Here is a 56698-nt window from a genome sequence, read left to right as displayed (position 1 = left end):
AGCCGGTCTATCCCGCCATTGTCTGGCAGGATCGGCGCACCGCCGCCTATGCTGATTCCCTGAAGGCGGACTATGAATCGGCGATCCGGGAAAAGACCGGGCTTCTGATTGATCCCTATTTCAGCGCCACCAAGTTAAAGTGGATTCTGGACCGGGTGGATTTGGACCGCTCTGCATCCAAAAACGGCCGCCTGCTTGCGGGGACCATGGACGTCTGGCTGAACTGGAAGCTGACCGGAGGTAAGTTCCTGCGCACCGATGCCTCCACCGCCTCACGCACCATGCTCTACCACCTGCAAAAAGGTGCCTGGGACTGGGATATCCTGGATCTGATGGGCCTTGCGCCCTGCATTCTGCCGGAAATCGGAGACAGCGCCGCCTATTTCGGCGAGACAGACCCGGAAGCGTTTCTTGACATCTGCTGCCCCATCACCGGTGTGATGGTGGATCAGCAGGCAGCCCTGCTTGGCCAGGCATGCATTGCACCGGGCACCGTCAAAACCACCTATGGCACCGGCTGCTTCATGCTGATGAACTCCGGTGAAACGCCGGTCTTGTCTGAAAGCGGCCTGCTGACCACCGTTGCCTGGCAGCTTGACGGCAAGCGCACCTATGCCTTGGACGGCGGAATCTACATAGCCGGCGCCGCCACCCAGTGGCTCCGGGACGGGGCCGGGATCATCTCCGACGCCTCTCAGACAGAGGGAATGGCCCTGAGGGCAGGCGGCAACGGCGGACTCTATTTCGTCCCCTCCTTCACCGGCCTGGCTGCGCCTTACTGGGACTCATACGCCCGGGGCATGATGATCGGCATCACCGGCGGCACCAGCCAGGACCACATTGTGCGGGCCACTTTGGAATCCACCGCTTACCAGGTAAAGGACGTACTGGATGTGATGGCCCGGGACTCCGGAGTCCCCATCACCGTCATGCGCTGCGATGGAGGCTCCACCTGCAACCGCTTTTTGATGCAGTTTCAAGCTGACATTTTGAATATTCCCCTGGAAATTCCGGAGATTTCAGATACCACCGCCTTGGGGGCTGCCTATATGGCGGCGATCGGCGTTGGAGACTTCTCCTCTCTATGGGAAGCGGCCGACCATTGGAAGCGCAGATGCCGCTATGAACCCACCATGAGCGCAGATCAGCGCCAATCCCTGCTCCACCACTGGCACCGTGCGGTGGAGCGCGCCCGGAACTGGGCCGAATAACTTCTTCCGGAAAGGTGTGAGCGGATGCACGAATGCTATTATCTTGGCCTGGATCAAGGCACCACCGGCACTACGGCCATCCTTTTTGACAGGCAGTGGAACGCCGTCTCCCGTGGCTATGAGCAGATTCCCCTCCTCTATCCCCGCAGCGGATGGGTGGAGCACGACGCCAGGGCCGTCTGGACTTCCGTGCTCTCCTCCACCGCCCAGGCCCTGTCCCAAATCGGAGCGGAGGCCAGTTCCATCCGCTGCATCGGCCTGAACCACGAGGGCGAGTCGGTGGTGGTGTGGGACAAGCTGACCGGCGAGCCCATCTACAACACCATCGTCTGGCAGGACAGGCGCACCGCCCACTATGCCGATTCCCTCACGGACCAGTACAACGGCCTGGTGCGCGGAAAAACCGGGCTGATGATCGACTCTTACTTCAGCGCTACCAAGCTGAAATGGATTTTGGATCACGCGGAGGGCGCAGGGGAGCTGGCGGCCAAAGGCCGTTTGCTGGCGGGCACCATGGACAGCTGGATCATTTGGAAAATGACCCATGGCCGCACCCACGTCACCGATGCCTCCACCGCCTCCCGCACCATGCTCTTCAACCTGGAAAGCGGAGACTGGGACCAGGAGCTGCTGGACCTCTTTGAACTGGACCGTTCCCTTCTTCCTGAGGTTTGCGACAGCGCCGCGGTCTATGCCTGGACTGATCCATTGGATTTCCTTGGGGCTCAGATCCCCATTTCCGGCATCCTGGTGGATCAGCAGGCAGCATTGGTGGGCCAGGCCTGCGTCCAGCCCGGTATGGTGAAAACCACCTACGGCACCGGCTGTTTCATGTTGATGAACACGGGCGAAACGCCGGTCTTTTCTGAAAGCGGGCTGCTGCCTACCGTGGCCTGGCAGCTCTCCGGCAAGCGCACCTACGCCCTGGACGGCGGCGTTTACATCACCGGCGGCGCCACCAGATGGCTCCAGGAATCGCTGAACCTGGTGGAGGATCCCCGGGACACGGAACCCCTGGCCCTTCAGGTGCCGGACAACGGCGGTGTCTATTTTGTTCCCGCCTTCACCGGCCTGGCCGCGCCCCACTGGGACTCCTATGCCTCCGGCATGGTGATCGGCATCACCGGCGGCACCCGGAAGGCCCACATCGTCCGGGCCGCCCTGGAGGCCACCTGTTACCAGGTCCGGGACGTGTTGGACGTGATGTGCCGGGATTCCAACGTGCCCATCACCGCCATGCGCTGCAACGGCCGGGCCACCGCCAACCGGTTTTTGATGCAGTTTCAATCCGATATTCTGGACCTTCCCCTGGAGATTCCGGAGCATGCTGACACCACTGCCTTCGGCTCCGCCTTTATGGGCGCTCTGGGCCTCGGGGAATTTGAGAGTATCGGCGACGCGGCACAGCTCTGGCGCAGCGAGCACCGCTTTGAGCCCCGGATGGATGCCTCTCGGCGGGAGCACCTCTTGTACCACTGGCACCGGGCTGTGGAGCGATCCAAGTATTGGCGTGAAGATTAATTCTCTTTAAAAGTTCCGATTTTTACCTATTTTAATCAATTTCATTGACTTTTATCTTCAAAATGTTACTATAACTGCAAATCACATTTGGAGGTAATTTACAATGAGCATGACTAAATTGTTCAGCCCTGGTCCCGTTATGGTTAAGGATAACGTGCGTCGCGCGCTGCTGCACTATGATATCTGCCACCGCAGCCACGAATTTGAGGAGATGTTCGTGGACACCCAGGAAAAAATCTTAAAGCTGTTCAACGCGGACGACTCCTACTACAGCATGATCGTCTCCGGCTCCGGTACCTCGGCCAACGAAACCGTGCTCTCCTCCCTGTTCCAGCCCGGCGAAGAGGTGATGCTGATCCGAAACGGCATGTTCGGCGAGCGGCTTCTGGAGATCATTGAGAAGTATCAGATTCCCCTGGTGGACGTGGCCTTCCCCTGGGCCGCCTATCCGGACCTAAACGTCATCGAAAAGGCCATGGCGGATCACCCCAAGGTCAAAGTGGTGGCCATGGTGTTCCACGAAACCTGCACCGGCATGATCAACCCTGTTAAGGAGGTCGGCCAGTTGTGCAGACAGTACGGCAAGCTGCTGAGCGTGGACTGCGTCAGCGCCGCCGGAGGCCAGAACATCGATGTGGTGGATAAGAACATCTCCGTGTGCACCTCCGTAGGCGGCAAATGCGTGGGCGCGTTCCCCGGTTCCGCCTATGTGTGTGCAAAGAAGGACGTGTTGGAGAGCCTTACCGCCAAGCAGTGCAAGAACGTGTACTTAAGCCTCTATAAGCACTATCAGACCGCCCTGGCCTCCCACCAGACGCCCAATACCCCCAATGTGAACCTCTTCTGGCCCCTGAATGTGGCACTGACCAACATCCTGGAGGACGAGACCCTGTCCGGCCGCATCGCCCGATATCAGCGCTGTGCGGAGATCATCCGCAAGGGCCTTACCGCCATGGGCTGCCGGATGCTGCTTGAGGAGCACCTGTCCAACACGGTCACCTCCGTCTTCCTGCCCCAGGGCGTGGACGGCGCCCGGTTCCTCTCTGAGATGGAGAAGCGGGGCTACACCTTTTACGCCGGCAAGGGCGACTATGCCAAACAGGGCTTGATCCAAGTGGCCAACATGGGCGAGATCTACGAGCAGGACTGCTATAATATGCTGGAGGTCTTCCAGCTGGTCCTTCGCCAGGTGCAGGGCTGACCAAACTCTTTCCCCTCCATTTTTTCATACAGCAGGGCCGGGAATGCTTAGCTTCCCGGCCCTGCTGTAAAAATAAGCGGCAGCCATTTTGGCTGCCGCTTGCAGTTTATTCCGCGCTCTCCTGACGGAGGCTTTCCAGATAGTCGTCATAGGTGGTTTTGCGGTCGATAAGCCTTCCCTCGGGGGTAAAGTCAAAGATGCGGTCGCACACGGTCTGCACCAGCTGATGGTCGTGGGAGGACACCAGCACGTTGCACTTGACCGCCTCCAAACCATTGTTGACGGCGGCAATGGACTCCAGGTCCAGATGGTTGGTGGGCTGGTCCAGCAGCAGCACGTTGGCGCCGGAGAGCATCATCCGGGACAGCATGCACCGCACTTTCTCGCCGCCGGAGAGCACCTTCACCGCCTTGTACACATCGTCGCCGGAGAAGAGCATCCGGCCCAGGAAGTTGCGCAGATAGGCCTCGTGCGGGTCCGGGGACCACTGGCGCAGCCACTCCACCAAATTCAGGTCACAGTCCTTGAAAAATTCCGTGTTGTCCTTGGGGAAATAGGAGAAGGAGGCTGTCTGGCCCCACTTCACCGTGCCCTCGTCCGGCTCCATCTCCCCCACCAGGATTTTAAAGAGGGCGGTGTGGGCATTCTCATTGTCGCCCACAAAGGCGATCTTGTCGCCGTGGCCCACAATGAAGCTGACCTTGTCCAGCACCTTCACGCCATCGATGGTCTTGGACACGTCGCTGACAAAGAGGATGTCCTTGCCCACCTCCCGGTCGGGAGAAAAGCCCACGTAGGGATAGCGGCGGGAAGAGGCGGGAAACTCTTCAAGGGTGATCTTGTCCAACAGCTTCCGGCGCGCGGTGGCCTGCTTGCTCTTGGACTTGTTGGCGGAGAAGCGGGAGATGAACTCCCGGAGCTCCTGCGCCTTTTCCTCGTTCTTCTTATTCTGGTTGCGGATCAGCTGCTGCATCAGCTGGGAGGCGTCGTACCAGAAGTCGTAGTTGCCCACGTACAGCTTGATTTTGTTGTAGTCGATGTCCACAATGTGGGTGCAGATGGTGTTGAGGAAATGCCGGTCGTGGCTGACCACGATGACCGTGCCCTCAAAGTCCAGCAAAAAGTCCTCCAGCCAGTCGATGGCGGCAATGTCCAGGTTATTGGTGGGCTCGTCCATCATCAGGATGTCCGGGCTGCCGAACAGGGCCTGCGCCAGCAGCACCTTCACCTTCAGCCGGCCGTCCAGGTTCGCCATCGGGTCGGCGTGCATGGAGACGGGAATCCCCAGCCCCTGCAAAATCCGGGAACCATCGGATTCGGCCTCCCAGCCGCCCAGTTCGGCAAACTCCTCTTCCAGCTCACAGGCCCGGATGCCGTCCTCCTCCGTCATCTCCTCCTTGGCGTAGAGGGCGTCCTTCTCTTTGGCGATGTCGTACAGCCGGCGGTTGCCCATGATGACCGTATCCATCACGGTGTACTCGTCATAGGCGTTCTGATCCTGCTTCAGGATGGACATGCGGGTATTGGGCAAAACGGACACCTCGCCTGAGGTGGGCTCCAGCTCACCGGAAAGGATTTTTAAAAAGGTGGACTTTCCCGCGCCGTTGGCGCCGATGATGCCGTAGCAGTTGCCCTTGAGAAACTGCAGATCCACGTGGGAAAACAGCGGCTCGCCGCCGTACTGCAGCGAAACGTCGGAAACTGTGATCATGTTGTGCTCCTTCTCCTCATACAAAATTGAACCGCAGCCGCCTCAGGCGGCCTGCAGACAAATTGGGTTATAGTATACCACAGTTTTCCTGAAAAGAAAAGAAGCTTCCAAAAGAAGCTCCCTTTCATCCAATCAACAAGGAATTGCAATCCGGCCGGGTCCATGCTATCCTATGGGTAAAAGGAAGTGATTGCATTGCATGCCGAAGAGCGCCGAACCAAGCTGCACCAGTTTCTGCAGCGCTCCAGCGGCCCCGTCAGTGCCTCCTCCCTGGCGGATCGCTTTTCCGTCAGCCGTCAGATCATTGTGGGGGACATTGCCCTGCTGCGGGCCGCGGGGGTGGAGATCTGCGCCACTCCCCGGGGCTATGTCATATTGCCGGCAACGGACCGTCTGATCCGGAAGATCGCCTGCCGTCACAGCGCGGAGCAGATGCGCTCCGAGCTCTGCGCCATTGTGGACCAGGGCTGCACCGTGGTGGATGTAATCGTGGAACATCCTGTCTACGGCCAGCTCACCGGCCCGCTTCAGATCACCAGCCGGTATGAGGTGGAGCAGTTCCTCCAGCGGGTCAGCTCCTCCGAGGCCATGCCGCTCAGCGCCCTCACCGACGGCATCCACCTCCACACCATTGCCTGCCCGGACGAAGGCGCCTGCCAGCGGGTGCTGGAGGCCCTGGACAGGGAAGGCATTCTTTTGTCCAATTGAGGATTGACAATCAAATCCGCGTCAAGTAGAATAGTCAGGACATGTGTCAAGACATATGTCCTGACTATTCTTTCAGGAAGCAGGGAATGTACATGGAGAAATTTAAAGCATTTTTAAAGCGGAAAGACATCGTCCTCTCCGCCCGCCGCTATGGCATCGACGCCCTGGGCGCCATGGCGCAGGGGCTGTTTTGCTCGCTGCTCATCGGCACCATCATCAACACCGTGGGCACCCAGTTCCACATCGAATGGCTGAGCCGCACCGTGGCCACCCTTGGCAGCGGCGACCACGCCATCTCCTATACGGTGGGCGGACTGGCCTCCGCCATGAGCGGTCCGGCCATGGCGGCCGCCATTGGATACGCTCTCCACTGCCCGCCGCTGGTCCTCTTCTCCCTCATTACGGTGGGCTTTTCCGCAAATGCCCTGGGCGGCGCGGGCGGCCCGCTCGCAGTGCTCTTTGTGGCGATCATCGCCGCTGAGGTGGGCAAGGCGGTCTCCAAGGAGACCAAGGTGGACATCCTGGTCACGCCCCTTGTGACCATCGGCGTGGGCGTGGCGCTCTCCGCCTGGTGGGCGCCGGCCATTGGCAAAGCAGCCATGTCCATTGGCAATTTTATCATGTGGGCCACGGACCTGCAGCCGTTTTGGATGGGTGTTTTGGTCTCGGTGACCGTGGGCGTGGCCCTGACGCTGCCCATCTCCTCCGCCGCCATCTGCGCCTCCTTCCAGCTGGTGGGATTGGCTGGAGGCGCCGCCGTGGCGGGCTGCTGTGCCCAGATGGTGGGATTTGCGGTCATGAGCTTCCGGGAAAACCGCTGGGGCGGGCTGGTCTCCCAGGGGTTGGGCACCTCCATGCTCCAGATGCCCAACATCGTGCGCAATCCACGCATCTGGATTGCGCCCACCCTTACCTCCGCCATCACCGGCCCCATTGCCACCTGTTTGTTCCACATGCAGATGAATGGCTCCCCCATCTCCTCCGGCATGGGGACCTGCGGACTGGTGGGGCAGATCGGCGTGTGGACTGGCTGGGTCGCCCCCAGCGCGGAGGCCCTCTCCAAGGGTGCCGCCGCCATTGTCCCCGGCGCCTGGGATTGGGCCGGATTGGTCTGGATCTGCTTCCTCCTCCCGGCCCTTCTCTGCCCGCTGATCAACCTGGGCTGCCGGAAGCTGGGCTGGGTCAAAGACGGCGACCTGACCCTTGCCTGAGACGCCGCATAAATTCCCCCATGCACTTCAAAAGGCAGTACGGCTTTGAGCCGTACTGCCTTTTGGGATTGTGTCTGCTGCCGGAGCGGATACAGGCTCTATCCAATTTGCAAAGAGATCAGTTGCCGGAGCAGCCGTGCTTCTCCTCCCCACACTGGTGGCCGCAGTCATGACCCTCCTCATGATGGTGGTCGCAGTGCACATTGGCGTCAAAGCGGAGCGTCCCGTTCAAAAGGGATTGAACCGCCTCATCCGCGTTTCCGCTTACGCCTCCGTAGAGCCGGATCCCCGCCTGGGCCAGGGCGTTCTGGGCTCCGGCGCCGATGCCGCCGCAGAGGAGGGTGTCCACATGGAGCTCAGACAGCAATCCAGCAAGGGCGCCATGGCCGCTGCCCTCCGCGCTCACCACCTCCTGGCTGACCACCGCGCCGTTTTCCACCTCGTATACTTTGAACTGCTCACTGTGGCCGAAGTGCTGAAACACCTGGCTGTTTTCATAAGTGACTGCGATTTTCATTTGTTGCGTTCCTCCCGTGTCAGATGATGATACCCCCATTGTATCCCTCCGCCCATCAGGAATCAAGTGTGAAAGGCCGGACGCGTCGACAGCACCTTTCTTCCTCGATAAGAGCCTCACACCGCCCTTTTCAGGCGGTGTGAGGCTCCTCGTATAGTGGGGATCGCTGATTTTTTCGATCAGGCGGCCACAGTGGTACAGAAGCGCTGCAGGATGACAGCCACCTGGCCGCGGGTTGCAGTGCCCTGAGGCCGGATGGTGTTGTCGTCGTAACCGTTGATGAGCTGCGCCGCATTGGCCCAGTTCATGGCCTCGCCTGCAAAGGCGGAGATGGTGGGATAGTCGGTATACTCCTTGATAGCGTTGCCGCCGGCCGTGACGTCGTACTTCATGTACTTGGCATAGTTCATGAGGATGGTGGCAAACTGTTCACGGGTGATGGCCTTGTTGGGGTTGAAGGTGGTCTCGGTGTAGCCGCTGGTGATCTTGTTGGCATAGGCCCAGTTGATGGCCGCGGCGTAAACGGAGTCGGCAGCCACATCGGTGAATCCGGCGGCGGTTGCCTCAGGCTTGCCCGCCATGCGCCACAGCACGGTGACCAGCTGGCCCCGGGTCATGGTGGCCTTGGGGGCAAAGCTGCTTGCGGTCACGCCGGAGAAGAGGCCGTTTTCATAGGCGTATACCACGCCGGTATAGTACCAGTCGCTCTCCACCACGTCGGCAAAAGGCTCGCGGATCACTGCGATCCGGCCCTGGGGCTTGGCGTAGGAGGCGGGCACGGTGCCCTTCAGGTTCTCGGTGATATAGGTGATCAGCACCTGGTTGTCCAGCATCACGCAGTCCTGAATGAGCTTGTTGTTCTGGAACATGTTGATGCCGTCGCCGGCGCTCTTGAGCATATAGTCGTGGGACGCCACGGTGTAGGTCTTTGCGAGGTCAATGGGCTTGCCGTTGATCTCCACGTTCTTCACCCGGTAGGGGCCGTCCACGCTGACAAACATTTTGTTGTCGTCCACTTTGACGGAGGAGGCGACGGTGGTGTCAATGGTATAGGTGATGCCGGAGACCTGAAGGAAACCGCCGTTTTCACCAGGGCAGCTGCGGGAGGACATCTCCAGCGCGTCCAGGATCTCCTGGCCCGTGGCCTCCACCACGCAAAGGGCGTTTCCATAGGGGTGGACCGCGATGATCTGCTCATAGGTGATATCACCGGCGGGGATGTCGGCGCGGATGCCTCCGCCGTTGACAATGGCCACATCAGAGCCGGCGATGGCCCGATATGCGTCTGCGCACAAATCACCCAGATTGGTCTCAGCGCTGCGGACGGCCCGCTGGCCGTCGGCGCCCAGGGTGGTCAGCGTGACGTCGGTTCTGGCAACCACTTTTTTCAGCAGCGCGTCATTCTGAGCCTTGATCTTGTCCACATAGGCCTTGACGGTCTCGTCCTTGGTGGTGTAATCGGTGACCAGCCCGGTGGTGACCGCGCCGCTGCTCTTGATGACCAGCTTTCCGACAGCGGCCAGCTTGGTTCCGGTGGAGGTGAGCAGCACGCTCTTGCCGTCCTTGTCCGCCACCTTGTCGGAGGCAATGGTGCTGTGGGAATGGCCGTCGATGAAGGCGGTCAGGCCGGAGACGTTCTTGATGATGTCGGTGGAACGCCAGGGTGCGCTCTGCTCGTCAATGCCGCAGTGGCCCACTGCGATCACATAGTCCGCGCCGTCGGCCTTGGCCGCGTCAATGGCGGTCTGGACCGCCTTGTAGAGGTCCTTGCCATCGTTGCCCTGGCAGAAGCCGTAGATGTATTCGCCCTTGCTGTCCTGGAAATAGGTGGGGGTGGACTTGGAGATTGCCTCAGGGGTGTCGATGCCCACATAGGCCACCTTGGTGTCGCCATAGGTGATGATCTTGTAGGCATCAAACACGGTCTTGTTGGTTCTCAAATCCATGAAGTTGCAGCAGACATAACCGGATTTCAGTTCCTTGGCCAGGGAGAGGAACTGCTCCATGCCGTAGTCGAACTCATGGTTGCCGGGAACGGCAACGTCATAGCCCACCTCGTTCATGATCTGCACCGGGTATTCTCCCTTGGAGAGCGTGCCCAGCGCAGCGCCCTGGATTGCGTCGCCGGCATCCACCAGCGTCACATACTCCGTGGCCTTTTTCATGTCGTTGCGGTATGCGGCCAGCCCGGCATAGCCGATGTTGTCGTCCACGCCGCAGTGGACGTCGTTGGTGTACAGCACCACGATATCGCCCTTTGCCACCGATGTGGTGGTGTCCGCCGCAAAGCTGGTGACCGTCAGGCTCAGTGCCATTACGACCGCCAGAAGCAGAGACATGCTCTTTCGCATATTCTTCATATTTTACCTCCTCCAAAATTTTGAATACGCACGCGTATCCTTCTTACGCATCAGTATATCAGTTTTGCCGAAAAAAGAAAGCCCAATTGTGTAAAATTTTCCGTTCTAACCAAAGGCTGCATTGCTTTGGGCAGAGCCATCTTTTGAAGAAGACACGCTTTTTCTCTCCTTCCGGTGGAAATCCCGCTGAGACTGTGCTATGCTGATACCAATAAAATGAAAAAGGGAGCGATTCGATGAAAACTCTTTTTAAGGGGGGAACCCTGGTCACCGGCCAGGGCCTGCGCAAGGCCGACCTGTTGATTGAAAACGAAAAAATCGCCAAGATCGGGCGCGGCCTCAGCACCATCGGTGCCGCGGTGATCGACGTGTCCGGGATGCTGCTCTTCCCCGGCTTCATCGACGCCCATACCCATTTCGACCTGGATGTGGCAAACACCACCACTGCCGACAACTTTACCTCCGGCAGCCGGGCGGCCCTGCGGGGCGGCACCACCACGGTGGTGGACTTCGCCTGCCCCAACAAGGGCGAGTCCCTTCATCACGCCCTGGAGCTGTGGCACGAAAAGGCCGACGGCAGGACCTTCTGCGACTACAGCTTCCACATGACCATCGACGACTGGAACGAGGGCATCTGCGCCGAGGTGGACGATATGTTTGCCGCCGGCATCTCTTCATTCAAACTGTATATGACCTACCCCGCCATGATGATCGGCGACCGGGACATGTACTTTGCCCTGAAAAAAATCCGCACCCACGGCGGCATCTGCGGCGTCCACTGCGAAAACGCCGGAGTGATCGACGCCATGATTGCCGAGCGCACCGCCGCCGGAAAGCTGGCCCCTTCCTCCCATCCCCTGACCCGGCCGGACTATCTGGAGGCGGAGGCCGTGGCCCGGCTGCTGCGCATCGCCCAGGCCGCCGACTGCCCGGTGGTCATCGTCCACCTGACCAACGCGGCCGCCCTCCAGGAGGTGGAGCGCGCCCGCAGGCGGGGCCAGACCGTCTATGTGGAAACCTGCCCCCAGTACCTGCTGTTGGACGAGTCCGTCTACTTCCAGCCGGACTACTCCGCGGCCGCCCGGTATGTCTGTGCGCCGCCCTTGCGGACGCCGGCCGATCAGAAGGCCCTATGGCGCGCCCTGCGCCGCGAGGAAATCCAGACCATCTCCACGGACCACTGCTCCTTCACCCTGGAGCAGAAGGACGCCGGCCGGGATGACTTCACCAGGATCCCCGGCGGCCTGCCCGGCGTGGAAACCCGGGGCGAGCTGATCTACACCGCAGGCGTTGCCCAGAAGCGGATCAGCCCGGCCCAGATGTGCCGCCTGCTCAGTGAAAACCCGGCCCGGCTCTACGGCATGTATCCCCGCAAGGGCATCCTCCGCCCGGGCAGCGACGCGGACATCGTGGTCTACGACTCAAAAGCCAGCCACGTCCTCCGGGGCGACGACATGATCGGCGCCGCCGGCTACTCCCCCTATGAGGGCTTTGTGACCTCCGGCTCCGTGGCCCAGGTCTGGCTCCGGGGCAAGCTTGCCGTCCGCGGCGGCCAAGTCCTCCCGGAGGAGCCGGAGGGCCGGTATATCGCCCGGGGCAAGAACAGCCTCTAAGGCCATGGAACCACGTCTTTTTTATCTGGACCTGATCCAGCGCCTGAGCGCCCAGGGCACCTGCTCCGTCTACACCGATCCCGCCACTGGGGAAAAGGGGTATGCGCCCTTTCCCGGCGCCCTTTGCCAGGAGCTCTCCGTCAAGCCGGAGGTCCACCTTTTGGGCGGCGGCCATGTCTCCGCCGCACTGTGTACTCTGCTCCACACCCTGGACTGGCGGGTCAGCGTGCAGGACGACCGGCCTGAATTCGTGACGGAGCAGCGCTTCCCCCACGCCCGGCGGCTGTGCGCCCCCTTTGACCCGCTGCCTCCCTTCCGCGACGGGGACTACGCCGTCATATTGACCCGGGGCCATCAGGATGACTACGCCTGCCTGCGCCAGCTGCTGCGGCGGCGCTGCGGCTATCTGGGCATGATCGGCAGCCGCAGCAAGGTGGCCGCCACTGCCCAGCGGCTGCGTGAAGACGGCTTCACGCCGGAAGAGATCGCCGGCGTCCACTCCCCGGTGGGGCTTCGCATCGGCGCCCAGACGCCGGAGGAGATCGCAGTGTCCATTGCGGCGGAGCTCATCCAGGTGTTCCGCGCCTCCCCCCGGGACTATCTGGAGCGGCCCATCTCAGAAGCCTTAAAGGCCCAGAACGGCCCCCTGGTGATGGCCACGGTGTTGGAAAAGACCGGCTCGTCCCCACGGGGCGCGGGCGCTCGGATGCTGGTGGGCCCGGACGGCTCCATCACAGGCACCATCGGCGGCGGCGCGGTGGAGGCGGCCGCCATCCGGGAGGCTGCTTCGCTCTGCGGCAGCGCATGCCCCCAAATCCGCACCTATGACCTCTCCAACGGCGCGGCAGCCACCTTGGGCATGATCTGCGGCGGCCGCATCCGGGTGCTCTTTGAGCCTTTGAACCTCTGATCGCAGTTTCAGGACAGCAAAAAAGACTCATGCCGATGCATGAGTCTTTTTTCCTTCGGTACGGCTACTGTCCCGACCTGACGGCAGGCGGCCCCCCTCTCCATCGGAGCCGCCCTTATGCAGAATGCTCAGCTGAGCTTCTTCAACGAAAGGATGCGGATGGCGGAAACGTCCACGCCCATGTCCTCCGCCACCGCGGCGGAGATGGCGGCGATCAGCTCGCCCCGGTTGGGGATTTCCTCCTGCACCGGCGCAAGGGGAACAGAGGCCGGGACGGCGGCAGGCGCTTCCTCTTTCTTGCCGAACAGCAGGCTTTGCAGATTGATTAGGAAAATCAGGCAGATCAGGCCGATGAAGGTGACGCCCATGCCCATGACGCATACAAACAGATTGGAAACTTGCATAATGAAACCCCTCCTGCAATTTTTACTGCTCTCATTTTAGCCGCTCCATCGGAATGTGCAATGGGTTTTGCGCCTTATTGGCACTGCCTTTACAGCGCCTTAGCGACTCTTAACGCCCCCTTTGCGACGGCCTGTCCCTCCCCTGCGGTCAAAAAAGGGGCCCCGTGCATCTGCACGGAGCCCTTTTATTTATGTAAACTTATTCAACATCCCGGGCCACTTCCTCCGGCGGCTGGTCCAGCTGCCAGGGGTCGTGGAGCAGGTTGTGGAGATAGCGCATGACGGAGGCAAAGTAAAAGCCGTCCACAATCCGCTCGTCGGTGACAAAATTGCAGTCCACGTACTTGCGCACCACCACGGTACCGTCGCCGTCCAGCTCCCGCACCCGGCGCTTTTTGCCGAAGGAGCAAAAAACAGGCACGTTGCCAAAATCGTAGAGGTGGTGGTAGATGGGAGGAATCCCCAAAGACGCCATGGAGGTGATGTACAGCGAGCCGTGGAAGGGGCTCAGCCGCAGAAGGCCCCGGGGCAGCTCGCCAAAGTAGTCCAGCACCTCCAGCAGCCACACCACGAACTTCAGCACCAGCCCGGGGATGAAGTGCATCACCCTGGCCAAGGAGTCAAAGCCCGTGTCCTCCGGCGCGTTTTTCACCTCCAGCACCTTGGCGTGGAAGCGGTCGTAGACTGAGGCGGCGGTATCCTCCGGGGTAAAGTAGACCTTGATGACCGTGTCCGGGGAGTCGGTGCGCATCTCCTTTTTCACCGTCATGGCCACCTCGATCTCCCCGTCCCGGCTGTAGATCCGCTGGCCGGAGACAAAGCGGTTGAGGCCCGGGTACTTGGCGCAGGCGCGGACGTAGGCCGCCAAAATCACATGGAGCACACCGAACTGCTCCATGCCCTGGGCCCGCTTTTCCTGGATGTAGCGCTCCATGTTGGAGCACTCGATGTGGTCTTCGATGAAATTCTGAGAGGTGTTGCGGGTCTTCATGATGTAGGGCGACACGGCAAAGATGGGCGAGAGCGAACGCAGCCTCCGCCCGTCGCAGCGGTCCCCGAAGCGGCGGACGTACTCACCTTCCCCGGTCTTCTTTTTCCGGATGCTCACCGACACCGCCAGCAGCGCCGCCATGCACAGCAGCACCGAAACCTCCGGCAGCCAGCCCCGCAGGGTCTGGCCCTGGAGCTTGACCGGGTCCTCGATGAACACGTGGTACAAAAGGGGCAGCGCAAAGAGCGGATAGAGCAGGGCCTGGGTGGGGATGCGGCCGGTTACCGTGGCGGTGTAGAGGGCCGCCACCAGGGCGTAGAGCAGCAGGCAGAGCAGCATATGCGTCAGGGAGGGGAAGCCTGCCGCCTTCACGGCAAAGAACATGCAGCCCAGCCACACGGGGATGGCGGTGCGGTAGAACCGGTCCCGCCCGCAGGTGAACAGCAGCAGCGCGAAGAGGATGTTTGCCGCGACTGGCAGGAGGATTTGGAACGCTATGGTTCCGCCGGAGACATAGCGTTCTCCGGCGTAGTACACGATGCGCACCACTGCCGAGCAAATCATGAACAGCGCCGCCAGGATGACCAGAAGGCTGGTCTCAGGAAGCCAATATACCGTCTTCTTTCTCATAAAGCCATTATAAACACTTGGCGGCTTCTTGGCAAGGAAAAGGGGTTGTCCTAATTGTCTCTTTTTATATAGATGTGGGTAGGCAGCTCTCGACCAGTAGCCAGCTCCCGGCAGCGCTCCATTGCTTGATCCAATACAGCCTCAGCCTGATCTTTCCGTCCTTGGGACAGGTGAAGCCGGGCTGCATGCAAAGCGACAAACAATACTCGGCAGAGCTGCTCATAATTTGGTTGAGGCACCTGTTGGGGAAACATCCGCATTGCCGCTCCTCCCTTTAAAACCAGTAAGTTCAATATTCTCTCTTTCATTATAGCCTAATATTCGGCAATATTCAATCCACACTAATCAAGTTATGCTAACAAAAAAGAAGGTGTGGACATGTTGACGTTTGACCCGTTGTGGGAAACAATGAAGAGAAAGAAAATCAGTCAGTATGCATTGATTAAGGAATATGGGGTCAGCACCGGAACACTGGATGCTCTCCGCAAAAACCGCAGTATCACTTTAAATACGTTAAATGATCTCTGCAATATTCTCCAATGTGACGTATCAGACATCATTCAATTTACCCCTGACGAAAAAGAATGAGCATCCGGCCGCGGCCGGATGCTCATTTGCGTTTTTAATCTTACAGGTGCTCCTTGCAGGAGAGTTTCTCCACGTCCAGGCGGAACACGCGGACCGCATCCACCATGGCCTCCGTGAAGGCCCACTCACCTTTGCCCGTGCTGTGGCGCATGATGGACCGGAGCGCCGCCTCCTTCTCCGCCGCGCCCTCCACAAAGGAGACGCGGCCCGTGCCGATGACACTTGAAAAACGGGCGGAGTGCTTGCAGGCGGTCTCCGCCTCGTGGAGCTCGTAGTCCGTGTCCAGCTCGAATCCAACCATGGGGGAATCCGCGATCAAGTCGATTTTCCGGCCTTCCCTTGCCCCGTGGAAGTAGAAGGCCCCCTTCTCATAGCCGAAGCTCAGCGGCAGGATATACACTTCTCCTTTGTCGCAAAAGCCCAAACGGCAGCAGTGGCAGCGTTCAATCACCTCTGCGATCTTCTTCTCATCCGTCACTTCCCTGTCTTTTCTCCGCATGGCCGGCCCTCCTTTACTCCACCACGATGCCCCGGTCTGCAAAGGCGCGCAGCAGCAGCTCCATGTCCCCGGGGATGGAGATGGGCTCTCCGCAGGCCTTGATGGCGTTGGCCACATCCTTCAGCCCGTTGCCGGTGACGATGCTGACCACCGAGTCGCCTCTTCCTAAAACGCCCTGCTCACAGAGCTTCTTCACGCCCGCCGTTCCGGTGACGCCCGCCGGCTCGCCGAACACGCCGCAGGCGGCGCCCAGCAGCTTCTGGGCCGCCATGATCTCCTGGTCTGAGACATTGACCACCAGGCCGCCCGACTCCCGAATGGCCATCAACGCCTTGTCGGCGTTGCGGGGCACGCCCACGGCAATGGAGTCCGCCAGGGTATTCTCCTCCATGGGGCGCCAGGGTTCGCCCGTGGCAATGGCCCGGTTCAGCGGGCAGCAGCCCTCCGCCTGGACGGAGATCAGCCGGGGCAGCTTGTCGATGAAGCCGATGGCGTACAAATCCTTCAAACCCTTCCACACGCCGGCGATGGTGCACCCGTCGCCCACGGAGAGGGCGATGTAGTCCGGCACCTGCCAGCATAGCTGCTCCATGATCTCCAGCGACACGGTCTTTTTGCCCTCGGACAGGTACGGGTTGATGGCGGCATTGCGGTTGTACCAGCCCCAGCGGTCGATGGCGGCCTTGGACAGCTCGAACGTATCCTCATAGCTGCCCTGGACGGAGACCACGGTGGCGCCGAAGGTCATCAGCTGGGCCACCTTGCCCTTGGGCGCGCGACTGGGCACGAAGATGTAGGTCTTCAGCCCGGCGGCGGCCGCGTTGCCCGCAAGAGAGGAGGCCGCGTTGCCGGTGGAGGAGCAGGCGATCACCCTGGCCCCCGCCTCGGCGGCCTTGGCCACGGCCATGGCGCTGGCCCGGTCCTTCAAAGAGGCGGTGGGGTTCTGCCCGTCGTCCTTGACCCACAGCCTCCCAAGACCCAGCTGCTCTGCCAGGCGGGGCTCTTCATAGAGCGGGCTCCAGCCCACCCGCAGCGGCGTGGGCGCCGTGTCCTCCTCGATGGGCAGCAGCTCCCGGTAGCGCCACATGGTATGCTCCCGCTCCTTCAGCTTTTCTTTGGTCAGCGTTTGCCTGATGTAGTCATAGTCGTAGACGATATCCAAAATACCGCCGCACTCGCAGGTGGTCAGCCCGGGCACGGCCTCATAGGTCCTGCCGCACCGGACACACTTCCCATACTTTACATGTTTCATCATCAGTTCCTCCCATCACTCAGCCGTCACTCCCAGGGTGATCCGGACCACCGAACCGCCCTCCAGGGTGAAGATCAGCCCGCCGTATACGTCCCCGGCGACGATCCGCTCCTCCGTGGATGCTTCCTCGTCGATCCAGCCGCCATAGGCCTCCCGGACCTCCTCCGCGCCATCGCCCACGGCGATCCCGGCCTGGGTCTCCCCCGCAAAGGGGGCGGTCACGGACGCCCGCTCCAGCAAGCCCTCCGCAAAGGAGAGCTCCGCTCCTTCGTAGGACCATTGGGTGTGCGTGAGCCCGTCCGATTCCCAGTACTCCGGTTCCGCGCGGTCGGCGGGCTCGCCCAGCAGCTCCTCCACCTCGTCCTCCGTCTGGCCGTACCGAAGTCCGCCCAGACACTCCAGCTCCAGCAGATCGTCCGTCTGCCCCGGCTGGCTGGCATCCGGCTTGACCGGTTCCTGCTGGCTTGGCTCCTGGCTGCTTTCGTTTCCCTGCCGGGCCGGGCCGCAGGCCGCCGCCACGGCGCAAAGAGCAGCCGCCATCAGCAATGCCGCAATCCGTCTGTACATTCCGCCTCGCTCCTTTCAAGAAATGGGCGGGCTGATCAGCCCGCCCATTTGGGCTTCGCGTCTTTTACAGCGCCTTCAGAAGGCCGGTGGCCTCGTTGAACTCGTTGATCAGCTCATCCAGGTCCTTGGCCTGCTTGTGAACGGCGTCCCATGTGTTCTCGGTGTCGTACCACAGGGCATTGAGGTCCTTCACGTCCCTGGCCTGCTGCTCCACCCAGGTGTAGTACTTCAGGTTGTGGATGCGCTTGCGGTCGGTGTAGGTCAGCTCCATCAGATTGTCGGTCTTCAGCCCCAGCATATGGAGATTGTGGTCCAGAGCCGCCTCATGGACGTCGTAGGCGCCGTGCATCTCGTCCAGCTCCTCCACGCGGGACTGGTACATCGCCGCGGAGTCGGTGAGGACCGTGCCCACCACGTCATGCTCGGTCAGCTCATAGTATTTGGCCATCTTGATGCAGCAGAGCACGTTGGCAATGCCGGAGATGCCAAGCCACGTCAGCTTCTCGATCAGCTCATCGCTGAGCTTCAGCTCCTCTTTCAGGTACTTCTGGCCCTCGGCGGTGTTGAACAGGCGCAGCAGCCGCTGGGAGTCCTCGTCGTCAATGGCGATGGCCATGTCGGTGTTCTTCACGTTGTGAATCCAGGGGATGTGCTTGTCGCCGATGCCTTCGATGCGGTGTCCGCCGAAGCCGTTTTCCAGGATGGTGGGGCACTGGAGCGCCTCGCCCACCGCCAGCTTCAAATTGGGGTACTTCTCCTTCAGCAGGTCTCCGGCGCTCATGGTGCCGGCGGAGCCGGAGGTGAAGCAGGCGCCGGCAAAGCGGTCGCCCGGCCGCTTGACGGCCTCATAGAGGTCGGCCAGGGCGTTGCCGGTGACGTTGTAGTGCCACAGGGGGTTGCCCATCTCCTCAAACTGGTTGAAGATCATCATGGTGGGGTCCTTCTTCAGCTCCCAGGTCTTGTCGAATATCTCCTTCACGTTGGACTCGCAGCCCGGGGTGGCGATGACCTGGCCGGCGATCTTGGAGAGCCACTCAAAGCGCTCCTTGCTCATCTCAGCGGGCAGGATGGCCACGCTGTCGCAGGCCAGCAGCTTGGAGTTAAAGGCGCCGCCGCGGCAGTAGTTGCCGGTGGAGGGCCACACGGCGTGGTGGTATGTAGCGTCAAACTGGCCGGTCACCAGGCGGGGGGCCAGGCAGCCGAAGGAGGCGCCCACCTTATGGCAGCCGGTGGGGAACCACTTGCCCGCCATGGCGATGATGCGGCACTTCACGCCGGTCAGCTCGGAGGGCAGCTCCACGTAATTGGGCACAGCCTGGAACAAGCCGCCGCTCTCCTTCGCCTCGTTTTTCCAGGTAATGCGGAAGAGGTTCAAGGGGTTCACGTCCCACAGGCCCACGGTTTTCAGCTTTTCCTGAATCTTCTCCGGAATGGTCTCCGGGTGCTCCATCTGGGCGATGGTGGGGATGATGACATTGCTCTCTTTGGCCTTTTCGATGTTGTGCTCCAGACCCTGCTTGTTGATGCTCAGATCAATCATGACGTTTGCCCTCCTGTTTTGAATCAATATAAGAATAGAGTGTGTATTTCGAGATGCCGAAGTATTTGGCGACCTTGTCGCCGGACTTGGTTACCAGAAATGCGCCGCTGTCGCTGAGAAAACGAATGGCCCTGACCTTATCATCCTTGTTCATCAGTGCTACGGGCTTGCCCACCAGCGCTACGGACTGGGCGATCAGATCGTCCAGCAGCTCATTGACGTTGACGATCTTCTCCGGCTCCGCCTGCTCCGGCTCCCCGGTGGAGACCAGGTCGTGGACCGCCTGCTCCACCATGCTCAAAGCGGAGATGTCATAGTTGATGGACAAGATGGCGGAGACCCGGCCCCGGTTGTTGCGGATGTACACGGTGGAGGATTTGAGTATCTTCCCGTCCGGGGTGCGCGTCAGGTAGCAAAGGTGGTCCTCCGGCTGGGCGTCGGCCTCCTTCATCTGCTCCAGCACCACATGGGAGGCCCCGCCGCCCACCTCTCTGCCGGTGACGTGTCCGTTTTCAATGGCAACAATGGAGTGGTCCGGGTGGCGGCTCAGGTCGTGGACCACCACCTCGCAGTTGCTGCCGAACTGTCTGGCAATCCCCTTTGCCACCTGCTTGAGCAGTTCCAGTTTTCCCGCTTCCAGTGATATCACCCCTCATTTAAAAGCGGTGGCCGTCAGCAGACGGCGCCGCCCATTGCTCTGCAACATATCTTACCGCGCCGCGATAAAATATGCCATGGCGGCATGCCGCCGGCGGTCCGCCTTGGGCCTCCGGCAATCTGCCGCAGAAAATAGTGTAACACACTATTTCTATATCATAGCATACTTTTGCAAGAAATCAACGTATTTTTCTAAAAATCTTTTAGGTTTGCTCATTTTTTGTTTGACATATTGCATTCTTATGCTATGATAGAAATAGTAAAAAAGAATCACTGCCGGTAAGATCAATAAGACAGACGGAGGGAATGGATATGAACTTTGAGGCGATTCAAGCGGCCGCCAAGGGGTATGAGGCGGACATGACCAGATTCCTGAGGGACCTGATTGCCATCCCCAGTGAAAGCTGCGGCGAGGAAGGCGTCATCCGGCGCATCGCCGCCGAGATGGAGAAGGTCGGTTTCGACAAAGTGGAGATCGACGGCGAGGGCAACGTACTGGGCTGGATGGGCAAGGGCCCCAAGGTCATCGCCTACGACGCCCACATCGACACGGTGGGCATCGGCAACCGGGAAAACTGGACCTTCGACCCCTATGAAGGCTATGAGACGGAGACGGAGATCGGCGGCCGCGGCGGCAGCGACCAGGAGGGCGGCATCGTCTCCTCGGTCTATGGTGCCAAGATCATGAAGGACCTGGGCCTCATCCCTGAGGACGTAACCGTGCTGGTCACCGGAACCGTTCAGGAGGAGGACTGCGACGGCCTCTGCTGGCAGTACATACACAACGAGGACAAGGTGACGCCGGAGTTCGTGATCTCCACCGAGCCCACCGACGGCGGCATCTACCGCGGCCACCGGGGCCGCATGGAGATCCGTGTGGACGTCCACGGCGTCAGCTGCCACGGCTCCGCGCCTGAGCGGGGCGACAACGCCATCTACAAGATGGCGGACATCATCGCCGACGTCCGTTCCCTCAATGAAAACGACGATTCCGACGATACGGAGATCAAGGGCCTGGTGAAGATGCTCAACCCCAAGTACAACCCCGAGCACTATGAGGACGCCCGCTTCCTGGGCCGGGGCACCTGCACCGTGTCCCAGATCTTCTACACCTCCCCCTCTCGCTGCGCCGTGGCGGACAGCTGCGCCATCTCCATCGACCGGCGCATGACCGCCGGCGAGACCTGGGACTCCTGTTTGGAGGAAATCCGCAATCTGCCTGCCTGCAAAAAGTACAAGGATGATGTAAAGGTCAGCATGTACATGTACGACCGTCCCGCCTGGACCGGCCTGATCTATGAGACGGAGTGCTACTTCCCCACCTGGATCAACAAGGAGACCGCCCCCCACGTCCAGGCGCTGGTGGACGCCCACAGGGCCCTTTACGGCGACAAGCGGGTGGGTTCCCCGTCCACGCCCGAGGCGGCGCAAAAGCGCCGGGCTCCCCTGATCGACAAATGGACCTTCTCCACCAACGGAGTGTCCATCCAGGGCCGCTACGGCATCCCCTGCGTGGGCTTTGGCCCCGGCGCCGAATCCCAGGCCCACGCCCCCAATGAGATCACCTGGAAAGAGGACCTGGTGGCCTGCGCCGCCATCTATGCCGCCGTTCCCGGCCTCTACAAGGGCAAGGGCGACGAGGATGTGTGCGAATACCGGGGCGGCAAGACCGGCAACGACATCAAATAACCAAAATTTGCAATCTGCGCTTTTCGATAATCCGGATCAAATCTGACATACTATTGAAGGAGAACACGATATGAGCAAAACTGTTGAATTGGCAAAGCACCTGGAAAAGCTGCATATCAACAACATGTACAAAAACGACTTCTACTGGACCTGGGATAAGACCGATGAGGAGCTGGAGGCCGTCTTCACCGTGGCCGACGCCCTGCGGGACCTGCGGGAGCGCAACCTCTCCACCCGCGTGTTTGACTCCGGCCTCGGCATTTCCATCTTCCGGGACAACTCCACCCGCACCCGGTTCTCCTTTGCCTCCGCCTGCAACCTGCTGGGCCTGGAGGTCCAGGACCTGGACGAGAAGAAATCCCAGATCGCCCATGGCGAGACCGTCCGCGAAACCGCCAACATGGTCTCCTTCATGGCCGACGTCATCGGCATCCGGGACGACATGTTCATCGGCGAGGGCCACAAGTACCAGAAGACCTTTGTGGATGCGGTGGAAGAGGGCTACCGGGACGGTATCCTGGAGCAGCGCCCCACCCTGGTGAACCTCCAGTGCGACGTGGACCACCCCACCCAGTGCATGGCCGACATGCTCCACGTGATCCACCACTTCGGCGGCGTGGAAAACCTCAAGGGTAAAAAGGTCGCCATGACCTGGGCCTATTCCCCCAGTTACGGCAAGCCCCTCAGCGTGCCCCAGGGCGTTATCGGCTTGTTCACCCGCTTCGGCATGGACGTGGTCCTGGCCCATCCCGAGGGCTACGAGGTCATGCCGGAGATTGAGGAGATCGCCAAAAAGAACGCCGCTGCCACCGGCGGCAGCTTCTCCAAGACCAGCTCCATGCAGGAGGCCTTCCGGGACGCGGACATCGTCTACCCCAAGTCCTGGGCGCCCTTTGCCGCCATGGAACAGCGGACCCAGCTCTATGCCGCCGGCGACCAGGCCGGCATCGACCAGCTGGAGCAGGAGCTGCTGGCCCAGAACGCCCAGCACAAGGACTGGGCCTGCACCGAGGACATGATGAAGCTGACCCGTGACGGCAAGGCCCTCTACCTCCACTGCCTGCCCGCCGACATCTCCGGGCTGAGCTGTGAAGAGGGCGAGGTGGACAGCTCCGTCTTTGACCGCTACCTGGTGCCCCTCTATAAGCAGGCCTCCTACAAGCCCTACATCATCGCGGCCATGATCTTCCTGTCCAAGGTGAAGGATCCCGCCGCGGCGCTGATGGAGCTGGACCGGCGGGGCGAAAAGCGCAAGGAGTTTTAAGGTACATATCCTGTTTCATTATGCGGGAGGGATGCTCTCCCGCATAATTTTCCTCACATATCATCACTGATAGGAAAAAGAGGTAAGATTCACATGGGTAAACGTATCGTCATCGCTTTAGGCGGCAACGCCCTGGGCAGCAACCTGCCGGAACAGATGGTCGCTGTCCGCAAGACGTCCAAGGCCATCGCCGATTTGATCGAGGAGGGCCACGAGGTGGTCATCGCCCACGGCAACGGGCCTCAGGTGGGCATGATTCAGGAGGCAATGGGCCTGCTGACCCGTGCCGAGCCTGAAAAGTATATCCCCTTCCCCCTGTCCGTCTGCGTGGCCATGAGCCAGGGCTATATCGGCTATGACCTGCAAAACGCCCTGAAGGAAGAGCTGCTGGACCGCGGCATCGACAAGGGCGTGGCCACGGTGCTGACCCAGGTGGTGGTGGATCAGGACGACCCTGCCTTCCAGAATCCCACCAAGCCCATCGGTGCCTTTTTGACCCGTGAGGAAGCGGAAAAGATGGAGAAGGAGCACGGATACAAGATGGTGGAGGACTCCGGCCGCGGCTATCGCCGGGTGGTGGCCTCGCCCAAGCCCCAGGCCATTGTGGAGCTGTCCACCATCAGCGCCCTGGTGGGCTCCGGCCACGTGGTCATCGCCTGCGGCGGCGGCGGAATCCCCGTTGTCACCGAGCATCACCACCATCTCAAGGGCGCTGCCGCCGTAATCGACAAGGACTTTGCCTCGGAGCTGATGGCGGAGCACCTCAATGCCGACATGCTGATCGTCCTCACCGCAGTGGAGAAGGTGGCCATTAACTTCAACAAGCCCGACCAGCAGTGGCTCAGCGACCTGACCCCGGACAAGGCCCGGGAGTATATCGCCCAGGGCCAGTTTGCCCCCGGCTCCATGCTCCCCAAGGTGGAGGCCGCCCTCAAGTTCGCCGAGTCCAAGCCCGGGCGCACCGCGCTCATCACCCTGTTGGAAAAAGCAAAGGACGGTATTTCCGGGAAAACAGGCACCGCAGTCCATCAATAAGCCCGATCCCCGGCGGAAAAATTCCGCCGGGGATTTCCGCATTATAAGTGCCGCTAATCCCTTTTATTTTTCCCCTGTAAATTTTGTGATACCTGGAAAATTTGTTTAAATTGGGGCAAGAAATCTTTGGATAATGTGCGGCTTTTTCCATATCTTACAAAATTAATGTTGAATTTCCGCCCTCCATCCTGTATGATGGTCGTAGCAGACAGGTAATACATCAGCTGCATATGAATAAGGAGGAATTTAGAATGAAGAAGTTTCTTGCAACCCTTCTCGCATTGGTTATGGTTCTGAGTCTGGCCGCCTGTGGCGGCGGTGGCAGTTCCAGCGGAGGAGGCTCCGGCGCAGGGAGTGGAGGAAGCTCCTCTGAGGGAGCCGGCGCCGCCAATGTGAAGGTGGGCTTCATCTTCCTGCACGACGAAAACTCCACCTATGATCTGAACTTCATCAACGCTGCCAAGGCTGCCTGCGAGAATCTTGGCATCACGGATTACGTCCTCAAGACCAATGTCCCCGAAGGCCAGGAATGCTATGATACCGCTGCCGATCTGGCTGACGACGGCTGCAACATCATCTTTGCCGACAGCTTCGGCCATGAGGATTTTATGATCCAGGCCGCCAAGGATTTCCCCGATGTGATGTTCTGCCACTCTACCGGCACCAAGGCCCACACCGAGGGCCTGGAGAACTACCACAATGCCTTCGCCTCCATCTATGAGGGCCGCTATCTGGCTGGTATCGTGGCCGGTTTGAAGCTTAACGAGATGATCGCGGACGGCACCATCACCGCCGATCAGGCCAAGATCGGCTATGTGGGCGCTTTCACCTATGCTGAGGTGGTCTCCGGCTACACCTCCTTCTTCCTGGGCGCACGCTCCGTCTGCCCCACCGCCACTATGGAAGTGACCTTCACCGGTTCCTGGTATGACGAGACCGCCGAGAAGGAAGGCGCACAGAAGCTCATCAACAACGGCTGCAAGCTCATCAGCCAGCACGCCGACTCCATGGGCGCCCCCACTGCCTGCGAACTGGCCGGCGTACCCGATGTCTCCTACAACGGCTCCACCATCAGCGCCTGCCCCAACACCTATCTGGTTTCCTCCCGCATCGACTGGACTCCCTACTATGAGTATGCCATCTCCGCTGTGATGAACGGCACCAGCATCGACGCCGATTGGACCGGCACCCTTTCCACCGGCTCCGTGGTCCTCACCGACCTGAACGCCGATGTGGTGGCTGAGGGCACCGCTGAGGCGGTCGAGACGGCCAAAGCCCAGCTGGAGGACGGCACGCTGCATGTGTTCGACACCTCCACCTTCACCGTAAACGGAGAGGCCCTTACCAGCTACATGGCGGACGTGGATACCGACGCCGATTATACCCCCGACACCGAGGTCATTGCCGATGGGTATTTCCATGAGTCTGAGTATCGCTCCGCGCCTTATTTCGACCTGCGGATCGACGGCATCACCCTCTTGGACGAGGCTTATTAAGCCTTCCTGCATCGGCTCTTTCAGTTAAGATCGATGCCAAGCCCCTGTCTGGCCAAAGCTCCAGACAGGGGCTTTCCAAACTCTGCCTGCGGATGTGGAAATGAGATTTACTTCATCTTCCAGATATGCTAAAATAGATTACCTCTAAGTGATGCCCACACCAGGAAGCCGGACTTCCCGGCACTTCCGCAGAGAAAGGATGACAGCCTTGGAAACTGTTAAAAACGCCATTAGGATGGAACACATCACGAAACGCTTTGGCAGTGTCGTGGCCAACCACGACATCAATCTTGAGCTGCACAAGGGGGAGATCCTCTCTCTTCTGGGAGAGAACGGCAGCGGCAAGACTACGCTGATGAACATGCTCTCCGGCATCTACTACGCCGACGAAGGGCAAATCTATGTCAATGACCAGCCGGTGACCATCGCCTCTCCCAAAGACGCTTTCGATTTGGGCATCGGCATGATCCACCAGCACTTCAAGCTGGTGGACGTTTTCACCGCAGCGGAAAACATCGTACTGGGCCTGAAGGACACCGGCAGGCTGGACTTGAAAAAGGCCAGCCGGAAAATCGAGGAAATCTGCGATAAGTATGGCTTTGAGATCGATCTGAATCAGAAAATTTACGAGATGTCCGTTTCCCAAAAGCAGACGGTGGAAATCGTGAAAGTCCTTTACCGGGGTGCCGAAATCCTGATTCTGGACGAACCCACCGCGGTTCTGACCCCCCAGGAAACGGAAAAGCTCTTTGCCGTTATGCGCAATATGCGTGACGACGGCAAGTCCCTGATCATCATCACCCACAAGCTCCACGAGGTCCTGGCAGTCTCCGACCGGGTGGCAGTGCTGCGCAAGGGCGAATACGTGTGCGACGTAGCCACCAAGGACGCCAGCAGCCAGTCCCTGACGGACACGATGGTTGGGCGGTCCGTGACGCTGAACATCAACCGCCCCCAGCCGGTGGACCCCCACAAGCGTCTGGTGGTGGAGGGACTGACAGTCTATGACCCCCTGGGCGTCAAGCGCCTGAACAATGTGAGCTTCACCGCTTTGAGCGGTGAGATTCTCGGCATCGCAGGCATCTCCGGCTCCGGCCAGCGGGAGCTGCTGGAGGCCATTTCCGGCCTCTACCCCATCTCTGAGGGCAGCATCCGCTTCTATCCCCCCACAGAAGACGGCGCCGAAGAACCCGAGAGCCGGCAGCTGGTGGGGCTGGACCCCATGGCCATCCGCAAGTGCGGCGTGTCCATGGCCTTTGTGCCGGAGGACCGGCTGGGCATGGGACTGGTGGGCTCCATGGGCATGACCGGAAACATGATGCTGCGCTCCTGGAATAAGAGCAAGGGAGCCTTCCTCAACCGCAAGGCTTCAGAGAATCTGGCCAACCAAATTTGGAAGGAACTGGATGTCGTCACCCCCAGCACCTCCTTCCCGGTGCGGCGGATGTCCGGCGGTAATGTGCAGAAGGTACTGGTGGGCCGTGAGATCGCCCAGGATCCCGCCGTTTTGATGACGGCCTACGCCGTCCGGGGCCTGGACATCAACACGTCCTATACCATTTACAACCTGCTTACGGAAGAGAAGACAAAGGGTGTGGCTGTGATCTATGTGGGCGAGGATCTGGATGTGCTGCTGGAGCTGTGCGACCGGATTTTGGTGCTCTGCGGCGGCCAGGTCAGCGGCATCGTGGATGCCCGCACCACCGACAAGCTTCAGGTGGGCACTCTCATGACACATGTGGGAGGAGGCGGTACAGATGAATAAGCAGAAGCGGTTTTACATCTCCAAGCGCACGGACATTCCCCGATATCAGGCTTGGGCTATCCGGGGCGCCGCCATCTTGCTGGCGCTGGTCGTCTGTGCCATTGTCACCATGCTGATGACCGGAGAAAACCCCATCAGTATCTATACCACCATCTTTTACGGAGCCTTCGGCACGGCCCGGCGCACCTGGGTCACAGCCCAGGACCTGGCCATATTGCTGGGTATCGCCCTGGCCGTGACGCCGGCATTCAAGATGCACTTTTGGAACATCGGCGCCGAGGGACAGGTCCTCATCGGCGGCCTCGCCACCACCGCATGCATGATCTGCCTGTCAGACAAACTCCCCAACGCACTGGTGATCCTCTGCATGGTCATTGCCAGCATTGCCGCGGGCGCCCTGTGGGGCTTTCTGCCCGCCTTTTTCAAGGCCAAGTGGAACACCAATGAAACGCTGTTCACCCTGATGATGAACTACATCGCCACCCAGTTGGCGGCTTACTATATCATCGTCTGGGAGGTTCCCAAAGGCGCCGGCAAGATCGGTATCATCAACCAGGGCACAGAGGTGGGCTGGCTGCCCGAGATCGGTAACCAGTATCTCCTGAGCATCGTGCTGGTGGCCATCCTCACTGGTGTCATCTACATCTACCTCAACTACAGCAAGCACGGCTATGAGATTGCCGTGGTGGGCGAAAGCCAGCGCACCGCCAGCTACGCCGGCATCAAGGTGGACCGTGTCATCATCCGCACCATGGTGCTCTCCGGCGCCATCTGCGGCCTGATCGGCCTGCTGCTGGTGGGCGGTATCAACCACACCCTCACCACCACCATCGTGGGCGGGCAGGGCTTTACCGCCGTCATGGTATCCTGGATGGCCAAGTTCAACCCCATCATCATGGTCTTTACCAGTTTGCTCCTGGTCTTCCTCAGCCGGGGCGCCAGCGAGATTTCCAGCACCTTCAGCCTGAACCACTCCTTTGCCGATATCCTCACCGGCATCATTCTCTTCTTTATCATCGGCAGCGAGTTCTTCATCACCTATAAGATCAACCTGCGGAAATCCGCCGAGAAGGAGGCGTAAGCGATGTTTGATCTGGTATCTTTTATCCCCAGGGCCGTGATGCAGGGCATCCCCCTGCTCTATGGCAGCACCGGTGAAATCCTGACGGAGAAGTCCGGCAACCTGAACCTGGGCATCCCCGGTGTTATGTACGTAGGCGGCATCTGCGGCGTCATCGGCGCCTTCTTCTATGAGCAGGCCGTTCCCGCAGCGCAGATGAACGCCCTGTTGGCGGTGGGCATCCCCATGGTCTGCTCCCTGCTGGGTTCGCTGCTCATGGGCCTTGTATACAGCGTGCTGACCATCACCCTCCGGGCCAACCAGAACGTCACCGGCCTGGCTCTGACCTCCTTCGGCGTGGGCGTGGGCAACTTCTTCGGCGGCTCCCTCATCAAGCTCACCGGCAGTGAGGTGCCCTCCATCGCCCTTTCCGCCACCAGCTCCTATTTCAGCAAGGCCCTTCCTTTTGCGGACGATCTGGGCTGGTTCGGCCAAGTGTTTCTCTCCTATGGCTTTTTGGCCTATCTGGCTGTGATCATTGCCATCGTGTCCTCCTTTGTGCTCAAGCGCACCCGGGTGGGCCTCCAGCTCCGGGCAGTGGGCGAGAGTCCCGCCACCGCCGACGCCGCCGGAATCAACGTCACCCGCTACAAGTATCTGGCCACCTGCATCGGCAGCATGGTGGCTGGTCTGGGCGGCCTCTACTATGTCATGGACTACGCCTGCGGCGTCTGGTCCAACAACGCCTTCGGCGACCGAGGCTGGCTGGCCATCGCCCTGGTGATCTTCACCATCTGGCGGCCCAACGTCAGCATCCTGGCCTCCATCCTGTTCGGCGGCTTCTATATCCTCTACCTCTACATCCCCTCGGGACTGGACCTGTCGGTGAAGGAGCTCTACAAGATGATCCCCTATGTGGTGACGCTGGTCGTGCTGATCATCGTCTCCCTGCGCAACAAGCGGGAAAACCAGCCTCCGGCCAGTCTGGGCCTGAGCTATTTCCGGGAAGAGCGGTAACAGCAAAGCGCACACAGGCAATCGCGCCTGTGTGCGCTATTTGTAAACTTTTTATGCAGTTTTGTGCGCTTCCGTTTATTTTTTGTAAATAATGTGTTATGATGCATTTTGTTTCTTTGGGAAACAAACGGAGGTACATCAGATGATGAGAAAACTAAATGAGTTCTATCATACCTATCCTCACGTCAAATACTGCCTGCTCTTCCCTGTCTATCTGGCGATCTACTTCATCGCTGAGGCGCTGATTACCAAAAACTACTGGGTCTCCTATCTGCCCTTAGACGACCACATCCCTTTTCTGGAGGGGTTTGTCCTGTTCTACGACCTGTGGTACCCTGCCATGATCCTCATCGGCGTCTATCTCCTGCTGAAGGAGCCCGAGAATTTCAAGCGCTACATGAAGTTCCTGTTCGCCGGCTTTTTTCTCTGCGAGGTCATCTGGGTCCTCTTCCCCAATGGGCAGAATTTGCGGCCGGAGGTCTTCCCTCGGGAGAACTTCTTCACGCAGCTGATCGCCGGGCTGTACGCGGCGGACACAAACACCAATGTCTTCCCCAGCGCCCATGTGGTGGGCGCCATCGCCGTTGCGGCGGGCGTTTTTCACTCCCAAATGCTTCAGAAGAAAAACTGGCTGAAGGCCCTGACCGTGGTCCTCTGCTTCCTCATCGCCATCAGCACGGTGTTCATCAAGCAGCACTCCATCTTAGATGTGTTCGCCGGCGTGGCACTTTGCATCCCGCTGCATTTCATCGTCTATGGCCGGGTGCCCCAGCCGCTGCCGCAAAAAATGAAAAAAATGCAGGCGGAATAGCTGTCATGGGCGTTGCTGAGCCGCCGGATATACTACTAAAACGGGCCTCCGCCAGTTGGCGGAGGCCCGTTTTCTAATGCTGTTTTTTTAGGTTCTCCTTGGCCTTCAGCCCAAATTCCGTCACCGCCAAGCCGCCCAGGGCTGTCTCCCGGAACTCCACAGGCATATGACGGCTCACATCCCCCATGGCGTCGATGACCTGGTCCACGGGTACGCGGCTCTCAATCCCCGCCAGCGCCATGTCCGCGCTGCTGACGGCGTTCATGGCACCGATCACATTCCGCTTGACGCAGGGAACCTCCACCAGCCCCGCCACCGGGTCGCAGATCAATCCCATGAGATTCTTCAGCGCCATGGCCGTGGCGTTGGCAATCATCTCTGCGCCGCCGCCCCGCAGGGCGACCAATGCGCCTGCCGCCATGGCCGAAGCGGTTCCGATCTCCGCCTGGCACCCGCCTGCCGCGCCCGAAATGCAGGCCCGGTAGGCAATCACCGCGCCGATGCCGCTGGCCACATAGAGCGCTTCCAATATCTTGCGCTCCGCGGCCAGCTCCCACCGGTACAGCGGGATCAGCACTGCCGGCAGCACGCCGCAGGCCCCCGCGGTGGGCGCGGCCACAATCTTGCGCATGCAGGCGTTGGACTCGCCCATGGCCAGCGCCTCGGCGATGATCTCGCCCAACAGATGTCCGCCGATGACCTGTCCGGACTGGATGAACTGGCGCATCTTGGCGCCGTCGCCCCCCACCAAGCCGCTGACGCTGCGCCGGGTACCGGTATAGGCGTCGGAGGCCGCCACCATGCTCCGCCAGGTGAAGCGCATCTTTTCTATGGAGTCCTCCCGGCTGACCTGCCGCTCCTCCACGTCTGTATCCAAAACGACCTCCCAGAAGGGCTTTCCGGTCCTCTCCACCGCCTCCAGGATCTCCGTCATTGAGTCCAGTGCCATATTATGTGTCCTCTCTCTCATAATAGGTGATTTTATTGATGCCTTCCAGCTCTCCCAACAGCTGGATCGCCACCGGCGGCACCTGCTGGTCCGTCTCTATGACCATGATGGCCTCCCCGCCCCGCTCGTGGCGGCAAAGGCGCATGTTGGCAATGTTGACCTGCATCTTGGACAGCTCCGTGGTCACCTCCGCTATGTAGCCGCAGTCGTCCTGGTTGTGGATCACCAGCGTGTGGTAGTCGCCGGTGAACTCCACAGGGATGTTATCCAACTGGTTTACCATAATCCTCCCGCCACCGGTGGAGGACGCCTGCATCTTCAGGGTGTGCCCCGCATTCCCCACCAGCTCCATCACCACGCTGTTGGGGTGGGCATCCCGCAGCTGGACCTCCCGGAAATCAAAGGAAAGTCCCTGTGCCTGAGCGATTTGGAAGCTTACCGGAATGTCCATATCGTCGGGCTTCATCCCCAAAAGGCCGGCGATGAGCGCTTTGTCGGTGCCGTGGCCCTTGCCGGTCTCTGCAAAGGAGCCGTGGAGCCCAATGTGCGCTGTCACAGGAGGCTCGCCCAAAAGGGTGCGGGCCATATTGCCGATGCGCACCGCCCCGGCGGTGTGGGAGCTGGAGGGTCCAACCATCACCGGCCCCAAAATTTCAAATATATCCAGCATAATCGTTTGCCTCTTCTTTTTCTGATCGAATTTGTTGCAGGATCAAGGGCGGCTGAACAGCCGATTTGCGGTTATTGTATCATACCCTACCGCCCAGTGCAAGCGGAAGAAGCAATGGATTGAGACCGCTCTTTCAAAAAAGCGATTATATGGGTTTGCCAGTAACATTTTCGTAAGCCATGGTATATGGAGGCCTGCCCCTTTCACGCGCAAAGGCATCGCCGCCGTTGTGAAACGTCCCGGTCTATGGTATAATGAAAATAACGTTTACAGCATATGGCCCGACTTGGGCCATGCCTTGGACTTCAGCCGCCGAATACACCAGACTATGCCAAGTGCGCCAGAAACTGAACTTAGAAAGGGGTGCCGACATGTCCTCTCTTCTTATCCGCAACCTGCACACAATTGTCACCTGCGACGACAGCGATTCCGTGCTCTCCAACACGGACCTCTACTGCGAAGACGGCGTCATCCGCCGCCTGGGCCCAGGCCTTGCCTGCGATGCCGACCGGGTCCTGGATGGCAGCCAGATGGTCTGCTATCCAGGCTTGGTCAACACCCACCACCACCTGTACCAGGTCTTCTCCCGGAACCTGCCACAGGTGCAGAACATGGAGCTCTTCGACTGGCTCACTACGCTCTACGAAATCTGGAAGGGCCTGGACGAGGAAGTGGTCCGACTGTCCTCCCTGAGCGGCATGGGGGAACTTCTGAAGCACGGGTGCACCACCTGTTTTGACCATCACTATGTCTTCCCCCATGGCGCCGGCGACCTGTTGGGCGCTCAGTTTGCCGCGGCAGAGGAGCTGGGCATCCGCATGTACGCCTCCCGGGGCAGCATGGACCTTTCCAAAAAGGACGGCGGACTGCCGCCGGACAGCGTGGTACAGACGGTGGATGAAATCATGGCCGACTCTGCCCGGCTCATCGAGCGCTATCACGACGCTTCCTTCGGCTCCATGCGATGCATTGCCCTGGCCCCCTGCTCCCCCTTCTCCGTCAGTGGGGAGCTGCTGCGACAAAGCGCCATATTGGCCCGCCAATACGGGGTTAGGCTCCACACCCACCTGGCGGAAACAAAGGATGAAGAGCGCTTTACCCTGGAAAAATTCGGCATGCGCCCCCTGGCCTACATGGCCTCCTTAGGCTGGACCGGCAGCGACGTATGGTATGCCCACGGCATCCACTTCAATGACGAAGAGCTGCGGCTGCTGGCCGAGACCGGCACGGGCGTGGCCCACTGCCCCATCTCCAATATGAAGCTCTCCTCCGGCGTGGCCCGGGTGAGCGAAATGCTGCGCCTTGGCGTGAAGGTGGGGCTGGCGGTGGATGGCTCCGCCTCCAACGACGGTTCTTCTCTGATGGAGGAGCTTCGGGTGTGCTACCTGCTGCACCGGCTCACCTCCAGCGCCGATGCCCCCTCCGGCTACGATGTGCTGAAACTGGCCACCCGGGGCAGCGCCTCCCTGCTGGGCCGGTCGGACATTGGCTCCCTGGAAGTCGGAAAGTGCGCCGACCTGTTCCTGGTGGACCGCCGCCGCATGGAGCTGGTGGGCGGCCTGTACGATCCCAAATCCGTGCTGGCCACCGTGGGGCTGCGGGGCCCGGTGGACTACACCGTGGTGAACGGCAACCTGGTGGTGGAACAGGGCCGCCTGAGCCGGGTGGATGAGGGGCTTTTGTCCCGCCAGGCCAGCCAGGCCTGTGACCGGTACCTTGCAAAGCAGTGATTGAAAAAAGAAGGCCGCGGGATATCCCGCGGCCTTCTTTTTATGAATTTGAAAGCGCCTCCAACAGCTCCTCCGTATTGATGACATGGCAGTAGAGGTTGTTGAGGATCTCCAGCTCATGGTTGTGGATGGCCTCTGTGGCGGCCATGCAGGCATCCTCCACCAGCCAGACCTGAAAGCTCTCGTCCGCCAAGCTCCGCACGGTGCTGGACACGCACTGGTCCGTCAGCACGCCGGTCACCACCACCGTGTCAATGCCCATGTTATGGAGCAGCAGCCGCAGATTTGTGCCTGTGAGGGCGCTCTCCGTGCCCTTGCGCACCACAATCTCGTCCGCTATGGGTGCCAGTTCTGCAACGATCTCTCCCCTGGGGTCTCCATCCACCGTATAGGAGGCGTTGAACCCGGTGCCCTTCTGATTCAGCGACCGGTCGCTGCCATCCCTCTTCCGGGTCACCACCTTGGCAAAGCAGACGTTCATCCCCAGGCGGCGGAAGGCCTTCAAAATCGTCTGGTTATTGGGCAGCACCACTTCCTCGATCTTCCGGTAAAACGGCTCCCAGCGCACTTGCTCCGCTTCGCTTCTTCCCTGGGGCCGGCTGATCTGGCTGTACTGCATGTCGATGATTAGCAGGGCCGTCCTTGGCCGGTCGATGTGGACAGCCTCAATGTCATCGTCCATCTCATAGTAAAAGGAAAGGTGTCTGTCGTTGACACGCATAGTCTCACACTCCTCTGATCTTTGGGCAGGCGGGCGTTCTGGCTGCCCATCCCTGCGGCCGCTTCCTGCCGGGCGCTCAGCCGCTTTGGCATCTTGCCGCGCAGGTGCCGCCGCGGTAAAGGCAAAAAATAGCCATGTACAGTTATTATACTGCATCCCGGCTCCGGTGAAAAGCTTGTTTTTTCCCGCGAAGCTGACTATACTGAGGAAAAGCAACAGAAAGGACAGCTGTATGGGAAAATTAGAACTTATTATGGGAGACATCACCTTATCGGATGCCGACGCCATCGTCAACGCGGCAAACACCAGCCTGTTGGGCGGGGGCGGCGTGGACGGCGCTATCCACCGGGCCGCGGGACCAGAGCTCCTGGCGGAGTGCCGGACCCTCCACGGATGTGAAACAGGACAGGCCAAGCTCACAAAGGGCTATCGGCTGAAGGCCAGATACGTCATTCACACGCCGGGCCCAGTGTGGCGGGGCGGCGGCTGCGGCGAGGCAGAGCAGCTCTCCTCATGTTACCGCTCCTGCCTGGAGCTGGCCCGGCAATACGGCTGCCGCAGCGTGGACTTCCCCTCCATCAGCACCGGGATTTTCGGCTATCCCATGGCCCAGGCCGCCACGGTGGCGCTGCGGACCATCATGGACTTCCTTTCCAGCCATTCCATGCCGGAGCGGGTGCGGATGGTTTGTCACAGCGAGGACGCCCTGCGCGTCTACCAGCAGACCTACAACATGTGGTATGCCTCCGACAAAAGCCAGCGGCTCTCATAAATAAAAAGGAGGGGGATCCCCCTCCTTTTTTCATCACTGCTCCAACGCCTGAAACACCTTGATCTGATCTTTCTCCCGCTTCGCCTCATAGAGCGCGGCGTCCGACTCCCGGATCAACTGGGTGGGCGTCATCCCTGCCCGATAGGCCGCAAGGCCAAAGCTTGCGGTGTGAAAAGGCAGCTTCTCTCCCTCCGCTTCCAGCGCCGCGGTATACTGTTTCTGAATCCGGCGGCAGGTCTCCACCGCCGAACCCATCTCCTGTCCCCGGAAGAGGATGCAGAACTCATCGCCTCCAAACCGGAAGGGCTTGGCGCTGTCGCCGCAGGCCTCCCGCAGCACTCCGCCGAAAACCTGGAGGCACCGGTCTCCCTTTTGATGTCCATAGGTGTCGTTGACCTGCTTGAAATTGTCCAGGTCCAGCATGGCCAGCTGATACGGCACACTGTCGCAGTCCTTCAGCATCTCGTCAAACGCCCGGCGCAGGCCGTGCCGGTTTTGAATCCGGGTCAGGCCGTCGATCAGCATCTCCCTGCTCAGCCGCTGCCGCTCCAGCTCCTTTTGGATGCTGACGTCGTTCTTCTCTTTTTCAATGTGGATCACAATGACGCAGGCCGCGTAAAACACCAGCAGCAGCACCATGGACATGGCAAAGTCGGTATACTCCGTGGCCGTGGCGGTGACGCTGACCCGAGCCGGGTCCCAGCAGAGCCAGAGGTCGGACACCGCCTTTGCAATCACCGAACAGGTGGCCACCAGGGTGGTGAGGGTCAGATTGCCATAGGCGGTGGTCATCAGCATGGGGATTGTGAACACGATGAAAAGCGCGTCAAAGAGGCTGTGGGCATTGTATACGCTGAATCCCGCCAAGGCAAAGCAGAGGGATACCACATAGATTTTTACCGTGTCGGAGCACTTGGTGCACCGCTTGGCCAAAAAGCTGACCAGCACGCACAGGAAATTCACCCCCGAAGGGATCAGGATGTATTTCCACATGTAAATGTCATTTGACGTGCTGATCAGGCCTGCCTGGCCCATCACAAAGAACATGGCGATTTCCATTACAAAGGTGAATAGGGCCAGACCAAACAGCGCTTTGAAATGCAGCCCCATCCACTTCCGGTTGATCCGGCGGTACTCCGCCTGGATAATCTCCACATTCGTGGTTTCCTGATCGTTCTGCGGCATAGGCTTCTCCTGTCAATCTCACATTTGTTTAGGATAGTATAGCAGATTTTTTGTGCTTGTCATGTATTTTTTTGGATTTTTACAAAGAATGGCAAAAACAACCTTTTTCCCCAGCTTCTGTAACCTGCGTCAATCCCCTTTACGCTACAGTATACGCTCTGGCAAGGATGTTTGCCTCCGAATCCCCAGGCCTCTTTTCCCCCTCCGACAATTGCCGCACGAAAAAGAGAGAGCCTCACCAGCCCTCTCTTGTTCTCTCTTATAAATATCGGTCCAGATACTGCCAGAAGCTCTCCACCATCCGGCCCATGGTTTCCCGCCGGCGGCCCCGCAGCTCCTTCAGCTCTCCCACCGGGTCCGCCCGGAAGTCCCGCGCCTTCTCCACAGCGGTCATCAGTTCTCCGGCGGCCTTCAAAAACCCCTCAAACACGCTGGGGTCCTGCTCCAGCTCACCCCGGCGGTAGCGCTCCAACACCACCTCGTACCGCTCCGCCGCCCGGGCCACGCTGTCCTCCCAGGAAAGATAGAGGTCGTTCATAGCGTTTTCACCGATCCGCGCCATGGACTCGGGGTGGTCGCAGGCCCGCAGCAGCATGGCGGACATGGACTCGGGGTTTTCCTGGATCAGCAGCCCGTTGCGCCCGTCGCTCACGCCCTCCGCAGCGCAGCTTCCGCCCACCAGGACGCTGCCCAGACCGCAGGAGGCGGCCTCCCGCACCACAATCCCGTTGGTGTCATAGGTGGAGGGGAACAGGAACAGGTCCGCCCGGCAGTACCAGGCGCGCAGCGTCTCCCGGTCCCGGATGGCGCCGGTGAAGATGCACCGGTTCCCAAGCCCTACCGCCTGGACATACTCCTCCACCTCCTGGCGGTCCTTGCCGTCGCCAATGAACACCATGCGGAACTCCTGCCCCGCCGTACGCAGCCGGGCCAGGGCGTCCACGATGATCCGAAGGCCCTTGTACCACATCATGCGGCCCACAAACAAAAATACCGGAACCTGGGGCGGCAGGTCATATTGGGCGGTGACGGAGCCGACCGTCTCCTCATCAATCCGCCCCCGGGGAAACTCCACGCCGTTTTCCATGACCACGTAGTCCCCCTCGTAGCCCAGGCTGCGCAGGTTTTCCCCGGCGCCATGGCTGACCACCCAGACCTCGTTGCAGGCCTGGACATTCATCACCACCACCTTAGCGATCTTCTCCTGGAGGGACGGGTGGTCGCCCACGATCTTGGCGATGTCCACGTCGAACTTGGTGTGATAGGTGAAGACCACAGGCACGTCGATGGCCGCCCGAAGCGTCCTTGCAAGGAAGGTGGAGACAAAGGGGCAGTGGCTGTGGATCAGGCTGATGTCCGCCTCCTTCAGCTGCCGCATGGCCTCCACGGAAAAGGGGTAACCGGCCCGGTAGCCCACGAGGCGGGTGGTGTCAAAGCTGCGGTAGCGCAGCACCGGGAACGGAAAGTCATCCCTGGCCTCCGGATTGTATGGGGTGGCAACGATGGCATTGCCGTGGTTTTTCTGGATATAGGTGGCGTAGTTCACCACTGTATTGGCCACGCCGTCGATCAGCGGCGGGAATGAATCATTCATCAGGCAGATCGTTCTCTTATGTTCCATCAAAAGCTCCTTTCCTGCTGCGCTTCGATCCTCTCGGCAAGATCGCTGAGGTACATCCAGCGCTCCATCACCTGATCCAGAAGCCCGCTCAGCTCCTCCTGGCGGCTTTGAAGCTCCTGAAGCCGCACATAGTCGCTGCCGCAGAGTTCCATCTCTCCGGCGCATACGCGCAGCTGCTCCTCCAAGTCGGCAATACGCGCCTCGATTGTCTCGTACTCCCGCTGCTCCTGATAGGAGAACTTCAGCTTGCGGCGGCGCTCCCTTGGCGCCTCCGCGCGCTCCGGCCGCTCCTTCGCCGCGTCCTCCTCCACCCGCTTTTCCACGTAGTCAGAGTAGTTGCCGCTGTAGCGGCGCAGCTCTCCCTCCGGGCGGATCTCAAACATGGAGGTGGCAATGCGGTCCAGGAAATACCGGTCATGGGACACGGCCAGCACCGGGCCGGAAAAACCGTCCAGGTAATCCTCCAAAATGGCCAGCGTGGTCACATCCAAATCATTGGTGGGCTCGTCAAAGAGCAGCACATTGGGCGAGGACATGAGGATGGACAGCAGGTACAGCCTCCGCCGCTCGCCGCCGGAGAGCTGTCCGATGGCCACGGACTGCAGGTCTGCCGGGAATAAAAACCGCTCCATCATCTGGGAGGCGGAAAAGGTACCCTCCTCCGTTTTGACCTCCTCGGCGATCTCATGGATGAAGTCATAGACCCTCTGGTTTAAATCCAGCTCCCTTCCCTCCTGGGAAAAGTAGCCGATTTTCACCGTGGCCCCACGCTCCACTGCGCCGGAATCCGGCTCCAGATCGCCGGCGATGAGCCGCAGCAGCGTGGACTTCCCCACGCCGTTGCGCCCCACGATGCCGATACGGTCCTCCCGTCCCACGCCATAGGAGAAGTCCCGGATCACCGTCCGTCCGTCGAAGGCCTTGGAGACGTGGGACAGCTCAATGATCTTCCGGCCCAGCCGGGCGGAGGCCGACGCCATCTGCACGGAGCTGTCCGCCTCCGGCGCAGAGCGGTCTCTCAGCTCCTCGTAGCGCTGGATCCGGTCCTTGCTCTTGGTGGACCTGGCCCGGCAGCCCCGCATGATCCACTCCCGCTCGGTGCGCAGGATGGATTGGCGCTTGCGCTCGCTGGAGCGCTCCATCTCCTGACGCTGTTCCTTCAGCTCCAGATACTTGGAGTAGTTTGCCTCATAGTGATATAGTTTTCCGCGGGAGACTTCGGTGATATGGTTGGCCACCCGCTCCAAAAAGTAGCGGTCATGGGTCACCATAATGAGCGCCCCGGAGAAGCGGGCCAGCCGCTGCTCCAGCCAAGCCACCATTTCGCTGTCCAGGTGGTTGGTGGGCTCATCCAGCACCAGCACATCCGCCGGGTGAAGCAGCACGGCGGCCAGGGCCACCCGCTTGCGCTGTCCGCCGGAGAGGGTGCCCACCCGCTGGCCGAAATCCCCGATGCCGAGCCGATTCAGCATGGCCTTGGCCTCATATTCATTGAGGGCGCGAAACGAGTCCGGCATGTGCAAAAACACCTGCTCCAAAACGGTGGCCTCATCGTCCATAACGGGGTTTTGGGGCAGATACCCCACCTGCACGTTGGGATTGCGGGAGATGGTGCCGCTGTCCGGTGTCAAATCGCCGGCCAGAAGCCGCAGCAGCGTGGACTTCCCTGTCCCGTTGATGCCGATGATCCCCACCTTGTCCCCTTCATTCAAAAATAAACTCACATCTTCTAACAGCTGACGGCTACCAAAGTTGATGGAGAGATGTTCCGCAGAGAGCAGCATATGGAATACGCTCCTTTTTTGATTTAACCAAAGTAGTATACCATAAATTTTCTGGCCTTTCCACCTGAATTCTGTTAAACTGTCTCCAGTTGGAAAAAGGGAGGGAATTGCCATGCGCACGCTTGCGTTCACCATCAGCCGGGAGCAGAGCGGAAAAACAGTGAAAGAGGTGCTCCGCCGGGAGATGGGCCTCTCCTCCCATCAGCTGGCCCGGCTCAAGCGCCGCCCGGACGGCATCCTGCTCAACGGCGCGCCGGCCTTTGTCACACGGTCCGTGGAGGCGGGAGACGTCCTCCAAATTGAAATTGGCGACCCCCCGGCCCAGGCTATCGCTCCTCTGAATATCCCGCTCCACGTGGCCTATGAGGATGAGGATCTGCTGATTTTGGATAAAAGCGCCGGTATGGCAGTCCACGCCTCCTCTTTGACGCCGGATACGCCCACCGTGGCCGGCGCCCTGGCCGCCCGCTGGGGAGAGGGGTTTATATTCCACCCGGTCAACCGGCTGGACAAGGGAACCACCGGGCTGATGGCCGTGGCCAAAAGCGGCTATATCCACGACCGGCTCCGGCGCCAGCTGCACAGCGGCGAGTTTTACCGGGAGTACCTGGCCGTGGCCAGAGGGCACCTAAAACCGCCCTGTGGAAGGATCGACCTGCCCATCGGCCGGGACGAGTCCTCCGCCATCCGGCGATGCATCCGCCCGGATGGGGACCATGCCGCCACCGTCTATGAGACGGTGCGCCGCACAGGGCGTTACAGCCTGGTACGGCTTTTGCCGGAGACGGGCCGCACTCACCAGCTCCGGCTCCACCTCGCAAGCGTCGGGCATCCGCTGGAGGGAGACTGGCTCTATGGGGAGGGGGACAGTCCGCTCATCGGCCGGCCGGCCCTGCACTCCCACGTGCTGTACCTGCGCCACCCCATCACGGGAGAGGCGCTCCGGTTCACCGCGCCCCTTCCGCCGGACATGGAGTCCCTTCTATTGATATAACGTCTCCCGGGCCGGAACTTCCTCAACTTCCGCGCCCGGGAGTTTTTTTTGCAGAAGCAGCAGCCTGCAAAAGCCCATATGGCGGGCTCAGCTTGTGCAAAGGCGGCGCATGCTTTCAAAATTTCAAAGATCCGACCCCTGCACCAAATCGTCCCTTAAAAACGATGCCCGAATGGCGTTCAACACCCGCTTCTTATCTCCGCTCCAAAGCGGGGCAATCAGATCCTTTTTCGCCCCGTCTCCGGTGAGGCGGTGGATCACCACCGACCGGGGAAGACGCCGGATGCACCGCTCCAGGGCGGAGATATACTCCTCTAATTCCATGGTGCGGAACACGCCCCGGCCGTACTCCTCCGCCAGATCGGTGTTCCGGAGCACGTGGAGCAAATGGAGCTTAATCCCCTCCGCGCCGGATCGGCCGATGTACTCCGCTGTCCTGGCCATCTCTTCCACATTCTCCCCTGGCAGGCCCAGGATCATGTGGGCGATCACCTCCGCGCCGACGCCGTGCAGCCGCTCCACCGCTTCATCGTACCGCTCCAGCGGATAGCCCCGGCGGATGTACTCCGCCGTCGCCAGGTGGATGGTTTGAAGACCAAGTTCCACCCAGACCGGCTTTTTTCTTCCCAGTTCCCGGAGGAGGTCCAGCACTTCTTCTCCAAGGCAGTCGGGCCGGGTGGCTATGGACAGCGCCACCACATCCTCCGGCTCCATGGCATCGGTGAAGAGCCGGCGCAGCGTACCCACAGGAGCGTAGGTGTTGGTGAAGTCCTGAAAATAGGCCACATACGCACCGCTCCCGGCCTTGGCTGATACGCGGGCCTTTGCCTGGGCCAGCTGCTGTGAAATGGGGCCGTGGGCCGCAAACGCCCCCGCTCCGTCGCAAAAGATGCAGCCCCGGCTGCCCACGGTGCCGTCCCGGTTGGGGCAGGTGCACCCGGCGGACAGCGCCAAGCGGTACACCTTGCAGCCAAACCGGCTGCGCATTTCCTCATTGAAGCTGTGTAGATACAAGTCGATTCCTCTTTTCCGAGTATGAACCTTTTCCGTAAGTGCAGGATTTATTCTTACTGTCCGGGGCGCCTCCGCATGTATCAAGGCCATCGCCCCACAGGGCCATTATACCACAGTCGCGAAAGCGCCGCTGTGGTATATGCATGGGAATATAACCGCTGTGCGGCTATGGTGCCAGATGAAATCGAATCGGCACACACTTGCAATTGCTGCCTGATTGTGGTAAAGTTTTAAATTGCGGTTTTCCGTAATTTTATTGGAAAGGCAGGTGGTTTTGTGACGCTTATGGACTATTATCTGCAATTTTGCGGCGAGCTCTGCGAGGGGACGATCTCCCCGCCCGACGGCATTGTGCTCAGCGCTGAAACGCCGTTGGAGCGGGCCGTGGAATTGCAGGGTCTGATCCGGGATATCCCCTCCTTTGTCCGCGCCTGCGCCCAAATCAAGGGCGAGGCCATCCCCCAGTCCCTGTTCGACAGTTTCCGGGAAGAGGATGTCCAAAAAGCGCTCTCCCAGATCTCCCTGGATGTGGAGGACGAGCCCCCGAGAGCGCCCGGTCCAAAGCCCCTCGCCTTAGAGGCCCTTGCCGCCAGCGTGATGTTGGAGGAGGGCCTGACCGAATATCTCATCGACATTCTCCGCCGGGGCGACGACCTGTCCTTTTTCAGGCTCTCCCAAGTGGCGGCCAGGGCGGATATCAGCCCCCGGGACTTCCTGTACTGGCTGGGCCACAAGGAGGACTACGCCGATGAGGAGGAGCGCTCCTGCGCGGCGCTGTACGACGGGCTGATCCACCGCCTGCTTCAGGAGGACAGGCGGGAGCTTGCCGCCGCCCTTCTCTCCGGGGATCAGCGGACCTATGAGGCCTTCCGCCGGGAAACCCCGGAGCTCTCCCGCGACGGCCGCACCACCTACGAGTGGTTCTGCGACTGTTATCTGGACCGCTGCTACCCCCTACGGGTGATGCTGCGGGCCAATGGAATTACATTCCCTGATGATTTAGGGGAAAAGGACTGATTGACATGCATCATATTTATCAACAGCTTGGGGTCTCCCCGGCTGTCTATTCCTATGGCGAAAAGCTCCTTGCCTCACTCAAGGAGCGGTTTGAGCAAATCGACTCCGTGGCCGAGTACAACCAGTGCAAAGTCCTGGCCGCCATGCAGAAAAACCGGGTCAACGCCACCCATTTTGCCGCTACCACCGGCTATGGCTACAACGACGACGGCCGCGACAACTTAGAGCGGGTCTACGCCGATGTGTTTCACACCGAGGCGGCGCTGGTCCGGCCCCAGATCACCTGCGGCACCCACGCCTTGGCGGTGGCGCTCAGCGCCAATCTGCTCCCCGGCGACGAGCTGCTCTCTCCGGTGGGCCGCCCCTATGACACCTTGGAGGAGGTCATCGGCATCCGGGAGAGCAAATGCTCTTTGAAGGAGTACGGCGTCACCTACGCCCAGGCGGACCTGAAGGAGGACGGTTCCTTTGACTACGGCGCCATCCGCCGCGCCATCACCCCCCGCACCAAGCTCATCACCATCCAGCGCTCCAAGGGCTACGCCACCCGTCCCTCCTTCTCCGTGGAGCAGATCGGGGAGCTGATCGCCTTCTGCAAGTCCGTCAAGCCGGACGTCAAGTGCATGGTGGACAACTGCTATGGGGAATTTGTGGAACTGCGGGAGCCCTCCGACGTGGGGGCAGACATGGTGGTGGGAAGCCTCATCAAAAACCCCGGCGGCGGACTGGCCCCCATCGGCGGCTATATCTGCGGCAGCCGGGAGTGCGTCGACCGCTGCGCCTACCGCCTCTCCGCCCCCGGCCTGGGCCAGGAGGTGGGCGCCAACTTAGGGCTGATGCCGGCCCTCTACCAAGGCCTCTTCCTCTCCCCCACGGTGGTTTCCGGCGCGCTGAAGGGCGCTGTTTTCGCCGCCAATCTCTATGAAAGCCTGGGCTTTTCCTGTGTCCCCAACGCCTCGGAGCCCCGCCACGACATCATCCAGGCGGTGACCTTGGGAAGCCGGGAGGCCATGGTGGCATTCTGTAAGGGCATCCAGGCCGCGGCGCCGGTGGACAGCTATGTCACGCCGGAGCCCTGGGCCATGCCGGGCTATGACGATGAGGTCATCATGGCCGCCGGGGCCTTTGTGCAGGGCAGCAGCATCGAGCTCTCCGCCGACGGCCCCATCCGGCCGCCCTATGCCGTATACTTCCAGGGCGGGCTCACCTGGTATCACGCCAAGCTGGGCATCCTCATGTCCGTCCAGAAGCTGTTGGAAGCCGGGCTGATCCGGCTCCCCTGAAGGCAGCGGGACTTACGATGCTTTTCTCTCTTGTCAAATGCTGTCTTAGCCCTTGCCTCAACTGTCAGCTGGACGTCGGTACGGCATGACTTAGAAAAAATTTTACCGATTCAGGAGAACTATCTATGTGGTTTTGGCTTTCCCTTGTCGCTCTTTTGTGCTGGAGCGGCTCCGACCTGTTTTCCAAGATTGGCTGCCGGGATGGCAGCGACAAATACAGCCATCTGAAGATGGTCATGGCGGTGGGCGTGGTCATGGGCCTCCACGCCGCCTATGAAATCTTTGTGGGCGGCACGGTCATCACGTTTCAGATCCTTTTGATCTACCTGCCGGTCTCCCTGCTGTACATCGGCTCCATGACCCTGGGCTATCTGGGCCTGCGGTACATTGAGCTCTCCATCTCCTCGCCCATCTGCAACTCCTCCGGCGCCCTGGTGGCCGTGCTGGCCATTGTCACCGGCGGAGCCTCGGACTATCCGCCCCTGGCCCTGGCCGCCGTGGCTCTTGTGTGCATCGGCGCCATCGGGTTGGGCGTGGTGGACGCCCGGGAGGACGAATCCCTCCGCGCCGCCCGGCAGGAGGCCGGCAACTACAAATACGCCAAGAGCGCTCTGGCCCTTGCCCTTCCGGTGGCCTACTGCCTGCTGGACGCCCTGGGCACCTTCGCCGACAACCGGGTGTTGGAGGTCTTAAGCACCATGGTGGAAAATTATGAGAGCAGCGCCAACGTGGCCTACGAGCTGACCTTCCTGTTAGCCGCGGCCCTCTGCTTCCTCTACGTGGTGATCATCAAACGGGACTCCCTTGTTCCAAAAGCCGAACTGCCCAAGTATGCCGGCGCAGCCTTTGAAACAGCCGGCCAGTTCGCCTACATCTACGCCATCGCGGATACCCAGCACCTGGCCATGTCCGCCCCCATCATCTCCTCCTACTGCGCGGCCTCCGTGCTTTGGAGCCGTCTTTTCCTCAAGGAAAAGCTCTCCTGGAAGCACTATGGCATGATCGCGCTGGTGGTGGCCGGCATCTTCATCATGGGCGTATTCGATCTGTAACAGAACAATCCCCCGGGAGTATGCTCCCGGGGGATTCCTTCTATTTGGCTCTGCTCTTTATGATCTCCTCCAACGTCTTTCGGATGTCGGCCCCGATCCAGACCGCCCGGGGCGCAATCTCCACCGGCAATGGCCAGGGCTCAGGGTTGATGCAGGCGTACACGGCGTCTGGATTTTCACGGGTGAAGCGCCAAAAGGGGTATTTGATGATGGCGGGCGTGTTTCCGCCCACGCCAAGCTCCAGATAGACCACCCGTCCCGTCCTGTGCCGGCTTAAAAAGCCCGTGCACCGCGCCTGGGCCGCATACCATGCAGCGTCCTGGACAAACCGGTCGTCGCATCGCAGGTGCATGGCCATGGGCCTGCCGCAGGCGGGGCACTTGGGAACCAGCTCCGTGGGGATGCGCATATCTCTTTGCAGCTCCACCATCCGCCGGACCGCCTCCTCGTTTCCAAAGGTCCTCTCACAGCAGGGCAGGGAACACTGCCAGAGCCCGTAGTCGCCCTGGGTGGCAAATATCCGCTCCTCATCGAACCCGGCGTCCTGAAAGCAGTGATCCACATTGGTGGTGAGCACAAAGTACTCCCTGCCCCCCACCAGCTCCAACAGCAGCCGGTATGCCTCCCCCACCGGCCGGTCATAGCGGTTCCAGTAGATGTGGCGGCTCCAGTAGGCCCAGTACTCCTCCGGCGTAGGGTAGGGGTAGAAGCCGGCCGTATACATGTCCGGGAAGCGGTATTTTTCAATGAAGTCTCCAAAGTGGGTTTCAAACCGGGGCCCTGAATAGTGCAGGCCGGACGAGGTGGAAAGGCCCGCCCCTGCGCCCACCACAATGGCATCTGCGGTTTCAAGCGCCTTATTCAGCTGCTCGGTCCGGGCCCAGGAGGGCTCGGTAAATGCGCTCGTCTTTTTCCCGAAATACATTGAAAATCACCTTCATTCCGCTCCCGGTCTCATCCAGGAAGTCCCGCACGGTCTTAACCGCGATCTCCGCGGCCCGCTGGTTGGGGAAGTGAAACTCCCCTGTGGAGAGGCAGCAAAAGGCCACGCTCCGGATACCCCGGTGCTCCGCCAGCTCCAAACAGGAGCGGTAGCACTTTGAAAGAGTCCGGCAGTCCTCCTCCCGCAGCCGTCCCCGGACGATGGGGCCCACCGTGTGCAGCACATAGGGGCTGGGCAGGTTGTACCCTTGGGTGAGCTTTGCCTGTCCGGCAGCCTCGGGATGGCCCTGAGCCGCCATGATGCGGCTGCACTCCTCCCGGAGCTGGAGCCCCGCCGCCGAGTGGATGGCGTTGTCGATGCAGCCGTGACAGGGGCAGAAGCACCCCAAAAGCGCGCTGTTGTCCGCGTCCACTATAGCGCCGGCGGCAAGGCGGGTGATGTCCCCTCTCCACAGTACAAGGCGGGGGTCCCGGGCAGTGGGAGGCAGAGCCTCCGCGTCCACCACGCCCTTGTCCTCCCGCTCCGCGCTCAAAAGCGCATCCTGCACGTCCAAAAACGCTTGGCTCAGCCCTCCCGGCGGCCGCAGGTTCATCAAGCTGCGCAAAAGCCTCCGCTGTTCATCCTCCGGGAATTCCGCGGCCTGCTCCCTGTATTCCGGCATCTCCTCTAACAAAAGTTCATTGAGATAGCGGATTTGCTCCATCCGGTTCATCTTGCGCCTCCCAAACTTTTATTTACAGGCTGTACTCCCTGGGCGGATTGCCGGAGAAGTCGGCAATGACGGCGTGGGCACCCTCTAAGTAAAACACCTCAAAAATGGGGTTGTCGGCGCTCTGGTACTGGCCCTTGACGATGGGGTTGGCCATGCAGCCCTCCTTCACCGCCCGGTTGTCCTCAAAGACGGCCTTCCCGTTCAGCCGGAGCCAGGCGTAGTCGGGGCTGGACACCGTGACCTCCACATAGGGGTTGGCCTGCATGTCCAGATACACATCCTTCGTATGGTTGGTGCAGAACCAGAGCTTCCCATCCTGTTCCAGTGCGAACATAAAGGGACGGCATTTGGCCTTTCCGTCCCGGCCCACAGTGGCCAGATACTGGACGGGGTTTTCCTGTAAAAATTGAACGACTTCATTCATAATGACTGCCTCCTTTTTCAATCTGTGCTTTGGGGAGGGCGTCACCTCCCCGGTACAGCCACATCATAGGTCTGAACATCCAGATTGTAAAGTAAGCACTTATTTGTGGTATAGTTACCAAACGGATACCATTGTCAATTGCAGGTTCCCGCCATATGCAAAAACCCGCTCTGTATCCAAAACTTACTTTTACAGTTTACAACCGGCAGGGAGTTGGTGTAAACTGTCCCTGTCAAAAGCAGCAGAAAAGGAGTGTGCATGATGGCAAAGGAACTCCCCGCCTGCCCGGTGGAAACCACACTGATGCTGATCTCCGACCGTTGGAAGGTTTTGATCCTGCGGGATTTGATGGATGGAACCCGGCGGTTCGGCCAGCTGAAAAAATCCATCGGCGCCGTATCTCAAAAGGTGCTGACCGCAAATCTGCGGGAGATGGAGGCGGACGGCCTGCTCAGCCGTAAGGTCTATCCGGAGGTGCCGCCCCGGGTGGAATACACCCTGACGGAGACTGGGTACAGCCTGAAGCCTGTCCTTGACGCCATGACTGAGTGGGGCACGGGCTATCAATCCAAACACGTCTGACCAAATAGAGGGCTCCATCCAATTTGGATGGAGCCTTATTGCGTTCTTATCATCGGATGGTTTCATAAAAGGTGGCCGTCAGCGCCACGGTGACCGGCCCCTCAGTCACATCCGGCGGCGTGACACCGCCCGCGGCCGTGACGGTGATGCCGTTGAGGGAACAGCTGTAAACACAGCCCGAGAGACGCTCCATCACCTGCTTTGCAGCCTCATAGCTTGCGCAGGAAACGGTCATTTGGATGGGCCGGGATACGAGCCCATCCTCTCCGAACGTCACGTCAGAGAAGGTGAGGCTGTATTCCTGGGCAAGCCCCAATATGGCGTCCAACTGCACCATGACGTTTTCCAGGTTGTCGTAGTCCGGTATGGATGCGGCCTGCACCGCGTGGCCGCTTTGCTCCAGCGTCTGCTTCATGGACTCCAGCCGCTGGGCCTTGGCTATCTCCAACACCAGCTCATCCTGGGCGCTCTGGCCCAGCAGCTGGGCGTCGGCCATGCGCTGGGCCACCGGCTGGGCCACGATCTTTGTATATCCCACAAACAACAAAACCAGCGCCAGAATCAAAAGCAGCACTTTCTCCCGGTTGGTAAAGGTGCGGTTCAAGCCTCATCGCCTCCTTCCGATTCGGAGGGGGCGAAGCCCTCCAGGGCGGAAAGCTGAATGGTCATGGTGGCGGTGGTCAGCGCACTGTCGTCCCCCAGGGTGCTGGCAGTGTATACCTGTACATTGGCCACCTGTTCGGAGTCGGTCAGGGACTTGAAAATCCGGGAAATCTGGTTCAGCGTCACACCGGAGAGCTTGACCGTCACCACGCTGTCGGCCATGGAAAAATACTCCACCCGGGAGGTGGCCACCAGCTCTTTTTCCACCAGCTCCAGCGTCTCCATGGGGTCAACTCCGCCGGTGGCGCGCATCGCAAGGACATATCCTTCATAGGCCGCCGCCACATCGTCATACTCCGCGTTGGCGGCCCGGATCTCCGCCAACTGCGCCTGGGCGGCAGCGGCGGCGGCTTCCGCCCGGGCGGCTGCGTTCAAGCGGTCCACCACGGCAAATTTACAAAATAGCCCCACGGCCACCGCCAGGACCAGCGCTGCGGGAAGCACTGCCTCCAAGTGGTGGGGATTCCGCTCTCTCTGGGCCAGGTTCAGTGTCTGCTTGGAGGGATACCGTTTTCCCGGTACATTCCGATTCATCATCCAATCCCCCCTATTGCAGCGCCGCGCCCACGGCGGCGGGATAGAGCAGCTCCCCGCCCTCGGGCATCAGCTCGCAGATATCGTGCACCGTCAGCTCCAGCTGTGAGCGCAGCGTCCGGGTCAGCGGCTCCATCTGAGCCCCGCCGCCGCATAAATAGACATCCCTCAGGTCGCTGTCCGGCGTGTTGAACCCATAGAAATGGATGGCGCGGAGCACCTCCACAGCCGCGCGGTTATAGAGCTCCATGCACTCCGGCAGAAGTTGTGCGTCCTCATAGTTGTTCATCCGGTAGGACGCGGCCACATGGGGGTCCACGTCCATATGATCGGCGATGGCACCGTCCAAATCCCGGCCTCCGATGTCCACAAGCCGGGTCGCCTCGTAGACGCTGCCCCGGAACACATGCATGCGGATGGCCTCATGGCCCAGGTCGATCACGCAGTACTCCGCCGGATGCTCACCGGGATGGTCCTGCTCATAGCGGCGCAGCAGGTTCCGGTAGGCCATGCACTCCGGCACCGCCGTGGTCAGCTTCAGCCCCGCCTTGCCCAGCATCTGGCGGCAGGCGGCGATCTCCTCCTTTGTCACCGCCGAGGCCAGCAGCTCCAGAGTCTTGGGCTGGCCGTCCTCATCCTCCTCCGTGCCCACCACAGCGTAGTCATAGAAGTATAGGTCCTTATCCCCCTGTATGTAGTCGTGGAACTCATAGGGCAGGTTCACCGCCAGCTGGTCCACCGTCATATAGGGCATGGCAATCCGCCGGGTCATCGCCGTCTCCGAGGGGAGCGCCAGTGCGCAGCGCCGGGCGGAGATGTGATGCTTCCGTACGATCTCCCGCAGCACGTCGGACATGGCCTCCGGCGACAGGATGCGTCCGTCCCGCACCAGGTTTTCCGGCAGCGGCTCCATCACCAGCTTTTGAATCTTGCCGTCGGTGACAACCGCGGCTTTCACCGCGCTGCTGCCGATGTCCAGACCAAGGTAGGTCATAGGCTTCCCTCCTGTATCCTCATTCCCGCTTTTGGGAAATTGATTCCGATTTAAAATAAGCTCAAATACGCCTGAACGACTGGCTCAGCGGCCAGTATGGAAAGGAATGCGGCAGCTGCGATGGCGGGGCCGAAGGGGAACGCCCCCTCGCCGTCCTCCGTGCGCACGCTGCGGAAAATCAATGCAAACGCGATGCCCAAGAGGCAGGCAAGCAGCAGGGTAAAGAGATTGCAGCTCCAGTGGAAAAAAAGCCCAACTGCAAATATCAGCTTGATGTCCCCGCCGCCCATGCTCTCCCTGCCCAGCACACGGTCCATGATCAGCACCAGTCCCAGCAGCGGCAGCGCAACGGCTGCCCCGTTGAAGATGCCCTCCAGCCATAGGCGCCAGAATGGCCCGCCCCGCAGCGCGGTGACGACGGCGAAATCCAGCAGGATCCCCAGCACCAGGGAATCCGGGATATATCCCGTGTCCAGGTCCACCAGCGCAATTGCAAGAAGCAGCAGCGTGAGAATCCAGAATTGCAGCGTGTCCAGCGTCACGTCGTAGCGCAGGACAATCAGCAAAAAGGCCAGGGCGGTAAAGCCCTCCGTCAGGGGATAGCGGACGGAGACCGGTGCGCCGCAGTGGCGGCATCTCCCCTTCTGCAACGCCCAGGAAACCACCGGGATCAGCTCCCGGGGCGACAGGGTGTGGCCGCAGGCGCCGCAGTGGCTGCGCCCTTTGGCGACGCTTTCCCCGTGGGCCATACGCCAGGCCGCGCAGTTTGAAAAACTGCCCAGCACCAGCCCCAACAGCGCGGAGAGGGTCAATATGTAGGCCGTGACGGCCGGCGTGAGATGCAGCATAAGCCCTCCCGGAATGGTGAATCATCGCAAGCGGGAGCCGCAACCCATCGGCCCCCGCCCGCGGCGGTTCAACGGTTATCCAGCAGGGCGGTTTCAGCCCCGCAGTGGGTTGAGAGAAAAGAAAGGATGGGTTATTTAGTGCCTTTTTCGACACCTGACCACTGCTGGTCGCCAGTAGTGACCTTCTCATAATACTTCAGTTCATAGGTAGTACCGTCACCAAATGTAATTAGTTTGCCTTCCACTTTGGGTTTACCTGTAATGGTAGAATCATAATCATTCAGTACACTCTCCATGTAAGCGGTGCGGATATTGGCGTCATCGGCGGCCTTTTTGGCGGTGTCCAGGGACGCGTTGAAGCTTGGGACGGCGATGGCGGCCAGGACGGCGATGATGGCCACCACGATCAGCATCTCCATCAGGGTAAAGCCTTTTTTCAAACGTTTCTTCAGATTTTTCATTGCAATAGTCCTCCTAAATTTAAAATAAGTATTCTCTTTCTATATCCATCCGAAAGCGGGTTGAACTTCCGGAAGAATACACGTTTCACATGACCCCGTTGTACATGGCAAACATGGGCGCGTAAACCGCCAGCAGGATAAAGCCCACCAACAGCGCCAGGATGCAGATCACCACCGGCTCCAGCAGGGAAAGCGCCTTCTGGGAGGCAAGCTCCGTCTCGTTGTCGTAATAGGAGCCCACCACCTCCAAGGTGGTCTCCATGGTGCCGGTCTCCTCGCCCACGCCGGTCATCTCCATCAGCAGCTCCGGCAGGTACTGGCAGCGCTTCATGCATAGGCCCAGCTGCTTGCCCTCCTCCAATCCGGGCACCATGCGCAGGACCTGGGAGGCGATGCAGTAATTGTCCATCACCTTCCCGGTGGTGGCCACCGCCCGGATCACAGGGAGCCCCGCGGCCAGGAGCGTGGACATGGTGTTGGCAAACTGGGAGGCGCTTTTGAGCACGGCGATCTTTCCAAGGACCGGCAGGTGCAGATGGAGCCTTGCAAAGAGGAGGCGCCCTTTCTCCCGCTGCCCGTAGAGCTTCAGGGCGATGGCGGCCGCGGCCAGAAGCCCGAGCGCGGCCAGGCCGTAGTGGGTAAAGAAATTGGAAAGGCCGATCAGCATCCGGGTGGGCAGGGGCATCTCCGCCCCCATGGCGGCAAAGCTGGAAAGGAAGACGGGGACAGCCACCACCATGATAATCGCCACCACAATCACCGCCACCACAATGGTAAACAGGGGATAGGCCATGGCGCTTTTCACCTTTGCCTTGGTACGGGAGGATTTGTCGTAGTACGTCTTCAGCCGGCCGAAGGCCACGTCCAGCGTGCCGGACTCCTCGCCGGAGCGCACGGTCTCGATGAATGTGGTGGGCAGCCCCCGCCCCTTGCTTTCAAAGCTCTGGGCCAGGCCGAAGCCGGAGGCCACGTCCCCGGCCACCTGCGTCAGGATTTTCTTCAGGGCCTTGTCATTGGTCTGCCGTGCGATCAGCTCCACCGCCCGGACCACCGGGATGCCGGAGCCTAAGAGGATGGAAAACTGGGAGCTGACCACCGCAAGGGTTTTCTCGCTGATCCGCCGCGGCGGAAGCACCTCCCGGTGCAGCAGGTTTTCGCGCTGCTCCACCTGGGCGATCTTTGTCACCACCGTGCAGTTCTCTTTGATTTTGGCCACGGCCTCATACTCGTCAAAGGCCTCGACCACGCCGCTGACCTTGGCCCCGTCCCGGGAGATGGCGCGATATTTGAAGGTGAGCAAATCAGATCATCCCTTCGCTCAGAGATTCTTCCGGACAAAGTCCGGGTCATGGGCCGCCTGGCGGGCTGTCTCGGCGGAGATTTTCCGCTCCCGGTACAGCTTCAGCACAGCGTTGTCCATGGAGATGCCGCCCTCGGCAGCCGAGGTGGCCACTGCGCTGGCGATCTGGGGCGTCTTCCCCTCCCGGATCAGATTCCGGATAGCGTGGTTCACCACCATCAGCTCGCAGGCCGCAGCCCGGCCCTCCCCGCCGCGCAGCGGCAGCAGCTGCTGGCTGAGCACCGCCTGGAGGGTCATGGACAGCTGCATGCGGATCTGGCGCTGGCGCGCCTCAGGGAACACATCCACAATCCGGTCCACGGCGTCCGCCGCGCTGCCGGTGTGGAGCGTGGTCAGCACCAGGTGCCCGGTCTCTGCCGCCGTCAGCGCCGTCTCGATGGTCTCCAAATCCCGCATCTCGCCGATGAGCAGGATGTCCGGGTCCTCCCGCAGCGCCGAGCGCAGGCCCGCGGCATAGCTCCGGGTGTCCGGGCCCACCTCCCGCTGGTTGAATACGCACCGGTCCGGCGTGTAAAGGTATTCCACCGGGTCCTCCAAGGTGAGGACATGCTCACAACGGCTGTGGTTGATGCGGTCGATCATGGCCGCCAGCGTGGTGGACTTGCCGGAGCCCGTCTCGCCGGTGACGATCACGATTCCCCTGCGCAGCTCCGTCAGGGCGGCCACGGCAGGCGGCAGCCCCAGGGATTCCAGAGCCGGGATTTTTTCAGCAAGCAGCCGCAGCGCACCGGAGTAGCGGCCCTGCTGGCGGAAGAGGTTGATGCGGACCCGGCGGGAGGCGATGGTGGCGGCGCCGTCCCACTCGCCCGTGCGCTCCAGATCGGAAAACTGCGCGCCGGCCAGCTCCCGGGCAAGGCCTTCGCAGTCCTCCGCTGTCAGCGGCTCCTCCCCCTGAGGGCAGAGCGTCCCGTTGATGCGGAACCTGGGCGCAAGGCCACAGATCAGATGCACGTCGGACGCACCGGCCTCCGACGCGCTGCGAATCAGTTCCTCAGCTCTCATAGTCATAATCGGCGGAATTGGTGATCCGCCTTGCCTCCTCAATGGTAGTGACGCCCTCCAGCACCAGGCGGCGGCAGTTGTCCGCAAGGGAGGTGAACTTCCCCTCCCGCCGGACCAGCGCGGCCAGCTCCTCCCGTCCGATACCGTCGGAAATGGCACTTCGCAGCTTCCGGTCCACTACCAGGAGCTCAAATACGCCGGTGCGGCCCCGGTAGCCTGTGCCAAAGCAGGCGGGGCAGCCCTTGCCCCGGCAGAATCTATGTTCCGTGTCCGGCGGAAGGCCCATGTCCGCCAACTCCTCCTCCGAGGGCTGGTATTCCTCCCTGCACTCCGGACAGATCCGGCGCACCAGCCGCTGGGAGATCACGCCGCTCAGGGCGCTGGCGATGAGGTAGGGCTCCACGCCGATGTCCAAAAGCCGCTCCACCGTGGAGATGGCGTCGTTGGTGTGGATGGTGGAAAGCACCAGGTGGCCGGTGAGGGCGGCGCGCATGGCGATCTGGGCGGTCTCGCCGTCCCGGATTTCGCCCACGGCGATGATATCCGGGTCCTGGCGCAAAATGGCCCTCAGCCCTCCGGCAAAGGTCATGCCGGTCTTTTCGTTGATCTGCACCTGATTGATGCCGGCGATGTTGTACTCCACCGGGTCCTCCAGCGTCACCAGGTTCACCTGCTCCGTATTCAGCTCCCGGATCATGGTGTACATGGTGGAGGATTTTCCAGACCCGGTGGGGCCCACGATCAGGATGACGCCGCTGTTCTGGCGGAGCAGCCGCTCGTATTTCCCCAGGTCTTCCCCGGTGAGGCCGATCCGGCTTTTGTCCAGAAGCCGGGCGCTTTTATCCAACAGGCGGATGACAAACTTCTCTCCGTAGATGGTGGGCAGGGTGGACATGCGCAGGTCCACGTCCGACTGCTTGATGCGTACATTGGCCCGCCCATCCTGGGGCACCTTGCGCTCGGTGATGTCCATGCCCCCCATGATCTTCAGCCGGGAGATCACCGACGACTGCAGCGCCTTTGGCACCGACATCACGGCGCGCATCAGCCCGTCGATGCGCATGCGCACCCTTAGCTCGCCCTCCTCCGGCTCCAGGTGGATGTCGCTGGCCCGCTCCGAGATGGCCCGCTCAATGATGGAGTTCACCAGCCGGACAGTGGGCGCCGAGCGGGCGTCGTCCCCAATCTCATTGGCCTGGAAGGGATCCGGCCCCCGTCCCCCCTCCGACGTGCGCATCTCCCGTTGCATCTCCTCGATGGCCCGGGCTGCGCCCTCGTTGCCATAGAGGGAGGCAATGGCCCGGCTCACCGCCTCGGAGGTCGCGATCATGGGCACCACGCGATGGCGGGTGGCGGTCTTGACCTCCTCGATGGCCATGAAGTTCAGCGGGTCGGTCATAGCGATGTAAAGTGTGTTCTGATTGAGCCGAACCGGGACCAGGGCGTACTTTTTTGCGATTCCACGGGGGAGTGCCTCCGCCATCTGGGGCGGTATGCTGATCTGGCTCAGGTCGATGAACTCCACACCCAGCTGCATCTCCAGCGCCTCAATGAACTGCTGCTCCGTGATCACATGTTCGGCGATCAGCTCCTCGCCCAGCCGCCGCTTTGTCTTTTTCTGGTTCTCCAGTGCGGCGGACAGCTGCTCGTCGGTGATGAGGTTCACAGACTTGAGCAGGTCCCCCAGTCTCGTATACGCCATGGCCCTACGCTCCTTTATTCCCACCGCACCGCAGTGTGCGGAAGCAAAACTCGATTTCTCTTGAGATTCCCTCGGAGGCAATGGTATAGCTTCCGCGGAAGACCCCGTCTTCATACGAGAGAGTAAACCCGGAAAGCTCCAAATTGGAATAGGCTCCGTCGCTGATCAGCGGCGTGATCCTGAGCCCCTCGGCATCCTCGTCAAGGGGAGAGGGATTGATGCAGAGCTTCCCCTCCTTCAGGAACAGCCGTCCCCCGGAGACGCCGTAGTCCGGGTTGGTAAAGCGGTCCTCCCGCTCCCATGCGGCGTAGCGCAGCACATCGCCCAGCGCCGTATCCACCGTGTCGGCCAGCGTGGCGCTCTCCGCGTCAAAGAGGGAGATGCGGTAGGTATCCGATGCGGAGGCAAGGCCCAGCGACATGGTGGCAATCAGGATCACCAATATCGCCACGGCGGCCAGCGTCTCCACCAGGGTAAAGCCCCTGCTTCTTCTCATCTCACCGCCCCTCCTTCACAAGGGAATAGGAGGTCAGCTTGCCCTCGCCGCCCGCCACACGGACTTCATAGGTCTCCTCCCGCCCGCTGCCGCGGATGGACACCTGTCCCGGCGACGACCGGCTCTCCTCACAGAGCTCAGCAATGTTCCGCTCCGCGCGGAACGCATCTTCTCGCACTCTGACAGAGTGGTTGAGCTGGATTCCGCTCAGGCACATCCGCACCATCATCAGGCTGGCCAGCGTCACCAGCAGAATCGCCGTCAGCGTCTCCACCAGCGTCTCGCCCCGGCTGCAGCGTTTACCCACTCTTGGCACCCCCTTTGGAAATGGTGCCGCCGTCCCACACGATCGCCGTGGTTTCGGTGGTGGTGTATACGTCATAGGTCTCCGTCACCGAAACTTCCTCCCCATCCTCGTTGACCTCCGTGGTCTCATGGGAGCAGGAGGAGGTCTCCCTGGCCTCCGAGTGGGTCAGCGTGGCCTCAAAGGTCAGGGTCATCACATAGTCGGAGCTGTCTGTGGTGAGGGTGAACACCGCCCGGTAGGCGTCGTCCATCTCAAGGCCCGCGTGGACCTCCTCCATATGCTCGGCGCTGACGGTGTAGCCGCCGCCCCCTGTCCGGCCGCAGAATACCGGCCAGGCAGCGTCAGTGAGGAAGTTGCTGTCACCCACGAGGCTGTCGCAGCGCCCGGCGGTATCCTCCTCCCGGCCGCAGGTATACTCCGTGCGGCTGATCCAGCCGCTGCACTCCGATCCGGCCAGCGTCTCCTGAAGGAGCCGCGCCGCGGAGCTCAGGGAGAGGTAGGCCTGTTCCCGTGCCCGACGGTCCTTGAGCCGGGAGGCACTGGCGGTGGCCGACCCCAACACCACCGATCCCACAAGTACGAAGATGAGGCAGACGCCAAGGGCCAGCAGCAGCGACGCGCCACGCCGGCTATGCAGTTTTGACTTGGCG

At 60.6% G+C, this 56698-nt stretch carries 54 protein-coding genes (2 of these 54 cut by a window edge); 23 read left to right on the top strand and 31 right to left on the bottom strand.

Going from position 1 to position 56698, the window contains the following annotated elements:
* The 3 genes from glpK (H8790_RS04515) to H8790_RS04505 form a co-directional block, all read left to right on the top strand.
* A protein-coding gene (gene glpK, locus H8790_RS04515) for a glycerol kinase GlpK (protein WP_187333738.1) crosses the window boundary here: on the top strand, nucleotides 1-1211 show its 3' portion. 283 nt of this gene lie to the left of the window's left edge; only the last 1211 of its 1494 coding nucleotides appear in the window; its start codon lies off the left edge, out of view; the stop codon is at nucleotides 1209-1211.
* 24 nt (nucleotides 1212-1235) lie between these two features.
* A complete protein-coding gene (glpK, locus tag H8790_RS04510) occupies nucleotides 1236-2732 on the top strand; it encodes a glycerol kinase GlpK (protein WP_187333737.1) in 1497 nt (498 codons plus the stop codon).
* Nucleotides 2733-2835: 103 nt separating this feature from the next.
* Nucleotides 2836-3933, top strand: coding sequence for a pyridoxal-phosphate-dependent aminotransferase family protein (locus H8790_RS04505; RefSeq protein WP_187333736.1), 1098 nt, complete (start codon nucleotides 2836-2838; stop codon nucleotides 3931-3933).
* 106 nt (nucleotides 3934-4039) lie between these two features.
* Here H8790_RS04505 and H8790_RS04500 read toward each other — a convergent pair whose 3' ends face one another.
* Nucleotides 4040-5644 (bottom strand): ABC-F family ATP-binding cassette domain-containing protein, encoded by a 1605-nt coding sequence (locus H8790_RS04500; protein WP_187333735.1) that lies wholly within the window; start codon nucleotides 5642-5644, stop codon nucleotides 4040-4042.
* A 195-nt stretch (nucleotides 5645-5839) separates the two neighbouring features.
* Between H8790_RS04500 and H8790_RS04495 the strand changes: the two genes are divergently transcribed.
* Both H8790_RS04495 and H8790_RS04490 read left to right on the top strand, forming a co-directional pair.
* A complete protein-coding gene (locus H8790_RS04495; RefSeq protein WP_187333734.1) occupies nucleotides 5840-6352 on the top strand; it encodes a transcription repressor NadR in 513 nt (170 codons plus the stop codon).
* Between the two features lie 92 nt (nucleotides 6353-6444).
* Nucleotides 6445-7563, top strand: coding sequence for a PTS transporter subunit IIC (locus H8790_RS04490; protein ID WP_187333733.1), 1119 nt, complete (start codon nucleotides 6445-6447; stop codon nucleotides 7561-7563).
* Nucleotides 7564-7681: 118 nt separating this feature from the next.
* Here H8790_RS04490 and H8790_RS04485 read toward each other — a convergent pair whose 3' ends face one another.
* The gene (locus H8790_RS04485) at nucleotides 7682-8080 is read right to left on the bottom strand and encodes a NifB/NifX family molybdenum-iron cluster-binding protein (protein WP_187333732.1); all 399 of its coding nucleotides are present in this window, start codon (nucleotides 8078-8080) and stop codon (nucleotides 7682-7684) included.
* Between the two features lie 179 nt (nucleotides 8081-8259).
* On the bottom strand, nucleotides 8260-10440 hold the full coding sequence (locus tag H8790_RS04480) for a 5'-nucleotidase C-terminal domain-containing protein (protein ID WP_187333731.1): 2181 nt from the start codon (nucleotides 10438-10440) through the stop codon (nucleotides 8260-8262).
* A 236-nt stretch (nucleotides 10441-10676) separates the two neighbouring features.
* Here H8790_RS04480 and hydA point away from each other — a divergent pair, with 236 nt between their 5' ends.
* Both hydA and H8790_RS04470 read left to right on the top strand, forming a co-directional pair.
* Nucleotides 10677-12053 carry a dihydropyrimidinase gene (gene hydA / locus H8790_RS04475; protein WP_187333730.1) on the top strand — a complete coding sequence of 459 codons (1377 nt, stop codon included), beginning with the start codon at nucleotides 10677-10679 and terminating at the stop codon, nucleotides 12051-12053.
* A gap of 4 nt (nucleotides 12054-12057) precedes the next feature.
* Nucleotides 12058-12963 (top strand): XdhC family protein, encoded by a 906-nt coding sequence (locus H8790_RS04470; RefSeq protein ID WP_187333729.1) that lies wholly within the window; start codon nucleotides 12058-12060, stop codon nucleotides 12961-12963.
* Nucleotides 12964-13091: 128 nt separating this feature from the next.
* On the opposite strand, the gene H8790_RS04465 is transcribed toward H8790_RS04470, so the two are convergent.
* Complete coding sequence (locus H8790_RS04465; protein ID WP_187333728.1) at nucleotides 13092-13367, bottom strand: OadG family protein; 276 nt, start codon at nucleotides 13365-13367, stop codon at nucleotides 13092-13094.
* 199 nt (nucleotides 13368-13566) lie between these two features.
* Nucleotides 13567-14988, bottom strand: a complete 1422-nt coding sequence (locus H8790_RS04460) for a hypothetical protein (protein WP_187333727.1) — start codon at nucleotides 14986-14988, stop codon at nucleotides 13567-13569.
* Nucleotides 14989-15366: 378 nt separating this feature from the next.
* On the opposite strand from H8790_RS04460, the gene H8790_RS04455 reads away from it, so the two are divergent.
* On the top strand, nucleotides 15367-15576 hold the full coding sequence (locus H8790_RS04455; protein ID WP_187333726.1) for a helix-turn-helix domain-containing protein: 210 nt from the start codon (nucleotides 15367-15369) through the stop codon (nucleotides 15574-15576).
* 40 nt (nucleotides 15577-15616) lie between these two features.
* Here the strand turns inward: H8790_RS04455 and H8790_RS04450 are convergent, their stop codons facing one another.
* The 5 genes from H8790_RS04450 to H8790_RS04430 form a co-directional block, all read right to left on the bottom strand.
* A complete protein-coding gene (locus H8790_RS04450; protein ID WP_187333725.1) occupies nucleotides 15617-16075 on the bottom strand; it encodes a pyridoxamine 5'-phosphate oxidase family protein in 459 nt (152 codons plus the stop codon).
* Nucleotides 16076-16088: 13 nt separating this feature from the next.
* On the bottom strand, nucleotides 16089-17327 hold the full coding sequence (locus tag H8790_RS04445; protein WP_187334229.1) for a threonine synthase: 1239 nt from the start codon (nucleotides 17325-17327) through the stop codon (nucleotides 16089-16091).
* Between the two features lie 15 nt (nucleotides 17328-17342).
* Nucleotides 17343-17894, bottom strand: coding sequence for a hypothetical protein (locus tag H8790_RS04440; RefSeq protein ID WP_187333724.1), 552 nt, complete (start codon nucleotides 17892-17894; stop codon nucleotides 17343-17345).
* A 64-nt stretch (nucleotides 17895-17958) separates the two neighbouring features.
* Nucleotides 17959-19434 (bottom strand): pyridoxal-5-phosphate-dependent protein subunit beta, encoded by a 1476-nt coding sequence (locus H8790_RS04435; RefSeq protein ID WP_187333723.1) that lies wholly within the window; start codon nucleotides 19432-19434, stop codon nucleotides 17959-17961.
* Entirely contained in the window at nucleotides 19427-20074 is a 648-nt protein-coding gene (locus tag H8790_RS04430) for a helix-turn-helix transcriptional regulator (RefSeq protein ID WP_243208593.1), read from the bottom strand. The genes H8790_RS04435 and H8790_RS04430 overlap by 8 nt, the downstream gene beginning before the upstream one ends.
* Before the next feature lie 329 nt (nucleotides 20075-20403).
* On the opposite strand from H8790_RS04430, the gene H8790_RS04425 reads away from it, so the two are divergent.
* From H8790_RS04425 to H8790_RS04390, 8 genes are all read left to right on the top strand, one after another.
* The gene (locus H8790_RS04425) at nucleotides 20404-21780 is read left to right on the top strand and encodes a YgeY family selenium metabolism-linked hydrolase (protein WP_187333722.1); all 1377 of its coding nucleotides are present in this window, start codon (nucleotides 20404-20406) and stop codon (nucleotides 21778-21780) included.
* 70 nt (nucleotides 21781-21850) lie between these two features.
* Nucleotides 21851-23044 carry a knotted carbamoyltransferase YgeW gene (ygeW, locus tag H8790_RS04420; RefSeq protein ID WP_187333721.1) on the top strand — a complete coding sequence of 398 codons (1194 nt, stop codon included), beginning with the start codon at nucleotides 21851-21853 and terminating at the stop codon, nucleotides 23042-23044.
* Nucleotides 23045-23137: 93 nt separating this feature from the next.
* Nucleotides 23138-24079 carry a carbamate kinase gene (arcC, locus tag H8790_RS04415; protein WP_187333720.1) on the top strand — a complete coding sequence of 314 codons (942 nt, stop codon included), beginning with the start codon at nucleotides 23138-23140 and terminating at the stop codon, nucleotides 24077-24079.
* Between the two features lie 251 nt (nucleotides 24080-24330).
* Entirely contained in the window at nucleotides 24331-25575 is a 1245-nt protein-coding gene (locus H8790_RS04410) for a BMP family ABC transporter substrate-binding protein (protein ID WP_187333719.1), read from the top strand.
* A gap of 235 nt (nucleotides 25576-25810) precedes the next feature.
* Entirely contained in the window at nucleotides 25811-27340 is a 1530-nt protein-coding gene (locus H8790_RS04405; protein WP_243208592.1) for an ABC transporter ATP-binding protein, read from the top strand.
* Nucleotides 27333-28421 (top strand): ABC transporter permease, encoded by a 1089-nt coding sequence (locus tag H8790_RS04400; RefSeq protein ID WP_404821705.1) that lies wholly within the window; start codon nucleotides 27333-27335, stop codon nucleotides 28419-28421. The genes H8790_RS04405 and H8790_RS04400 overlap by 8 nt, the downstream gene beginning before the upstream one ends.
* Before the next feature lie 3 nt (nucleotides 28422-28424).
* Entirely contained in the window at nucleotides 28425-29417 is a 993-nt protein-coding gene (locus tag H8790_RS04395) for an ABC transporter permease (RefSeq protein WP_187333716.1), read from the top strand.
* A 142-nt stretch (nucleotides 29418-29559) separates the two neighbouring features.
* On the top strand, nucleotides 29560-30228 hold the full coding sequence (locus H8790_RS04390) for a phosphatase PAP2 family protein (RefSeq protein ID WP_187333715.1): 669 nt from the start codon (nucleotides 29560-29562) through the stop codon (nucleotides 30226-30228).
* 73 nt (nucleotides 30229-30301) lie between these two features.
* On the opposite strand, the gene sdaAA is transcribed toward H8790_RS04390, so the two are convergent.
* Together sdaAA and sdaAB are read right to left on the bottom strand one after the other, a co-directional pair.
* Nucleotides 30302-31177 carry an L-serine ammonia-lyase, iron-sulfur-dependent, subunit alpha gene (gene sdaAA / locus H8790_RS04385; RefSeq protein WP_187333714.1) on the bottom strand — a complete coding sequence of 292 codons (876 nt, stop codon included), beginning with the start codon at nucleotides 31175-31177 and terminating at the stop codon, nucleotides 30302-30304.
* A gap of 1 nt (nucleotide 31178) precedes the next feature.
* Nucleotides 31179-31847 (bottom strand): L-serine ammonia-lyase, iron-sulfur-dependent subunit beta, encoded by a 669-nt coding sequence (gene sdaAB / locus H8790_RS04380; RefSeq protein ID WP_404821704.1) that lies wholly within the window; start codon nucleotides 31845-31847, stop codon nucleotides 31179-31181.
* A gap of 371 nt (nucleotides 31848-32218) precedes the next feature.
* Between sdaAB and H8790_RS04375 the strand changes: the two genes are divergently transcribed.
* Nucleotides 32219-33577: an 8-oxoguanine deaminase gene (locus tag H8790_RS04375; protein ID WP_187333713.1), complete on the top strand. Its 1359-nt coding sequence runs from the start codon at nucleotides 32219-32221 to the stop codon at nucleotides 33575-33577.
* Nucleotides 33578-33617: 40 nt separating this feature from the next.
* On the opposite strand, the gene H8790_RS04370 is transcribed toward H8790_RS04375, so the two are convergent.
* Nucleotides 33618-34298, bottom strand: coding sequence for a cysteine hydrolase family protein (locus H8790_RS04370; RefSeq protein ID WP_187333712.1), 681 nt, complete (start codon nucleotides 34296-34298; stop codon nucleotides 33618-33620).
* A gap of 232 nt (nucleotides 34299-34530) precedes the next feature.
* On the opposite strand from H8790_RS04370, the gene H8790_RS04365 reads away from it, so the two are divergent.
* On the top strand, nucleotides 34531-35070 hold the full coding sequence (locus tag H8790_RS04365; protein WP_187333711.1) for an O-acetyl-ADP-ribose deacetylase: 540 nt from the start codon (nucleotides 34531-34533) through the stop codon (nucleotides 35068-35070).
* Between the two features lie 33 nt (nucleotides 35071-35103).
* Here the strand turns inward: H8790_RS04365 and H8790_RS04360 are convergent, their stop codons facing one another.
* The 3 genes from H8790_RS04360 to H8790_RS04350 form a co-directional block, all read right to left on the bottom strand.
* The gene (locus tag H8790_RS04360; RefSeq protein WP_187333710.1) at nucleotides 35104-36255 is read right to left on the bottom strand and encodes a GGDEF domain-containing protein; all 1152 of its coding nucleotides are present in this window, start codon (nucleotides 36253-36255) and stop codon (nucleotides 35104-35106) included.
* Between the two features lie 259 nt (nucleotides 36256-36514).
* Entirely contained in the window at nucleotides 36515-37876 is a 1362-nt protein-coding gene (locus tag H8790_RS04355) for a glycosyltransferase (protein ID WP_187333709.1), read from the bottom strand.
* On the bottom strand, nucleotides 37876-39660 hold the full coding sequence (locus tag H8790_RS04350) for an ABC-F family ATP-binding cassette domain-containing protein (protein ID WP_187333708.1): 1785 nt from the start codon (nucleotides 39658-39660) through the stop codon (nucleotides 37876-37878). The genes H8790_RS04355 and H8790_RS04350 overlap by 1 nt, the downstream gene beginning before the upstream one ends.
* A 112-nt stretch (nucleotides 39661-39772) precedes the next feature.
* Here H8790_RS04350 and H8790_RS04345 point away from each other — a divergent pair, with 112 nt between their 5' ends.
* Nucleotides 39773-40654, top strand: a complete 882-nt coding sequence (locus tag H8790_RS04345) for an RluA family pseudouridine synthase (RefSeq protein WP_187333707.1) — start codon at nucleotides 39773-39775, stop codon at nucleotides 40652-40654.
* Nucleotides 40655-40777: 123 nt separating this feature from the next.
* Here H8790_RS04345 and H8790_RS04340 read toward each other — a convergent pair whose 3' ends face one another.
* On the bottom strand, nucleotides 40778-41668 hold the full coding sequence (locus tag H8790_RS04340; RefSeq protein WP_243208571.1) for a TIGR01212 family radical SAM protein: 891 nt from the start codon (nucleotides 41666-41668) through the stop codon (nucleotides 40778-40780).
* Nucleotides 41669-41953: 285 nt separating this feature from the next.
* Between H8790_RS04340 and H8790_RS04335 the strand changes: the two genes are divergently transcribed.
* The 3 genes from H8790_RS04335 to H8790_RS04325 all read left to right on the top strand — a co-directional run bounded on the left by H8790_RS04335 (nucleotide 41954) and on the right by H8790_RS04325 (nucleotide 45020).
* Nucleotides 41954-42685 carry a hypothetical protein gene (locus H8790_RS04335; RefSeq protein ID WP_187333705.1) on the top strand — a complete coding sequence of 244 codons (732 nt, stop codon included), beginning with the start codon at nucleotides 41954-41956 and terminating at the stop codon, nucleotides 42683-42685.
* Between the two features lie 5 nt (nucleotides 42686-42690).
* A complete protein-coding gene (locus H8790_RS04330; RefSeq protein WP_187333704.1) occupies nucleotides 42691-43968 on the top strand; it encodes a methionine gamma-lyase family protein in 1278 nt (425 codons plus the stop codon).
* A 125-nt stretch (nucleotides 43969-44093) separates the two neighbouring features.
* Nucleotides 44094-45020, top strand: coding sequence for an EamA family transporter (locus tag H8790_RS04325; RefSeq protein WP_187333703.1), 927 nt, complete (start codon nucleotides 44094-44096; stop codon nucleotides 45018-45020).
* A gap of 40 nt (nucleotides 45021-45060) precedes the next feature.
* Here the strand turns inward: H8790_RS04325 and H8790_RS04320 are convergent, their stop codons facing one another.
* Genes H8790_RS04320 through H8790_RS04310 form a run of 3 tightly spaced genes read right to left on the bottom strand, consistent with a single transcriptional unit; the run spans nucleotide 45061 to nucleotide 47099 of the window.
* Complete coding sequence (locus H8790_RS04320) at nucleotides 45061-45945, bottom strand: SIR2 family NAD-dependent protein deacylase (RefSeq protein WP_187333702.1); 885 nt, start codon at nucleotides 45943-45945, stop codon at nucleotides 45061-45063.
* Nucleotides 45878-46675, bottom strand: a complete 798-nt coding sequence (locus tag H8790_RS04315) for a protein-ADP-ribose hydrolase (RefSeq protein WP_187333701.1) — start codon at nucleotides 46673-46675, stop codon at nucleotides 45878-45880. The genes H8790_RS04320 and H8790_RS04315 overlap by 68 nt, the downstream gene beginning before the upstream one ends.
* A 22-nt stretch (nucleotides 46676-46697) precedes the next feature.
* Entirely contained in the window at nucleotides 46698-47099 is a 402-nt protein-coding gene (locus H8790_RS04310; protein WP_187333700.1) for a pyridoxamine 5'-phosphate oxidase family protein, read from the bottom strand.
* A gap of 261 nt (nucleotides 47100-47360) precedes the next feature.
* Here H8790_RS04310 and H8790_RS04305 point away from each other — a divergent pair, with 261 nt between their 5' ends.
* A complete protein-coding gene (locus H8790_RS04305) occupies nucleotides 47361-47681 on the top strand; it encodes a winged helix-turn-helix transcriptional regulator (RefSeq protein WP_187334226.1) in 321 nt (106 codons plus the stop codon).
* 49 nt (nucleotides 47682-47730) lie between these two features.
* Here the strand turns inward: H8790_RS04305 and H8790_RS04300 are convergent, their stop codons facing one another.
* From H8790_RS04300 to H8790_RS04250, 11 genes are all read right to left on the bottom strand, one after another.
* The gene (locus H8790_RS04300) at nucleotides 47731-48285 is read right to left on the bottom strand and encodes a hypothetical protein (protein ID WP_187333699.1); all 555 of its coding nucleotides are present in this window, start codon (nucleotides 48283-48285) and stop codon (nucleotides 47731-47733) included.
* Entirely contained in the window at nucleotides 48282-48881 is a 600-nt protein-coding gene (locus tag H8790_RS04295; RefSeq protein WP_187333698.1) for a hypothetical protein, read from the bottom strand. Before H8790_RS04295 ends, H8790_RS04300 begins: the two co-directional genes overlap by 4 nt.
* Before the next feature lie 10 nt (nucleotides 48882-48891).
* Nucleotides 48892-49872 carry a pilus assembly protein PilM gene (gene pilM / locus H8790_RS04290; protein WP_187333697.1) on the bottom strand — a complete coding sequence of 327 codons (981 nt, stop codon included), beginning with the start codon at nucleotides 49870-49872 and terminating at the stop codon, nucleotides 48892-48894.
* Between the two features lie 50 nt (nucleotides 49873-49922).
* The gene (locus tag H8790_RS04285; RefSeq protein ID WP_187333696.1) at nucleotides 49923-50720 is read right to left on the bottom strand and encodes a prepilin peptidase; all 798 of its coding nucleotides are present in this window, start codon (nucleotides 50718-50720) and stop codon (nucleotides 49923-49925) included.
* Nucleotides 50721-50851: 131 nt separating this feature from the next.
* A complete protein-coding gene (locus H8790_RS14030) occupies nucleotides 50852-51181 on the bottom strand; it encodes a prepilin-type N-terminal cleavage/methylation domain-containing protein (RefSeq protein WP_318646863.1) in 330 nt (109 codons plus the stop codon).
* Between the two features lie 85 nt (nucleotides 51182-51266).
* Complete coding sequence (locus tag H8790_RS04275; RefSeq protein ID WP_187333695.1) at nucleotides 51267-52481, bottom strand: type II secretion system F family protein; 1215 nt, start codon at nucleotides 52479-52481, stop codon at nucleotides 51267-51269.
* A gap of 18 nt (nucleotides 52482-52499) precedes the next feature.
* On the bottom strand, nucleotides 52500-53543 hold the full coding sequence (locus tag H8790_RS04270) for a type IV pilus twitching motility protein PilT (protein ID WP_187333694.1): 1044 nt from the start codon (nucleotides 53541-53543) through the stop codon (nucleotides 52500-52502).
* Nucleotides 53533-55245 carry a GspE/PulE family protein gene (locus H8790_RS04265; protein ID WP_187333693.1) on the bottom strand — a complete coding sequence of 571 codons (1713 nt, stop codon included), beginning with the start codon at nucleotides 55243-55245 and terminating at the stop codon, nucleotides 53533-53535. Before H8790_RS04265 ends, H8790_RS04270 begins: the two co-directional genes overlap by 11 nt.
* A 4-nt stretch (nucleotides 55246-55249) precedes the next feature.
* On the bottom strand, nucleotides 55250-55741 hold the full coding sequence (locus H8790_RS04260) for a type II secretion system protein (protein ID WP_187333692.1): 492 nt from the start codon (nucleotides 55739-55741) through the stop codon (nucleotides 55250-55252).
* Between the two features lies 1 nt (nucleotide 55742).
* Nucleotides 55743-56048 carry a type IV pilus modification PilV family protein gene (locus tag H8790_RS04255; protein WP_187333691.1) on the bottom strand — a complete coding sequence of 102 codons (306 nt, stop codon included), beginning with the start codon at nucleotides 56046-56048 and terminating at the stop codon, nucleotides 55743-55745.
* Nucleotides 56041-56698, bottom strand: the 3' portion of a protein-coding gene (locus tag H8790_RS04250) for a hypothetical protein (RefSeq protein WP_187333690.1). It continues 8 nt past the right edge of the window; the window shows 658 of its 666 coding nt (coding positions 9-666); the start codon falls outside the window, past its right edge; it ends in the stop codon at nucleotides 56041-56043. Before H8790_RS04250 ends, H8790_RS04255 begins: the two co-directional genes overlap by 8 nt.

Origin of the sequence: Oscillibacter hominis (assembly GCF_014334055.1) — a bacterium.
GTDB classification, from domain to species: domain Bacteria; phylum Bacillota; class Clostridia; order Oscillospirales; family Oscillospiraceae; genus Oscillibacter; species Oscillibacter hominis.
The sequence above is the reverse complement of the archived record's forward strand: the minus strand, read 5'-3'. Positions and strand labels throughout refer to the sequence as shown.

Coding starts and splice junctions, on each gene's coding strand:
- H8790_RS04440 (WP_187333724.1), bottom strand. CDS start 17,894: ATGTACAGACGGATTGCGGCATTGCTGATGGCGGCTGCTCTTTGCGCC.
- H8790_RS04410 (WP_187333719.1), top strand. CDS start 24,331: ATGAAGAAGTTTCTTGCAACCCTTCTCGCATTGGTTATGGTTCTGAGT.
- H8790_RS04465 (WP_187333728.1), bottom strand. CDS start 13,367: ATGCAAGTTTCCAATCTGTTTGTATGCGTCATGGGCATGGGCGTCACC.
- ygeW (WP_187333721.1), top strand. CDS start 21,851: ATGAGCAAAACTGTTGAATTGGCAAAGCACCTGGAAAAGCTGCATATC.
- H8790_RS04395 (WP_187333716.1), top strand. CDS start 28,425: ATGTTTGATCTGGTATCTTTTATCCCCAGGGCCGTGATGCAGGGCATC.
- H8790_RS04325 (WP_187333703.1), top strand. CDS start 44,094: ATGTGGTTTTGGCTTTCCCTTGTCGCTCTTTTGTGCTGGAGCGGCTCC.
- H8790_RS04330 (WP_187333704.1), top strand. CDS start 42,691: ATGCATCATATTTATCAACAGCTTGGGGTCTCCCCGGCTGTCTATTCC.
- H8790_RS04265 (WP_187333693.1), bottom strand. CDS start 55,245: ATGGCGTATACGAGACTGGGGGACCTGCTCAAGTCTGTGAACCTCATC.
- H8790_RS04335 (WP_187333705.1), top strand. CDS start 41,954: ATGGACTATTATCTGCAATTTTGCGGCGAGCTCTGCGAGGGGACGATC.
- pilM (WP_187333697.1), bottom strand. CDS start 49,872: ATGACCTACCTTGGTCTGGACATCGGCAGCAGCGCGGTGAAAGCCGCG.
- H8790_RS04460 (WP_187333727.1), bottom strand. CDS start 14,988: ATGAGAAAGAAGACGGTATATTGGCTTCCTGAGACCAGCCTTCTGGTC.
- H8790_RS04490 (WP_187333733.1), top strand. CDS start 6,445: ATGGAGAAATTTAAAGCATTTTTAAAGCGGAAAGACATCGTCCTCTCC.
- H8790_RS04285 (WP_187333696.1), bottom strand. CDS start 50,720: ATGCTGCATCTCACGCCGGCCGTCACGGCCTACATATTGACCCTCTCC.
- H8790_RS04305 (WP_187334226.1), top strand. CDS start 47,361: ATGGCAAAGGAACTCCCCGCCTGCCCGGTGGAAACCACACTGATGCTG.
- hydA (WP_187333730.1), top strand. CDS start 10,677: ATGAAAACTCTTTTTAAGGGGGGAACCCTGGTCACCGGCCAGGGCCTG.
- H8790_RS04400 (WP_404821705.1), top strand. CDS start 27,333: ATGAATAAGCAGAAGCGGTTTTACATCTCCAAGCGCACGGACATTCCC.
- sdaAA (WP_187333714.1), bottom strand. CDS start 31,177: ATGGCACTGGACTCAATGACGGAGATCCTGGAGGCGGTGGAGAGGACC.
- H8790_RS04370 (WP_187333712.1), bottom strand. CDS start 34,298: ATGCGTGTCAACGACAGACACCTTTCCTTTTACTATGAGATGGACGAT.
- H8790_RS04435 (WP_187333723.1), bottom strand. CDS start 19,434: ATGATTGATCTGAGCATCAACAAGCAGGGTCTGGAGCACAACATCGAA.
- H8790_RS04360 (WP_187333710.1), bottom strand. CDS start 36,255: ATGCCGCAGAACGATCAGGAAACCACGAATGTGGAGATTATCCAGGCG.
- H8790_RS04315 (WP_187333701.1), bottom strand. CDS start 46,675: ATGAACCGGATGGAGCAAATCCGCTATCTCAATGAACTTTTGTTAGAG.
- H8790_RS04390 (WP_187333715.1), top strand. CDS start 29,560: ATGATGAGAAAACTAAATGAGTTCTATCATACCTATCCTCACGTCAAA.
- H8790_RS04355 (WP_187333709.1), bottom strand. CDS start 37,876: ATGGAACATAAGAGAACGATCTGCCTGATGAATGATTCATTCCCGCCG.
- H8790_RS04480 (WP_187333731.1), bottom strand. CDS start 10,440: ATGAAGAATATGCGAAAGAGCATGTCTCTGCTTCTGGCGGTCGTAATG.
- H8790_RS04450 (WP_187333725.1), bottom strand. CDS start 16,075: ATGCGGAGAAAAGACAGGGAAGTGACGGATGAGAAGAAGATCGCAGAG.
- H8790_RS14030 (WP_318646863.1), bottom strand. CDS start 51,181: ATGAAAAATCTGAAGAAACGTTTGAAAAAAGGCTTTACCCTGATGGAG.
- H8790_RS04455 (WP_187333726.1), top strand. CDS start 15,367: ATGTTGACGTTTGACCCGTTGTGGGAAACAATGAAGAGAAAGAAAATC.
- H8790_RS04270 (WP_187333694.1), bottom strand. CDS start 53,543: ATGAGAGCTGAGGAACTGATTCGCAGCGCGTCGGAGGCCGGTGCGTCC.
- H8790_RS04425 (WP_187333722.1), top strand. CDS start 20,404: ATGAACTTTGAGGCGATTCAAGCGGCCGCCAAGGGGTATGAGGCGGAC.
- H8790_RS04350 (WP_187333708.1), bottom strand. CDS start 39,660: ATGCTGCTCTCTGCGGAACATCTCTCCATCAACTTTGGTAGCCGTCAG.
- H8790_RS04375 (WP_187333713.1), top strand. CDS start 32,219: ATGTCCTCTCTTCTTATCCGCAACCTGCACACAATTGTCACCTGCGAC.
- H8790_RS04260 (WP_187333692.1), bottom strand. CDS start 55,741: ATGAGAAGAAGCAGGGGCTTTACCCTGGTGGAGACGCTGGCCGCCGTG.
- H8790_RS04505 (WP_187333736.1), top strand. CDS start 2,836: ATGAGCATGACTAAATTGTTCAGCCCTGGTCCCGTTATGGTTAAGGAT.
- H8790_RS04500 (WP_187333735.1), bottom strand. CDS start 5,644: ATGATCACAGTTTCCGACGTTTCGCTGCAGTACGGCGGCGAGCCGCTG.
- H8790_RS04485 (WP_187333732.1), bottom strand. CDS start 8,080: ATGAAAATCGCAGTCACTTATGAAAACAGCCAGGTGTTTCAGCACTTC.
- glpK (WP_187333737.1), top strand. CDS start 1,236: ATGCACGAATGCTATTATCTTGGCCTGGATCAAGGCACCACCGGCACT.
- H8790_RS04405 (WP_243208592.1), top strand. CDS start 25,811: ATGGAACACATCACGAAACGCTTTGGCAGTGTCGTGGCCAACCACGAC.
- H8790_RS04470 (WP_187333729.1), top strand. CDS start 12,058: ATGGAACCACGTCTTTTTTATCTGGACCTGATCCAGCGCCTGAGCGCC.
- H8790_RS04365 (WP_187333711.1), top strand. CDS start 34,531: ATGGGAAAATTAGAACTTATTATGGGAGACATCACCTTATCGGATGCC.
- H8790_RS04345 (WP_187333707.1), top strand. CDS start 39,773: ATGCGCACGCTTGCGTTCACCATCAGCCGGGAGCAGAGCGGAAAAACA.
- arcC (WP_187333720.1), top strand. CDS start 23,138: ATGGGTAAACGTATCGTCATCGCTTTAGGCGGCAACGCCCTGGGCAGC.
- sdaAB (WP_404821704.1), bottom strand. CDS start 31,847: ATGCTGGATATATTTGAAATTTTGGGGCCGGTGATGGTTGGACCCTCC.
- H8790_RS04295 (WP_187333698.1), bottom strand. CDS start 48,881: ATGATGAATCGGAATGTACCGGGAAAACGGTATCCCTCCAAGCAGACA.
- H8790_RS04320 (WP_187333702.1), bottom strand. CDS start 45,945: ATGTATTTCGGGAAAAAGACGAGCGCATTTACCGAGCCCTCCTGGGCC.
- H8790_RS04310 (WP_187333700.1), bottom strand. CDS start 47,099: ATGAATGAAGTCGTTCAATTTTTACAGGAAAACCCCGTCCAGTATCTG.
- H8790_RS04445 (WP_187334229.1), bottom strand. CDS start 17,327: ATGAAACATGTAAAGTATGGGAAGTGTGTCCGGTGCGGCAGGACCTAT.